General features: G+C 59.2%; 15 protein-coding genes and 1 tRNA gene (1 of these 16 running past the window's edge). 10 read left to right on the forward strand and 6 right to left on the reverse strand.

Going from position 1 to position 57,671, the window contains the following annotated elements; genetic code table 11:
- The 4 genes from KDL09_RS10190 to ptsP form a co-directional block, all read left to right on the forward strand.
- Positions 1 to 247 (forward strand): hypothetical protein (locus tag KDL09_RS10190; protein WP_294384459.1); only part of this gene is annotated, 247 nt, incomplete at its 5' end.
- A gap of 253 nt (positions 248 to 500) precedes the next feature.
- Positions 501 to 860, forward strand: a complete 360-nt coding sequence (locus tag KDL09_RS10195) for a hypothetical protein (RefSeq protein WP_294384461.1) — start codon at positions 501 to 503, stop codon at positions 858 to 860.
- A gap of 286 nt (positions 861 to 1,146) precedes the next feature.
- Complete coding sequence (locus tag KDL09_RS10200) at positions 1,147 to 1,995, forward strand: tetratricopeptide repeat protein (protein WP_294384462.1); 849 nt, start codon at positions 1,147 to 1,149, stop codon at positions 1,993 to 1,995.
- Positions 1,996 to 2,046: 51 nt separating this feature from the next.
- A complete protein-coding gene (ptsP, locus tag KDL09_RS10205; RefSeq protein WP_294384464.1) occupies positions 2,047 to 3,807 on the forward strand; it encodes a phosphoenolpyruvate--protein phosphotransferase in 1,761 nt (586 codons plus the stop codon).
- 15 nt (positions 3,808 to 3,822) lie between these two features.
- On the opposite strand, the gene KDL09_RS10210 is transcribed toward ptsP, so the two are convergent.
- Positions 3,823 to 4,566 (reverse strand): hypothetical protein, encoded by a 744-nt coding sequence (locus tag KDL09_RS10210; protein ID WP_294384466.1) that lies wholly within the window; start codon positions 4,564 to 4,566, stop codon positions 3,823 to 3,825.
- A gap of 311 nt (positions 4,567 to 4,877) precedes the next feature.
- On the opposite strand from KDL09_RS10210, the gene KDL09_RS10215 reads away from it, so the two are divergent.
- A tRNA-Gln gene (locus KDL09_RS10215) sits at positions 4,878 to 4,951 on the forward strand.
- 32 nt (positions 4,952 to 4,983) lie between these two features.
- On the opposite strand, the gene KDL09_RS10220 is transcribed toward KDL09_RS10215, so the two are convergent.
- From KDL09_RS10220 to KDL09_RS10230, 3 genes are all read right to left on the reverse strand, one after another.
- Positions 4,984 to 11,598: a PA14 domain-containing protein gene (locus tag KDL09_RS10220; RefSeq protein ID WP_294384469.1), complete on the reverse strand. Its 6,615-nt coding sequence runs from the start codon at positions 11,596 to 11,598 to the stop codon at positions 4,984 to 4,986.
- Positions 11,595 to 13,379: an MbnP family protein gene (locus KDL09_RS10225; RefSeq protein ID WP_345781087.1), complete on the reverse strand. Its 1,785-nt coding sequence runs from the start codon at positions 13,377 to 13,379 to the stop codon at positions 11,595 to 11,597. The genes KDL09_RS10220 and KDL09_RS10225 overlap by 4 nt, the downstream gene beginning before the upstream one ends.
- Positions 13,380 to 13,758: 379 nt before the next feature.
- On the reverse strand, positions 13,759 to 14,745 hold the full coding sequence (locus tag KDL09_RS10230) for a ThuA domain-containing protein (protein ID WP_294384474.1): 987 nt from the start codon (positions 14,743 to 14,745) through the stop codon (positions 13,759 to 13,761).
- A 332-nt stretch (positions 14,746 to 15,077) separates the two neighbouring features.
- Between KDL09_RS10230 and KDL09_RS10235 the strand changes: the two genes are divergently transcribed.
- Both KDL09_RS10235 and KDL09_RS10240 read left to right on the forward strand, forming a co-directional pair.
- A complete protein-coding gene (locus tag KDL09_RS10235; protein ID WP_294384477.1) occupies positions 15,078 to 16,259 on the forward strand; it encodes a right-handed parallel beta-helix repeat-containing protein in 1,182 nt (393 codons plus the stop codon).
- 5 nt (positions 16,260 to 16,264) lie between these two features.
- On the forward strand, positions 16,265 to 16,699 hold the full coding sequence (locus tag KDL09_RS10240) for a hypothetical protein (protein WP_294384479.1): 435 nt from the start codon (positions 16,265 to 16,267) through the stop codon (positions 16,697 to 16,699).
- A 68-nt stretch (positions 16,700 to 16,767) separates the two neighbouring features.
- On the opposite strand, the gene KDL09_RS10245 is transcribed toward KDL09_RS10240, so the two are convergent.
- Entirely contained in the window at positions 16,768 to 18,000 is a 1,233-nt protein-coding gene (locus KDL09_RS10245; protein ID WP_294384481.1) for an argininosuccinate synthase, read from the reverse strand.
- A 211-nt stretch (positions 18,001 to 18,211) separates the two neighbouring features.
- Here KDL09_RS10245 and KDL09_RS10250 point away from each other — a divergent pair, with 211 nt between their 5' ends.
- The 3 genes from KDL09_RS10250 (at position 18,212) to KDL09_RS10260 (ending at position 55,286) form a co-directional block, all read left to right on the forward strand.
- Positions 18,212 to 20,209, forward strand: coding sequence for a cytochrome c peroxidase (locus tag KDL09_RS10250; RefSeq protein ID WP_294384482.1), 1,998 nt, complete (start codon positions 18,212 to 18,214; stop codon positions 20,207 to 20,209).
- Positions 20,210 to 20,598: 389 nt separating this feature from the next.
- The gene (locus KDL09_RS10255; RefSeq protein ID WP_294384483.1) at positions 20,599 to 54,579 is read left to right on the forward strand and encodes an SdrD B-like domain-containing protein; all 33,981 of its coding nucleotides are present in this window, start codon (positions 20,599 to 20,601) and stop codon (positions 54,577 to 54,579) included.
- An 80-nt stretch (positions 54,580 to 54,659) separates the two neighbouring features.
- Positions 54,660 to 55,286 carry a L,D-transpeptidase family protein gene (locus KDL09_RS10260; protein WP_294384484.1) on the forward strand — a complete coding sequence of 209 codons (627 nt, stop codon included), beginning with the start codon at positions 54,660 to 54,662 and terminating at the stop codon, positions 55,284 to 55,286.
- A 33-nt stretch (positions 55,287 to 55,319) separates the two neighbouring features.
- Here KDL09_RS10260 and KDL09_RS10265 read toward each other — a convergent pair whose 3' ends face one another.
- Positions 55,320 to 57,671: the 3' portion of a hypothetical protein gene (locus KDL09_RS10265; RefSeq protein WP_294384485.1), read on the reverse strand. 2,331 nt of this gene lie beyond the right edge of the window; 2,352 of the gene's 4,683 nt are visible here — the last part of the coding sequence; its start codon lies beyond the right edge, outside the window; its stop codon occupies positions 55,320 to 55,322.

Here is a 57,671-nt window from a genome sequence, read left to right on the forward strand (position 1 = left end):
CCTCACTGCGCAGGGCGGTGGGAAGATCCACGCGGAGTGGCCTTACAGCACCCGCATGAGTGCCACGCGTCTGTTGAAGAAGATCATCGGCGTGGACGACGACTTCTCCAGCGCGGGCACCACCGAAGGCCTGGAGAAAACGCTGACCGGCTTCACGCCCGGTGTGACCGTGGAAATCCAGGCCATCGCCTACAACGACGGCGGCGATGCATTGCCCAGCTTGTCGCAAAGCGTGGTGGTGACGTGAGCGGGAGGGCAACGCTCCTGCGTTGCCGAATTCGGCAGACACGGAGGTCTGCCCTCCGGGTGGGGACATGCTGCGCCATGTCCGACGAAGAGAAATGGGACGGGAGCGCGGGTTGACTTCGTCTGTCTCGCTTAGCTCGGCACTCCTGCCCGCATCTTCCAAGCAGCGGACAAGAGTGTCCGCACTCCTTTCTTCATCTGCCTCTTCTTGAAATCTTTTTTGTCTCTTTCGGCCAACCCCACCCACGACCATCATGCCCTACGATCCTAATTATCCGCCCACGAACGCCCTGATCGAGTCCGCGCCGATGCGTGCGCAGTTTCAGGGGATCGTCGATTTGATCAGCAGCATTCCCAAAGGGGATCCCGGTGATCCCGGACCTCAAGGGCCGGCAGGTCCTCAGGGTCCGCAGGGCAATGACGGAGCGGAAGGGCCGCAGGGACCGGTGGGCGAGGTGAGCTTCGCGGATCTGAGCAACGCGATCGTCGGCACCAGCAACAACAGCAACAGCATCGATGTGCTGGGACTGGCGGTGAGCGATCCGCCGACGCAGGCGGAGGTGCAGCAGATCGCGGACAAGGTGGATGAGTTGATCAATGCGTTGAGGAGGTAGGTTTTTTTGTTCTTTGTTCTTGGTTCTTGGTTCTTGGTTCTTGGTTCTTGGTTCGCGGGGATGATGGGAGGGCACGGCTCCTGCCGTGCCGAAGTCGGCAACGCAGGAGCGTTGCCCTCCGGGGGTAGGGACAAGGAGGTGGGGGCTCCGACCCCACGAAGATGGGGAACGGAGTTCCCCGCTCCTTGGGGCGGCTTTTGTGCTTTGTGATGAAGGCGGTACTTGACGCGGGGCTGACCTGTCCGCGAAGGTACCGTCTCAACCACCCGACCCCTCTGTCGAGACCATGCCCGAGAATTCTTCCCAGACACCCGCCTCAGATTCTGTCATCCAAGACGCCCTCAAGGTGGTGGAGACGCAGCGTGCGGCGGTGAAGGAGTATCCGGGCAAGGCGCCGGGTCTGGTGCGCGCCCTGCAGACGCTGGGCGATGCGCAGCGCGATGCGGGTGACATTGCATCTGCGGAGGCGACGTATCGCGAAGCACTGGAGGCGGGCAAGGAGCTGGAAATGCCGGTGGAGGTGATGGCGAACGTGCGCACGAGCCTGGCGACGCTGCTGGACTTCAGCGGGCGTGAGTCGGAGTCGCTGGCCTATTATGAAGAGGCGATCAATGACCACGAGGCGCTGGGCGGAGAGAACACGGAGGTGGCGGCGCAGCTGCGCAACAACCTGGCGATGACGTACAAGTGCATGGACAAGTTTGCACTGGCGGAACAGCATTACCTGCGCGCGCTGGAAACGCTGGAGAACAAGCGCGGACGCAAGTCGGAATCCGTGGCGTGTGTGTTCAACAATCTGGGCAGCCTGTATTACGCGGCCGGATTTCCGGACCAGGCGAAGGAGATGTTTGAAGACGGATTGCAGATCCGCATCGAGGTGCTGGGAGACAAGCATCGTGACGTGGCGCAGTCGCTGTGCAATCTGGGCACGGCCTGCCATGAGCTGAAGGAAAATGACGCGGCGCAGAAGCATTTTGAGAAGAGCCTGTCGATCCTCGAGTCACAGCTTCCGGTGGAGGTGACGAGCTATGAGGCGATCGGGCTCGATTACATCGCGATGCTGGAGATCATCGGTGAAGACAACAAGGCGGCGGCCTTTAAAAAGCGCATGGAAAAGGTGCTGGCGACAGTTTGATGCACGGTCGCGTTTGCCAAACGCATCGTCCGCATGAAAGGTGAGCGCGGCATGACTTCCACCCCCACTTCGCACGAAAAAATCTGGACCGGCACGGCCGTGTCAGACGGCGTGGCGCATGCGGTGGTGCATGTGTTGAAGGACCACTTTGACGAGCCTGACGAGGAGCCGATCCAACCCGGCACGGAAGATCATGAGATGGCGCGCCTGAACGCCGCGCTGGAGGTGACGCGCCAGGAGATCGAGGAGCTGCAGCGCGTGATGGACGGCGAGCAGGGGAGCGCGGAGAGCGAGATTTTTGAGACGCATCTGCTGATCCTGCAGGACTCGACGATCCTGAAGCAGACGGAGAAGATCGTGCGCGAGAAGCTGGTGTGCGTGGACTGGGCCTACTACAAGCTGATGTGCAAGCACATGGATGCGCTGCGCGGGCTCTCGGACGCGTATTTGCGGGAACGATTTCTCGACGTGAAGGATGTGACGCACCGCGTGATGCGCCACCTGCGCGGCGAGCTGCTGAACCATCCGATGTTTGACGAGCCGGTGATCGTGGTGGCGCATGATCTGACGCCCTCGGACACGGTGCAGCTGGACCGCACGAAGGTGCTGGGCTTTGCCGTGGAGACGGGAAGCTCGGTGTCGCATGCGGCGATCATCGCACGCTCGCTGGCGCTGCCGGCGGTGGTGAAAATGCACGGCATCTGTGACGAACTGCACAGCGGTGACACGGTGCTGCTGGACGGTGAAGGCGGTCTGCTGATCAAGAATCCGAGCCAGGACACGCTGGCGCGCTACCGCCTGCGGGAAGAGCAGGCGGAACGGCGCGAGGATGTGTTTCAAGTGGAGCGCCACAAGCCCTCGCTGACGGTCTGCGGCAGCTCCATCTGCGTGGGCGCGAATGCGGAGTTCATCGAAGAGGTGGAGATCGTGGAGGACAGCGGCGCCGAAGAGGTGGGGTTGTTCCGCACGGAGTTTCTGCATCTGGAGAATCCGGACGCGACGGAAGATCAGCTGGCGGCCGCCTATGGCCGGGTGGTGAGCTCGCTCGCGCCGAAGCGCGTGGTGTTTCGCACGCTGGACCTCGGTGGTGACAAGATCGACGAACGACTCGCGCTGGAGCCGGAGCCGAATCCGTTTCTCGGCTGGCGCGGCATCCGGCTTTCGCTCGGACGGGTGGACTTGTTCAAGCGTCAGTTGCGTGCGCTGCTGCGTGCGGCCGCCAATGGCCGGGTAGGGATCATGTTCCCCATGGTTTCGGGTGTGCAGGAGGTGCTGGATGCCAAGGCGGTGCTCAACGACTGCGCGGATGAACTCACGGCGGAAGGCGTGGACGTGCCGGATGAGATTGAAGTCGGAGCGATGATCGAGATACCCAGCGCGGCGCTGTCGGCGGATCTGATCTCGGCCGAAGTCGATTTCCTCAGCCTGGGGACGAACGATTTGATCCAGTACACGATCGCGGTGGACCGGCTGAACGACCGGGTGGCGGGATTGTACCAGCCCACGCACCCGGCGGTGCTGCGATTGATCAGCATGTCGGTCCAGGCGGCGCGCGGTGCGGGCATCCGCATCGGCATGTGCGGAGAAATGGCATCGGACCTGACGCTTACTCCTTTGATGATCGGTCTCGGCTTGAACGAACTGAGCGTTGCGACGACGCAGATCGCACGCGTGAAGCATGCGGTGCGGCGTCTGCGCGTGTCGGAGTGCGAGGAGCTGGCGAAAAACGTCCTGACATGCACCAGCCCGGCCAAGATTCGAGATCTCAGCCGGGCTGTGGCGGACCGTTGCTATCCCGAGTTGTTCGAGTAGCCGGTGGTTTTGGGGTTAAGCGGCGAGCTTGGCCTTCGACTTGCGCGTTGGTTTGGCGGGCTTGGGAGCCACCGTGGGACGGAAGGCGTCGCCAAAGAGGTACTGGCGTGCGCTGTCCACCTGGCCCATGACGCGGCGGTTCCACTTGGTGTATTCCTTGCCCAGGCGTTCTTCGGCGTCTCCCTGCTGCAGGGCACCGTCGAGGCTCATGTGTTCGGTGCTCAGTTCGAATTGGAAGGTGATTTCCGGGATGTGGAGTTCCACGGCTTCGAACATGTCCATTACGCGGGCGGCATAGCTGGTGTCCCAGACTTTGTCGTCCTCGTCATAGCAGCTGGTGACCAGGTGGGCGATGAGGTACTCGGCGTTGTCGGAGAAGACTTCCGCGGCGTCAATCACCGAGTCGAAGCTCTCGCGGTCCGCCGTCACGGGCAGCACCACCGAGACGGCAACGCCGGCGGCGTGAAGGATCTGATCCATCTCGCAGCCTTGGTAGAACTTGTTGAAGAACTCACCCAGACCTGTGCCCACATCCATGATGGTCAGCGGGGAGGCGTCAACGTGAGCGAGGAACTCTCTCGGCGTCAGCGAGTTGACATCGAGGGCCGTGGAACCCATTTCACTTGGGGCGTCCTCTTCGGTGAGGGAGAGGAGTTGATGGGGGACACCATACTGCTGGAGGTAGCGGTGGAAGCAGAGAGCCAGAGTGCTCTTGCCGGTGCCGGGATAGTCGTTCTGGATGAGGATGAGCTTCTTCATAATATTTTTGCAGATTGCACGACCATTATCGAAATTATGGAAAAGATTGCAAGAATAAATATTTTACATTTCCATAATTTCAATCATTGGCGGTGTTCTCAGGCGAGCTAGCTTCCTTGAAAATCAAGGCTTCCACGGTCAGTTGCAGGTGGGTGACGCCTGAGTAAAAAAGTTTTAACCGGGAAGCCTTGTCCCGGATCCATGTCCACTCGGGACCTCTCATTGAGCGCCGTTTTTGCGTTTCATTCACGCCGAAGCAGTCCTTGCGCTGTGAAAAGGAGGCACTAATATCCGCCCCTCACAGCACCTCCTACCCCGTGGTGTAATGGTAACACAGGAGATTTTGATTCTCTCGTTCAAGGTTCGAATCCTTGCGGGGTAACCACTCAGGCACTGAGTTGCACAGTAAGTGTCGTGTCAGGGAGCGGGCATCACCCAGACACTGGTGAGTGTGCTACGGCGGTTGAGGAACGCACAGTGAGCAGCTTTGAGTGGCAGGATGTCATTCTGAGATCGCAGGCTGGCGTCTCTGGTAGATGTCCAAATGGCAGAGGCCTTGGGGTATTGAAACAGCCAGTAACCGTCGTAACCGCTGGATCCAGGCTGGGAGTCGCCCTTCCAAAGTTGCAGAGCGTCGGCGGTTCCAGGATTCATCGTGGCGGTGAAAATGGAGGTGTCAGTCATGTTCAGGCGACTGGGGGTCGCATCCAGCGGCCATGGATTGGCAAACAGGTTGAAACCTGGTGACAGAAGCCGCGCAAAGGGAGTGGTCCGCACCTCGCCGGTCATGACCAGCGCTCGAGGTGATGAATTGCCCGTCTTCAGCAGCACACCCGTGCCCGGTGGAATGATGGTGGTGTCCGCATTGGTCAGGGTGGCGTCTCCGGCGGCATTCCACTGATGATAGGAACCGCCTTTCAGCAGCCAGAAGGTTTGGAAACCCGACGGAGTGCTGAACAACACTTGATCTGCCGTGGAGGGGTTGGTGGTGCCGTTCAGAATGTTTTTGTCGAACACCTGGCCGAGGGTGATGTGCTTGTGAATGGCGATGCGCGCGCCGCCGATGTCCATGGGAGCCTCAGGCAGTGTGTTGTTGGGTGATTCCGTATCGATGAGGAGCACGCGGTCGCCAATATGAGCGAGATCAAAGTGATGGCCGGCATGAGGTCCGTCTTTGATCTCGAGATAGTATCGTGCGTCCGGATCAAACACACCGGGCAGGTACGAGGCGTCCGCAAGATATACCGCATTGTCGACGGCCGAGTGAGCGAGCCCCGAAAAGACAGGCGCATTCAGGAGATTCATGCCGGCCGTCTGCACACCTTGTTGCACGGTGAGCTTTTGCCATGCGACGGGTTTGCCTGCGGCGGTCTCGTTGGTGATTGTGTTTTGTACTTTCAAACGCACGATCCCCAGATCGATGTTTTGTCCTCCCGCCGCGTCGAGATTCTCCCAGCGCAGGGTTTCGGTGCCGTCGAGATTGGTGATAACCGCTGGGGTTGTAATGAGCAGTGTCCAAGCCTTCAAGTCGGTGCTGCTTTCCAGGAGCCATTGCAGACCGCCAATGCCCTGAGGGTGGACGATGCTCGCGTTGACGTGGCCATTTTGAAGATCAAGCCGGAGATCTTCACCTGCATGAATGCCACTGCCGGCGCTGCCGCCCAGTGCATACTCGAGAAGATCGGGAAAATCATCGCCGTCGGCATTGGTGGCAGCGGTGGTGAGTCCGCCTGCCGCATTGCTGCGGCCGCTGTCGATCCATGCTGCAAAGGTTGAAGGATAGGAGTTGGTGGAATCAGCGAGCAGACGTTCGTTCGGAACGATTTCACGCACCTGGCTGGGGCTTTCCCACATTAAACGCGCCACCGCGTCGCCGCCGCTTTCGAAGAACTCCATCTGGATCGTCACGGGCGTGTCTGCCTGCAGATCAATCTCGCCGGTGTTGGCTTGCTCGCTGTGATTCGTCCAGTTGTTGATGATGAGCCGGCCGTTGATCCAAACACGCACACCATCATCACTGGTTGTGGTGAATGTGTAATGCTCGCTGTGGCGAGGTACGATGTATCCATGCCAGCACACGCTGAAGTTGTCCGCCGCAACGCGCGTGTCAGGAGCGCTGCCGTTCCAGCGGAAATCGACGGCACGGTCGGTGCGGCTGAAGCGCAGCTGCTCAAAGTTGGTCCCGGCGTAGTAGTCGGCGGAGAGTCCGTTTTGAGCTGTTGGCAGCGTTCCGTGCGTGCTCGCGATTTCGATGAAATTGAGGGACGTGGTTTGTGTTGAGGCGCTGCCGTTGTCGATCGTGAGACGACCGTCGGCGACGATCACGCGGACAGTTTTGGTTTGAAATGTGCCGGCGGCACAGGCGAAAGCGCTCCAGACCGTGGTGCCTTCTGCGCGCAGTGTGTTCTTGCTCGCCATGGTGGCATCTCCAACGCTGAGGACGATGTCATACTCGCCGTTGGGCACCGTGATCTCCCATTTGGCGCCTGCTTGCATACGGATGAGGGTGTCCTGGCGCTGGTCGCTCACGCCATTGCGATCACGACCCAGCGCAGAGTGATCAAGGTTCCAGCCGTACTCGAGTCCGTTGCGCGCTGCGAAAATGGCGCCGTTGTCCGCCGCGTAGCCATTTGGCGTCGGAGCGCCGGCATTTTGGAAATTGATCCGTGCAGCGAATGCAGTGACGGGAACAAAGGATGCAGTGGAGGGATCAGACGCGCCGCCTCCTTGTGCGATGTGAGGCTGCACATTCGAGTTGGAGGCGGGAGGCGGAGGAATTGTCGATGGCAGGTCACCGGTGTTTGTGATGTTCAATACATTGGAGGCCAGATTGCCGAGGCCGGTGGTGTCGGTCATCACATTTGCGGCGATCTCGATGCGCACGCTGGCGGCTGAAGGCTCCACGTGAAAGCTGAAGCTCGTGCCCGTGATGGCGAAACCGGAGATCGTTCCACCTTCGATGCTGATGTCGCTGGAAGTGAAGCCGACGGCGGCTTCGCTCAGAACACCGGCAACGGGGAAGGATCCGCTCACTGTTGATCTGGCCGTGCCGAGCACAACATTCAATGGTGCGGGCGCGCTCATGACTGCGTCGTCAATTTGAGAGAGAAAAGACACGACTTTGGAGAGTTCGCTGTCTGTCAGCAAGACCCCTTGGTGGGCGCGAACTGCATCCGAGAGAGTCGTGGCTGAGCCGTCGTGCAGATAGGGCGCTGTATTCCAGAGACCGCGCAGCGTGGGGACGTCCAGACCGGTAAGCGGAGCATTCAGTCGCTGGCCGCTGCTGGGTTTGATTGTGCCGACGTTGGCGAACACGTTGAGTGCGCTGTTGGTGAAACGCGTGCCGCTGTGGCAGGCGGCGCAGTTCTGTGCGCGGAATATTTGCTGGCCCGCGAGTGCGTCAGCCGTGAGCGCGCCGCTGCTGCTGCGGAAAGGGCTGGTTCCCGTCGTGGTCAGTGACGTGACATAGGCGGCGAGTGCATCGAGATCTTCGCTGACACCTGCTTTGGTGTCACCCAAGGATTGATCGCGTGTGCCCGTGTGGAAGTCGGCATCGCTCATGAGACCGAGACCGCCGGCGAAGCTGCGGATCTGACCTTCGAAGTCCTGAATCTCGTCGAAGTTGCCCGTCCAGTGCACCGGACCATGCGTGCCGTGGCCTTTGAGCGAGATGTTGTTGCGCAGGCCTTCGCCGAATCCGGTGAAGTCCCACACGCGACCATCCTGATCGCCGTCGTTGTGGCATGCCGCGCAACTGACGTACTTCTGAAGTGCGATGCGTTGATCGAGCGAGTCATAGAAGAACTGCTTTCCCTTCAAGACGGCCGCCGGGAGTTTTTCGGAGGCGATGCAGTTGAGCGTGGCCGTGAGCGCAGGAGTCGTTTCAGCACCGTCGATGATGGCACCGACATCATGAACGGTGACGCTACGGTCCATGAAGTTATGAACGTACAGCGTGCGGCCATCGGGTGAGGTGACCACGCCCTGCGGAGCGCGACCGGCGTCGAATCGAAGCAGTTCGCGCCTGCCCCAGGAATCCACCACCGCGACTTCGCGGCTGCCTTCGAGGGCGGTGAAAAGATACATGCCGGCAGGGTCGAATGCGGCCGTCACGGCGATGCCTGCGTCATTGAAGTCGACGCGCGCAGTGAAGTCCTCGCTTTCGGTGTTTAGATCGATGCGCGAAGTGATGCTGCGCACGGCGCTGTCATGCGTGAGCGGCCTGCCGTCGCGAAGCATGCCCCGCTTGATGTTGTCCTTCTTTGAAGGAACCCACGCACTCAGCCCGTCGGGGCTGAGAACGGAGGGACCGAGATAGTTGGGAATGCCGCGCCCGGCGATCGAGCTGTCTGCGTCGTTGCTGTGCTCGAGGATGATCGTTTTCGCCACGGTCATGCTCGCGGCATTGATGAGGACCACCTCGCCGCCGAATTTTGTCGCGCCTTGTTCCGTGGTGACGGTGGCAGTTTCTTCACCAGGCAGTCGCGGCGTAATGAATCGCGAGGCGAAAACCCTGCTGCCGTCGGCGCCGACGGAAAGATGACGGACGTTCTGGCCGACGAAGATGGTGGCGAGAATCTGTTTGGGTGAGGTCGGGTTGATCTTCAGCACTTCGCCGAGGTCCTGCAGTGAAACATAGGCGCTGGTACCGGCAGGATCGAACACGATCGCATGAGGGCGTGATCCACGCGGCAGCGGAACTGTTTGAGCGACGACAAGATTGGGGCCGATGATGGAGATGCTGCCGCTTTCGCTGTTGATCACCCAGGCGCGGCCATCAGGTGCGATGGCGATGCTGCGTGGTCCTTTGCCGACGGCGATGATGCCGCTGCGCTTGCGTGTCACGGCGTCGAATACAGTCACACTGTCCTGATCGGGATTCACCACCCAGAGGCGGGCATTGGCACCGTTGCGCGATTGGTAGGCGATGCTGCTGGAAGAGGTTGGCCTGGTGGGAGTCAATGGCGCGTGTACTGCCTGACGAAAACTGAGGGTGACCCACGAGCCGGTATCGTCGCGGGCAGTGAGTGTGACGAGGTAGCGGCCGGGTGCGGAGTACGTTTTGCTTACAGTGGGGTTGCTGCTGAAGACTGTTTCGGAAGAGCCGTCACCGAAGTCCCATTTGAATTCAGGATTGAGACTGCCGGTGGCGGCGGCATGAAACTGGATGGCCTCACCAGAGGGCGCCGGAGCACTGGCCAAGGGAACCAGTTTCAGGTCCGAATGAACGGTCCATTGGAATGAGGCGGAGGCTTCGGGCAGGACTCCATCATTGACCGTAACGATGGTCGTATAGGCGCCTGTTGCTTCGGGGGCGCCGGAGATGACGCCGGTGCTGGCGTCGATGCTGACGCCGGGAGGAAGGCCGATGGCGGAGAAAACACGGGTGGATGCGCTGTAGCCGTTGGCGATTACCGTTAAGGAGGTGCTGTCGCCAACGGTGATGAACTGCCGGTCTGGATGGCTGATGGAGTCGGTGACGGTCGGGTCCACCAAGATTGTTTCAGAGACTGAGTAAGGGCCTTCGGCGGACACCGCAAACAGCATCCAGTAGCCGGGTGTCATCACGTTGAGACTGGAGTGGGATTGCACCGCATAGATCCCAGGCGACTCTTCCACGAAGTCCAGATTCAGAAACCGAAGATCGCTGGTCACGCTGTGCGTGAGTGATGTCAGCTTGATGAAGCTGAATTTTTTGATTCCGGCGGCGGCGCGTACTGTGAATGCCATGCCTGGTCCGATGACGGCGGGCGCTTCGGTTATCACGGGACGCGTCGCGAGCGTGCCGTCGGCGTTGTAGAGTTCGGCCGGCGTGTAGATCTGCGCGTCCTGATGGTCGGCGGAGTTGCCGCTGAGCCCGCCGCCGCCGGACCACACGCGTCCATCCGGAAGCAGCACGGCCAGCGAGTGATAATTGCGCGGCACCTGCATGCCGGCCGCGGTGCGCCACTGGCCGGTCGTGGGGTTCCAGATTTCCGGCGTCATCACGCTGCCCTCGTCACTGAATTTCACCTGGGAGGTGTTGCCACCGAGGGCCATGACTTCACCTGTCGGCAGAACGACGCCGTTTACGTAGGTGCGTTTGTGCTTGAGGCTGCCAGTTTGGGTGATGGTGGGCGTGCTGCCGTTGATGTCGACGACGTAAGCGAGGTTCGACGGGGCGTCCGTGCCGTTGGTGCGTCCGCCTGCCTGAAGGACCTTGCCTTCGTTGAACATCACCAACGCGCCGTCTTTGGGATAGTGCGCGCCGGGGATTGTGGTGCTGGTGCTGATGAACTGGCCGCTGCCCGTCGGATCGACCCAGTGCATGGTGTGCGTGGGGCCCGTGTGGGCGATGCGGCCGTCTGGCGCGACGTGGAGAAACGGATGCCAGGTGGATTCCACACCGCCTTCGCCGTGTGCCAAAGCCCAGTTGATGCCTGTCAGGCGCGTCCATCCGGTGCTCGACTGCCAGCGCTCGGCAGTATCACTGCCACCGGAACCGGAGGCGGTAAACACGGTGCCGTTGGGCAGGGCGACGCTGGTATTGTACCAGCGTGGGTCTTGCATGCTCTGGGCGGCGCTCCAGGTGTTCGTGCGCCAGTCGAAGATGCTGCTGTCACGGATCGTGTTGTTGCCACCGTTGACGAGAAGGCGGCCGTCGGCCAGCAGGGAAACACCGGCGCAGAACATGTCGTGCCGCGTATTGTTGATCTCGACAAATTGACCGGTGCGGTAGTCCCAAGTGGCCGCGTAGGTGAAAGTTCCGGCAGGAAAACTTGTGCGCTGGCTGGAGGCGAACGTCAGCAGCCGTCCGTCGGGAAGCTGTGCGCAAGTCACTGGAATGTGAGGCGTCCATGGGATCACTGCGCTCCAGACTCCGAGCGTCGAATACTGGGACGGCGGGGGCGGCAGTGTTTGGGTGACCGTGGGGCCTGGGGCTGGTGCGAGCAGCGCGGCTTCAGCGGCGAGAGCATCGCTCTCTTCGTGGGTCAGTACATCGGCGCGTGTGAGGGTTCCGGTTAGAACGATGGCGATCAGGAGGCGTTTCATCGAGCAGCGGTGGCGGACTCAGTCCCGGTGAAGGTTTCGTCAGTCAGTGTTTTGAGAAAGGCGACGAGGTCGGCCTTTTCCTGCGCGTTGAGTTGAATGCCGGCATTGGGATGCTTGGCGAGATTGGGATCCAGCGTGGGTGAACGGCGCACACCGCTGCTGTAGTGTTCCACCACTTCCTCGAGCGTGGCGAAGCGCCCGTCATGCATGTAGGGCGCGGTGCGTGCGATGTTGCGAAGGCTGGGTGTCTTGAACTTGCCGCGGTCGGCTTCGTCCTTGGTTACCGCCATGCGACCGATGTCTTCGGGGGTGAGATCGAGGCCATTGTTGGCGAACTGCTGGCTCGTGAACAATGTGCCGCCGTGGCAGTGGAAGCAATCGGCACCGCGCAGACCACGCTTAGGATCAAATTCGGTCACGAAGAGTTTCAGACCGCGCTTCTCACTCTCCGTGAGTTCCGCAACCTTGCGAGCGGCACGATCAAAGCGCGACTCCTGCGAGATGAAGGTGAGCAGAAACTGTTCGAGCGCTTTCGCGATGCGCTCCGGCGTGATTTCGGAAGAACCGAAGGCTTTGGCAAAGCCGGTGCGGCAGTCGTTGTCCGCGCTGAGTTTGGCCACGACATTCGGCAGTGTCTCGTTCATTTCGTTTTTGTCCTGAATCGGCATGAGCACCTGCTCGCGCAGAGTCGGCGCGCGTCCGTCCCAGAAGAAGGCCTGATGCCACGCCAGATTGAAGAGCGGCATGGCGTTGCGTTTGCCCGCCTGCTGCTGCGCACCGAGGCTGAAACGCCGCGCATCGGCAAAGGCATGTGTTTGATCGTGGCAGGAGGCGCAGGACTGAGTGCCGTTGATGGAGAGGCGTGTGTCGTGAAAAAGCTGACGGCCCAGCGCCACGCCTTCTTGAGTGAGTGGATTGTCGGAGGGCAGCTTCACCTTTGGGAAGCGCTGCGTCATTGCCGGCGTCAGTGCATGCGTTCCGGAGGGCAGGGGGGCGGGTGTGTCCGCGAACGCCGGTGTCTGATAGACGTCGTAGCTGATGCTGCGCACGCGGAAGGCGTGCTCGATGTTTGTCTTCAGTTTTGCTGCGAGTGCATCGCCTTCGCGTGAATGGGTTGAGTTGCCGTCCTTGGTGAAGTCGATGCCTTTGAGGACGCGAAGAAGGTCGAAATCCAGCGCGAGAGTCAGTGGGCTCCCACCACGGAATTCGACCGGCAGTTCCACCGTCATCAACTGCGGTGCGTTGGCGATGTGATAGGAGAAGCCGTTTTCTTTACCGCTATTGTTGGAGCGGCCCTCCAAGGCCAGAAAGATGTAGCCGCCCATCCAACCCCAGTGCAGACCGTTGACCTGTGGATTGAGCGCATGATCCGATGCATAGAGGTTGGGTTCCGCCTTGTTCACCTTCTCGTCCACGCCGATGCGGAATCGGATCCCGGTGTATTCGCCTTTGGGGGTTCCTGTTCCCTTGGCGGTCATGCGACCTGTTGCTGCACTCAGGTAGGCAAACCAGTCCTGAGACTCGACCCAGCTGCCGTCCTTCCTCTTCAGGGCGAGGCCAGATAGAAGGAAATCCAGCCGAGTAATTCGCGTGGGAACCTCAGGAGATAGTGGTTGGTTCAAGCGAACTTCATGGCGGCCGGAGATGGTCGATACATCGATGCGCAGTTCCTGCCCTAATGCCGGCAGTGACTGAATTAGTATTCCAGCAAGCAAGAACACCGATTTCCCAAGGCTCCAAGGGGAGTCGGGAAAGGGGCTTTTGTTGGGAGTGAGGCGCATAACGACAGTGCTTTCTCGTTTGTGCCAAAACTGTCTATATTAACCATAACAGAACAAGTCAGGTATTTGTAAAACTGATGCGCGAAAATGAGAGGGGTATCAGTCTTGAGGTGGGTGCTTTTAGGGCCGTTCTAGAGGAGAAAGTTGAAAATGTGGGCGGGAACCCCCTCCCACACCACGGAGCTATTGCTGCACGGGTTTGGGCTGTAGAGGGTCAGAGCACAATCGCGCGCGACGGTTTGCTGTGGTGCGGAGCGAGGTTGGAAAGGAGCCCTTGGAGGATTCATCCTTGGATTCCCGCTACAAAAGAAAGATGGCGGACTGGAAATCCAATCCGCCATCTTCTGTGTGAGGTGAATCTCCGCGATTTGGCGGTGTGTTACGGGATATTGCCCGGGGTAGAGATCCCTTCTTCGAGCTTTAGCGCCCACTTGATGCCGGCGAGGATCATCTCCTGATAGGTCTCGGCAATCTCGGGGCTGTTCTTGCGATCCTTCGTGCCTTCCTTCCAGGTGGGATCCCAGACATCCTCACGGTGGCCGAGGGAGTTGTAATACACACGGCCTGCGCCGAATTCCTTGCACCAGGAGACAGGGTAGTAGGTGCGCTTGAGATCCTCCTCCTTCTTTTTGTCCTCATCAGACAACTGGGCGAAGTTGGGATGGGAGTTGAGCCCGAGGAGACCATGGACCTTGGACTTGTCGAAGCTCTTGATGATGTAGATTTCGTCGAAGACCTTCCAGCCGACGGGGACGGACTTGGTGATGGGATGGGCGGGGTCGTGGACGACGGGCTGGATTTCGACCTGTGACTTGTGGGTTTCAAACTCGCCACCGAGCATGTCGATGTAACCGCGAAAAGGATGGTAGGTATCGGAGCCGGAGTGCATGGCGATGAAGGCCTTGCCGTCTTCGATGAGCTTGATGAAACCGTCGCGATCGGGAAGGAGAAGGTCGCCGGTGGTGTTGGCGAAGACGAAACCGTCGTATCCCTTGATCTTGTCGAGAGCCATGTGCTCGGCCATGTAGGCGGCGATTTTGTCGTTCCATACTTTGTTGGCTGCATTGAAGTCAGCCAGGGCGGCGCTGTAGGCTTCCTGCTTCTTGGCGAAGGACTCGTCGGTATCCTTTTCGCCCTTCACAGGGGGCTTGCCAGGGTTCTTGGGCTGGCCTTCGGGCTGGTGGACGTAATCGACGGTGAAAGCACCAGACTTGGCACCGAGTTCAGCGAGGACTTTTTCTGCAGTCTCAATGGAGGAGTGGCGGAAACCGGTGGTGACGGTGACAACGAGGAGCTTTTTGGGCTCTGCAAAAGCAGAGGACAGGGAGAGCGCGGCGACAAACAGGAGCGTTAGACGTGTGATCATGGTGGATGGAAGCCCAACGTGGAGGGACGAAGAGGTTTTGCAGGCACAAAGTGCCATGGACAGAGAATTTTCCGCGTGGCTTAAAAGAAGATGCTCAAAGGGATGGAGCCGAGAATCTGTCCTTCGGGCAGGCCTATGAACTTGCGGGTGCGGAAGATGAATGTGCAGCCGAGCTTTGAGTTGCGCCGGTCCATGGCGAAACCCGGGGCGGCGACGAAGGTGGATTTGCACACCGAGTGACTGCTGCGGAAACATGACCGAAGAACAGTTTTGGGAGCGTTTTTTCCAGGATGAAAATGCTCTTACTCCTGCTGTGTGGCTGTGTGCTTTCCTTGAATGCCCAGACTGTGTTTCCGGTGGCCATCGATGCGTCGAAGCATCCAAATCTGCAGGCGGCTTTCGATGCGGTGCCTGAAAGTGGTGGGTTGGTGACGATACCGCCGGGCAACTATGAAATCACGGAGCCCCTTCGGCTGAAGACGGCGGAAACGCGTGTCGTCGGAGGCGGGGCGGCGACTCACATCCTCAACAAAAACGAGAGCGGGGCTCCCGCTTTTGTCCTCCGACCTCCGAATCTCGACACAGACAAAAAGGCGCGGCTGTGGCGGGTTCAGATGGCGGACCTGCGCATCAGCGGCAACGAAAAGAGCGGCGACGGCATCTTTGCGGAGGGCATTCAGGAAATCTACCTTGAGGGAGTTTCGATCGACCACAACGGCGGCCATGGCATTCAGTTGAAGGACTGCTACGAGGATCCTCGCATCGCTGACTGCATCATCACATACAACAAGAAGAGCGGGATCGAGATCATCGGTTGTCATGACATCGTGGTGAATGCCAACCACTTTGAGGAGAACCAGGACGCGCTGCGGTGCGTAGATTCGTTCAATTTGTGCATGAACGGAAACAACATCGACGACCACCTTGGAAACGGTGTTGTGATCGAGAACACCTACGGCTCGGTGGTGAGCGGAAACATGATCGAAGAGTGCAATGGCACGGCGATCATTCTGGATCGTGACTGCTACGGCATCACCCTGAGCGCCAACGTCATCGCGCATCACCTGAAGGGTGGAATTGATCTGCGGGACGCGTGTGGCTGCACCCTGAGCGCAAACACCTTCACCATTGCTCATGAGTTCTCCGTGCGTGTAAGTGGAGACTCGGAGCGCAACACGATCAGTGGGAACACCTTCTGCAACACCTACGTCGGGGTGGGAAAAGACAAGCGACCAGCCGAGAGTCCGACCCCGATGGGGATTGATGAGGGGACCGGCGTGCTGCTGGAAGGAGGGGTTAATGGTTTGATCATCAATGGAAACACGTTTGCGGGGCTTTCCACAGCGGCCGTGTGGAGCAGGGGAGTCGTACAGAATATCTTGGTCACATCCAATCTCTGCATGGACTGTGGCCGTAAACTTGCTAAGAACAGTGATTGGATGGCCTTTGAGCAAAACTCGCGAGTGGTCCTCAAAGACAACCTACCTGACAAAGCCCCGTCCAGTCCTCCCTAATAATCATGCTTGATGTGCAACGCTTTCGTGGTGCGAAGTACCGTGAAGAGATCGACTTCACGCGCAAACTGATGTGGGGACATCTGATTTTGGGAGCGGTGGTGATTTCGATGTTTCTGTTTCACGAGATCTTTTCTTGGTTTGCTGGGGCGATCGGGTGGTATGCTTTCAGCCTCGGGGTCATGTATGGGTTCATGAATGAACGGAAAATCTGTCGTTGGCTGCTGGCGCTGGTCTTTCTCGGAGCTGCCGGTGCCGGACTGTTTTTCATCAATCAGGTGTTTCCTGAACTTCGTCCAGTTCGCGGACCGCTCATCCCTCAAGGGTTCATTCCTGTCTGGGTGGGCGCGGCAAACTTGATCTATTCGATTGCTGCATTGTTCTTGCTTTTCGATGCACGTGTTCGCCGTGCTGGCCACGTTGGATTCACCCTGTGGTAAAAAAAACAGCGCCGGAGAGCGGACTCTCCGACGCCTGACTCTTTCTGGGTGATCGATTCGTAGCCCGCCTACTTCTTCCGATCGCGGATCGCACCGGTTTTGAGGCGCAGGCCGTTGAGGCGGATGAAGCCGGTGGCATCGTCCTGATTGTAGGCCTTCGTCGGATCCGCTTCCATGGTGGCGATCTGCGGATTGTAGAGGCTGTAGAGGCTCTTGCGTCCGGCGGCGATGATGTTCCCCTTGTAAAGTTTGAGGCGCACGGTGCCGCTGACCTTCTGCTGGCTCTCAGTGACGAGGGCCTGAAGAGCGAGACGCTCCGGTGCGTACCAGAATCCGTTGTACACCAGTGTGGCGTATTTGGGGATCAGGCTGTCGCGGAGGTGCATGACTTCGCGGTCCATCGTGAGGCTTTCGATCTGACGATGGGCGAAATGCAGGATGCTGCCGCCCGGTGTTTCGTACACGCCGCGGCTCTTCATGCCGACGAAGCGGTTTTCGACCATGTCCACGCGTCCGACACCGTGCTTGCCGCCGAGTTTGTTGAGCAGTTTCATCACGCCGAGCGGCGAGAGCAGCTTTCCGTTCACGGCGATGCAGTTGCCCTTTTCAAACTCGAGGATCACCGTTTCCGCTTTGTCGGGGGCGTCTTCAGGAAACACGGACAGGGTGTTGAAGTAGCCTTTGTATTTGGGATCACTGGCATCAAACCACGGATCTTCGAGAATGCCGGCCTCATAGCTGATATGCAGGAGGTTCCGGTCCATTGAGAAAGGTTTCTTAGCGCTTGCCTGCACTGGAATTTTCTTTTCCTCGCAATAGGAGATCATTTCTGCTCGGCCAGGAAACTGGGAACGGAAGCGCTCGTCACGCCAAGGGGCGATGATTTCGATTTCAGGGGCGAGTGCCGCGGCGGTGAGTTCGAAACGCACTTGGTCATTGCCTTTGCCGGTGGCGCCGTGGGCGATGAAACCGGCCTTTTCGGCCTTGGCAATCTCCACCATGCGCTTGGCGATCAGGGGACGGGCGATGCTAGTGCCGAGGAAGTATTCGCCTTCATAGATCGCGCCTGCCTGGATCATTGGGAAGATGAAATCGGAGGCGAATTCCTCCTGCAGGTCGTCGACGTAGATCTTCGAAGCGCCGGTCTTCTTCGCCTTGGCATTGAGTCCCTTCAGTTCGTCGTCCTGACCGACGTTGGCGCAGAAGGCGATTACTTCGGCGTTGTACGTTTCCTTGATCCAGGAAAGGAGGACGGAGGTGTCGAGGCCGCCGGAGTATGCGAGGACGATTTTCTTGCTCATGAGAGTGATAGTAGAGAGGGCGGCGAGGATAATTCCTTAATGCGGGGTGTCGAGCGCGGAGGTGGTGCGTTTTGCGATCCTAGAGGGTTCCCAAAAGGCCAAAAACACAAAAAATATGAAATGTAAGAAAAAAGTATCCAACATAATTATATTTGCAAATATGATAGTTGTTATGGATAATTTTATCGATATTGAAACACATTAAAAAACAATGATCACAAACAAGAAACTCCATAAGCTCTCAGTTGGTTGCCTGATATGGGCAGTAACGCTCATCAACGTCCTGCCGATTTCAGGGCAAGAAAAGGCCGGCCCTGCTCCTAAACCCGAGTCACTTCGTAAACGCAAGATTCCGGAGCCTTCGAATCTCAAGGAGTTTATCCGCGACAAAAACGCTGCTATCGCGTTAGGCAAGGCCCTGTTTTGGGACATGCAGGTTGGAAGCGACAATCGCATGGCCTGCGCTTCCTGCCACTTTCATGCAGGGGCGGACAACCGCTACAAGAACCAGATCAGTCCCGGTCTTCTCCGGGTGGATGCAGATGGAAACGCCGATCCAGACACCACATTTCAGGTAGGCGGCCCCAATTACACACTCAAGAAGGGAGACTTTCCGTTTCACAAACTTGCGGATGTGAATGACAGGAAATCGACTGTCATTTCAGACGTCAATGATGTGACAAGTTCCCAAGGCGTTATTCTTGAAGAGTTCCTTGGCTTAACCCCGTCCGACCTCACCGAGATTCGTTCGGTGACGCCCGATGGAGTCTTTCAAGTTAACGGTGTCAATACCCGACGAGTGGAGCCGCGCAACACACCGACGGTGATCAATGCAGTTTTCAACCTGCGAAACTTCTGGGACGGGCGCGCCCAGGACAGGTTCAACGGGGTAAATCCATTTGGTCAACGTGACCAAGGCGCGTATGTCTGGAAAGCCACCAAGCCCAAGGATATCAAGGCCGTGATGATCAGCCTTGATAACGCGAGTCTGGCCTCTCAGGCAGTGGGGCCACCGTTGAGCAATTTTGAAATGTCTGCATCAGGACGGCTTTTTCCCGAGTTGGGGAGGAAATTGCTCAATCGTCGCCCGTTAGCTATTCAGCAGGTGCATCCTTCTGACAGTGTGTTGGGCAACTACAGCCGGTATCCAAGCCCGGGAACAACTGTCAGCACCTATGCGGAGGCCATTCGAGCTGCATTCAGGCCCGAGTGGTGGCAGGGGGAGGTGCAACTGGCTGCTGACGGCTCGGCACCGGTCGGAGGGGCTGCGGACACCATGGGCTTGCCTGAACTGGCGAAAGCACTCAAGGGCAAAAAGAAAAACGGCCTCGTGCTTTCAGAGTACACACACATGGAAGCCAATTTCAGTCTCTACTTCGGTCTGGCCGTCCAGCTTTATGAGGCGACCTTGGTTTCTGATCAAACGCCGTTTGATGATTTCGCCGAGGGGAACTCCGATGCTCTCACTGAACAGCAGAAGCGTGGTTTCGAGTTGTTCTTTGGGAAGGCCAAATGTGTGAATTGCCACGGTGGTGCCGAGTTTACCAAAGCCACCGTGCATCACATTAAGAAAGAGCGTCTGGAACGCATGATCATGGGAGATGGAAACAAGGGTGTCTACGACAGCGGTTTTTATAACATCGGAGTGCGTCCGACCTTTGAGGATTTGGGAGTCGGGGGCAAGGATCCGTTTGGATTTCCTCTGGCCGAGTCACGCCTTGCGAGGGACTTTGGAGAGAAAGTTTTCAAAGAGCTGATCGGAGTCAGCCCAAATATCAAAGTTAAGAAGGATGAACGTGTGGCAGTGGATGGAGCATTCAAGACGCCTGGGCTGCGCAATGTGGAGCTAACTGCGCCTTACTTTCATAATGGTGGCCAGCGCACGTTGCGTGAGGTGGTGGAATTCTATAACCGCGGCGGTGACTTCCACGACGCAAACATCGAGAATCTTGATCCTGACGTCGAGCGTCTGGGCCTAAACGGCGAAGAGAAAGATGCCTTGGTGGCGTTTATGAAATCGTTAACGGATGAGCGCGTGAGGAACCGTTGTGCTCCTTTTGATCACCCGCAGTTGTTCATTCCCAATGGTCACCTCGGAAATGATTCAATCGTGACCAATGATGGAACAGGGAAAGCAAAAGACCTGTTTATGTGTGTTCCAGCCACAGGCAGGAATGGAGGAGTTCCGTTCCTCAACTTTCTCGAGTAGGCTGTTATTTGGCTAGGTGTTGAGGGGGGGCATGATTGCCCCCCCTCTTTTTTTTGTCGAGATGGAACTTGTGGAGCGGAAGGGCTGGCTGCTAAAAGCCATAATTAACAAAAGTTAATTGTTAAGGTGAAAGTTATTGAAATTATATAATATATGGTTAGAATGAAGCTGATACATAGAAAATCATGGCATCAATCCGTGCTCACAGAACCCATCTCCGCTCGCTTCAAGGGCTGGGGAGGGGCTCTTTTGTTACCACCTTCCTGCGGCATGTCCTAGGAACGTGGGGGATTGTCGTTCTTTTGAGCGCGCTTTTTGGTGGTTGGAGCGTTGTTTATGGTCATAACCTCAATCAACGGACCAATTACTTGGTGTTCGACTCGGTCACGATGCAAATGATTAAGCAGCGTGCCAAGGCGGGGCAGCAGTTGCTGAAGGCTGGAGACATTGTTGGGTTGGTCATCAAAGCGACTCCGGATGTGGGAACCCCTACAGGAGCGGGAGGCTACTCGACTTTTTTTGTCCCGATCGGGACCCAGGTGGTGGGTGCTCAGTATGGCTATATCGACAACAAGGGCGATTTCGTGAACCTTGCGATGAAGGGGCAATCAATTCTATCGCTGGGGGATGGCTCGATATCGGCCAAAGCCCAAAGTGCACTCAAGGGGCTCGAACTCGGTCCCAACATCGTTGGGCAGAAGAGTTTTGCAGTGGATAGCTCCACGGGGATCATGCGCGGCACGATGGCCGGTGTTTATGCTGATACCGGAATTTTTTATTCTACAGACCCTAAGACGGTGTGGCAGAGCTGGGTGACCACTGGCGGACTTGATAACAACATCGGCACCACCGCCGACAACTATGTCACGAACAACTCGGGTGATGTGGTGATCCCCACCACTCGCTGGGATGCGGAGCAGTTGCTGGCTTGGGGATCGAAATCACCTGGGGCCTTGGTGGATTCGGACGATCAACGTGGCAACACTCCTTGGGGCATGGGGAGCGGCGTGGCCGGACCCGAAAGCGGTTATGCGTGGCATTTCGACAAGACGGTCTGGGACACGCAGGTGACCAACCCCAATCGCATGAAACTCTCAGTCAGCAGCGTCGGGCCATGGCAGCGCATTCGCTACTCTGGAAGCATGGCCGGCAAGGACGAACCGGGCCGGCAGGGGTCCGATCTTGGTTACGTCGGTGTGGACGCCACCAACATTGGCTATGACCTCAGCCCCGCCAATCCACTGCCACCGACGACGAGTTGGAATGACACGACGAGTCCCAAAGCGATCCGTATGGCCTGGGGAAATCTGGAACTCTTTCGTCCTGAATACAGCCGGGTGCAGTTGAAGATTCTCAAGGACCCAGGCGAGGCCGGATCTCCCTTCGACTCGGACGGGTTCCTTCAATCTTACGCCGATACCTTTGGTGGTGACGCCGGTGGTGAGTTCAACAACAAGGACCATCTCTGGCGCTACTATGAGCCGACCAGAACAGATCTGGCAGGCAAGCCCTTCATCGCCAAGCACGCCTCCAAGCCCATCGTGGCTCCGGGGGAAAATTTTTATTATGACATCTCGGTGGTGAACTTTGGTTTCATCACGTTGACCAATGTGGTGGTTGAGGACGTCCTTCCTTCTGGCGTGCAGTTTGTGAGCGCAGTGCCTGCAGTGACCAGCGGAACCTCCACCTTGACGTGGAATCTCGGCAGCATGGCGCCGCAGACTGTGAAGACGTTCCGTCTGAACGTGAAAGCCAGCGGCAATGGCATCCAGGTGAACACCGCCTCCACCCGTAGCGATCAGACGCCCAAGGCCAGCACGATGGAAATCATCGACATCACAAGCCAGGCTCTTCTCTACCCTGATAAAACGGTCGCGCCGTCGAACGCACAGCCGGGCAACACGGTTGCCTACAAGCTGGTAATTGAAAACGCGGGAACTACCGGCAGTGCCACACCGATGGTCATTTCGGAGTATCTCCCGTCTGGGTTCACGTATCAGAGTCTGGTGTCCGCAAAGGTGAATGGTGCTGTTGCTGGGACTGGCGGTGTTGTGGTGGACAACACGAATCCGGCAAGGCCGAAGTTTACAGTGGGCCAATCCATTAATGCCGGAAAAAAGCTTGAGATCACCTTCAATGCCAAAATCAGTGACTCACAGCAGACTGGCACATACACGAACAGCTTCAGCTATGAGTATGGTGGCAAGGTTATGTCTACTGGCGCTCTTGCTCCGGTGAATGTGGGGGGCGCGCGCATTGGTGATACGGTGTTTCGTGACTGGAACGGCAATGGGGTTCAGGACGCGGGTGAGGAGGGTTTGTCAGGTGTTACGGTGCAGCTCTGGGATGGCGCCGGCACGACGTTGATCTCGACCCGCCAGACCGACGCTTCGGGGAAATATGTCTTTGGCGGCATTCCATCGCCTGCCAGTTACGTGGTGCGCGTTTCCGGTTGGCCCTCAGGTTATGTGCCGACGTATGATCTGGACGGTCTTGGCATTGGCAGCGCGAATCAGGCAGTGGTGTCGGTGACGGCGGGGCAGGAACGCATGGATGTGGACTTTGGTTATCGTCCCGGCGGATCCGGTAGCATTGGAGACATGGTGTTCAACGACACGGGCAAAGATGGCAGCTATCAGGATGGCACCGACCTTGGCATCCCAAACGTCACGGTGCGTCTGTATGTGGACAGCAATGCCAACGGCAAGCTTGATGCAGGCTCCGACCTTCTTCTCTCGACGACGACCACCGACAGCGCAGGCGTTTATCAGTTCTCGAACCTCGCCACGGGCCTGCCCTACATCGTCGATGTGGATGAAAACGACGCCGACATTCCTGCCGCGCTCGGTGGCACGCCGGTGCGCATCACCACGCCAGATCCGGTGATCATACAGAATCTGGGAGGAGTCTACAATGGAGCCGACTTTGGTTTCTGGCGTGAACAGCCTGCTTCGCTGGGTGATGAAGTGTTCATCGACAACAACGGCAACGGCGTCAACGACACCGGTGATCTGCCTGTGGTGGGCGTGCCGGTCATGGTGTACGCAGACGTGAATGGGAACGGTTTTCCGGATACGTCCGAACTGCTTCGCACTGTTGTCACCGATATTACAGGGCACTATCTCGTCGGTGATCTCGGTGCGGGAAGTTACGTTGTGGTGCTGGACTCCACTTCTGCAGCAGTGCCTCCTGGCTACCAGCTTACGACAGAACAGATCGCCCTGACCCTTGATGTGGGTGAGTCCAACATGGATGTTGACTTTGCTTTTGTGCAGCTCCTCAGCAAGACGGCCAACCGCAGTTCTGCCGTTCAGGGAGATCAGATCGTCTATACGCTCACTCCGAACTATTCCGGTGCCGATGCTCTGACCGGTCTTTCGATCAATGACGTTCTTCCTGCCGGCACCACTTTTGTCAGCGCAGGGCAGGGTGGGACGGTGAGCACCTTCGTCTCCCAGCCGGCGGTGAATGGCAGCGCCGGCAATCCTACTGTGCAGATGCTCACCGGCTCCTACACAGGCAATGGAGTGGACAATCGAAACATCGCGGGACTTGGCTTCCGGCCGGACGTTGTCATCATCAAGGGGGCGAGCAGCGTCACGCCCGCCATCCGCACCTCGACGATGAGCGGTGATGCTTCGAAACTGGTCACCGCAAATTCGCTCACCTCCAATTTAATCCAGTCCCTGATGAGCGACGGATTTCAGGTGGGCAACAATTCCACGGTGAACTCCAACGGAATGCGCTACGACTGGATCGCCTTCCGAGCGGCCAGCGGTGTGCTGAGCGTTGGCAGTTATACGGGAAATGGCTCCTCCAGCCGCACCATCACGAGTGTTGGATTCAAACCGGCAACGGTATTTGTTCTTCCCGCCGCTTCCGCAGCTGCCTCGATGAAAATGGATGTGATGGAGGACAGTGAGTCCTTCCTGTTCACAGGAGGTTCGGCGGTTACGAACCTGATCACCGGGCTGACGTCGTCAGGTTTTCAGGTCGGTGCAGGGAACAACGCCGGATCCACCGTCTATCATTACGTGGCATGGAAGCCGGTTGACGGCGTCACCACCACTGGCCTTTACGACGGCAATGGCGGGGATGACCGCAACATCAGTGACGCGGGCTTTGCTCCCTCGTTCGTGCTGTTGCGCAGCACTTCCAATGTGTCGGCTGTGATGCGGCCGTCGAGCCTCACGGGAGATCTATCCTTGTTTGCCGCCGCCACTTCCAATGTTGGCAACAATATCCAGTCGCTTCTCTCAGACGGCTTCCAGGTTGGTACCGATTCTAGAGTAAACGGCATCGGAAGTTCCAACTACTGGGCTGCGTTCCGCGCGGCAAGCGCCACTCCCTTGACGACCACGGCTCTGAGTGTGTCAAAAACCCTGTGCCGCAACGGTGATCTGGTGACTTTGACGATGACGCTGGGCAGCAACAGTGCCATGACCGGCGTGGTGCCCGAGATGCCGATGGTCAATGCTTCCGGCAGCGCCATGGCGACACTGGTCAACGGACCTTCTCCTGCCAACGGCGACATCGCCGCCGCTGGCACCAAGAGTTTCACGTGGACGTATCAGGTGGATGCGGGCGTCGGCAGCGGTGACATCAACTTTACGTGTGGTGCCTCGGCCGGTACTTATGTTTTTGGCCAGGGGGCTTCACCGAGTCTCAATGTCTCCAGCACAGGCACCGGACAGAGCGTGACGTGGAACCTCGGAAGCACCACGGAGGGCACACCAGGTTCTTTGGTGCAAAACTTGAACCTCTATGCCTTCCAGGGTGACAGCAAAACCGGCTTCTATCGCTATGATGCAGGCACCAGTTCGTGGGTGGCACGCGCCAACGCTCCGGCCAGCGTGAACTGGGGCGGTTCGATCTCCTCGGACGGTACGTACCTCTACGCCCTGCGTGGCAACGACTCCACCTCCTTCTGGCGCTATGATCCCAGCAGCAATGCATGGACGACGCGGGCCAATGCTCCGGCCAGCATCAAGGAAGGCGGAGCTCTGATTTATAAGGCGCCGTTTTTCTATGCCATGCGCGGGAAGGGGACTTCGTCCTTCTATCGCTACGATCCTTCCAGCAACTCCTGGAGCGTACGGGCATCTCTGCCTGGCAACGTGAAGAACGGTGGTGCGCTGACGAGCGATGGCACCTACCTCTACGCGTTGCGTGGTGATGGGAAGAGCAGTTTCTACCGTTATGACCCGTCGACCAATAAGTGGTCTACGCTTGCTTCGACTCCCAGCGGTATCAGCTCCGGCGGGGCGCTCGCATTCGACGGCACCCACATCTATGCGTTCCGAGGTGGGGACCGTACGGAGTTCTACCGTTACGACCGCAGCACCAATCGTTGGAGCACCCGCGCTTCCGCGCCTGGTACTGCCAAGGACGGCGCGGCCCTGGCATTTGCCGGGTCCACCATCTACGCACTGCGCGGCGACGGGACCAAATACGCCTGGCGTTACAGCCCGTCGTCAAACACCTGGGCTTCGCTCCCCAGTCTGCCTGTGAACATCAAAGCGGGTGGTGCCATGGTGGACTACGGAGCTCCGATTCCGACCGAATTGACCGTGAATCTTGAAGTGCAACCTGCGCTGGTCTTGCATGGCGGTACCGCCACCGTCAGCATGACGATTGAGTCAAGTTCCGGGCAGATCAACGGAGTCTCTCCCCCTTCGTTGTCGGTCTCCGGCACCAATGGCACGACCGCGACCAAAGTCAGCGGACCCTCGCCTGCCAGTGCCACGGTGCCTTCGGGTGGATCGGTCACCTTCACCTGGACCTACAGTGTCTCTGCCGGAACGACACCCGGACTGCTGAGCTTTTCCAACGCCGCCTTCGCCTCCGGGGGGCGTAGTTTCCCGGCCGCTGTTTCTAATGGGGTCATCACCACGCGCCCTCTGACGCTGACCGCAAACATCACCGACGCGAGTGCGCTGGATTCCGTGGACAACGTGGCCACGATTCAGACAAACGAATTCCGTGGCTGCTTCATGGTCGCTAATCTGACCAGCGGTGCTGAAGATGACCGCCTTCTAAAGGTTGATCGGGGTGTGGTGACGGATTTGGGTGCCACCGGCACGACTCAGGTGCGTGCGATTGTCCTTACGCCAAACGGCCAGCTTTACGCCGCCGATCGTGATCCAACGGTGGGTTCCGGGGCAGACCGGATTGGGTTGATCACTCCAGGGGGGGCTTCATCTGCCATCTCACAATGGGCTTCCCGTGTGGTGGGTTTCAGCAGTGAATGGACGAACGACGGAAACAGTTGGAGAGCCATTCAGGCCTTGGGAGCACCTGACACTCCGCAAGCTGGCGATTACGGAACCGCGTGGTCGCCTTCCACCAACACCAGCAATCCGGAATATATCCAGCTGGGTTATACCACGCCGGTTTACGCGAACTCTGTTCGGATCAGAGAGACCTACCTCGGCAGTTTTGTGACGGGGGTCGAATTGGTCGAACCAGACGGCACGAGCCACGCGCTCTCAATTCCTTCAGACACCACGACTGTCCCTGGATATTTTGAAGTTACTTTTCCTCTCACGAGCTACCTGGTGGACTCTGTCATCATTCGAACCGCAAAGTCTGGTTATGAAGAAATCGATGCCGTCGAATTGTCTGGCTATCCTCAGGGGGGCGTAGGAATGACAACCATTGGAAGGGCTGCGGACGCCACCAATCCACTCGAAGGTCCGCTCGGCAACTTCACGGTCCTTAAAATTACCGCGATGGACATCGATCCTGCATCAGGGCTGATTTTCGCGATTCATCGTCGTGAGGACGCGAGCAAGTCAAACACCCTGCTAGATGTTCTCTTCCAGATCGACCCGGACACAGGCATGCATGTGGAAGATGCATTCGGCGCAGGTGTGGATTACGTCGTTGTGGGAACCAATGCGCTTTCCACGGCGCTCTACGACATCGATGACATCAGCTTCCTGCCTCGAACGGGCGAGTTGTTTGCCGTGGCCAATGATTCTGTCACCGGTTTTGGAGATATGGATCATCTGGTCAAAATTGATCCTCTGACTGGGGCGGTGACTGATATTGGTCGCATCGTGATCGCCGGCACCACGACCGGCATCGATGATGTGGGTGGTCTAAATTTTGATGCGGCCGAAGTTCTGCGTGCGACGACCGGCAGCGGCGGGACCGCAGTCACCAACAACATCCTCTGGCAGATTGATCCGACCACGGGAGCAGCAACGCGCCAGGTCTCCTTGACCGCAACCTTTGCCGCCTACACCGACTATCAGGCGCTCGCCTGCGCTGCGACTCCCGGTGTGATTCCTCAGACTCCGAGCCAGGTGGTCCAAACCGCTCTGAGCGGCAGTATTGGTGACACGGTTTTCGCAGACAAGAATGCCAACGGCGTCAGGGACGCCGGAGAACCCGGTCTTTCTGGAGTGAAGGTTACGGTCTCCAACGGCACACTCACTAAAACTGCGGTAAGCGACGGTCTCGGTCGTTATCGTGTGTTCGGCTTGACGGCCAACGGAGGCGCTCCGTGGACCGTGAGCGTTAATCTGGCTACACTTCCTGCCGACTGGGTGGCCACAACTCCGCCTGAATTGCAGCGCACCCTCCCTGCGAACGGCGCGCAGATCGATGACGCAGACTTCGGCTTCATCCCGCCCGATCCCAATGGCGGTTCGATTCGCGGTGTGACATGGCTGGATTTTAATCAAGACGCCGTCGTTGACGTTACGGAACCGTTCCTCGGCAGTATCACCGTTCGCTTGTATCGTGACCTTAACAACAACGGCACCATCGAGTCCTCTGACCTGCTGATGCGGCAGGCATTGAGTGATGTGAACGGGGCCTACGCCTTCAGCGGGCTTGGCGCCGCCAAGTATCTGGTGGACGTTGTTGAAAGCACCCTGCCGACAGGCGTGCTGCTGGTGTCCGGTCCGTCGACTTTGTCTCTGACCACCGGATTGAACCGGATCACGCTCGCTGCGGCACAGAACATCACCAATGCGAATTTCGGTCACAATCACTCTGGCTCCATCGGCGACAGAGTGTTCTACGATACCAATTTTGATGGCGTGCAGGACCTGGACGGTGCGGACAATATTCTGGGCAATGCCGATGACGAGCCCGGTATCGCATCCATCGGTGTCTCACTCTACTCGGACGACAATGCCAATGGCAAGGTGGATGCGACGGAACGCATCCTCCGATCAACCACCACGGACTCCAGTGGCTACTACCTGCTGGATCATCTGCCCGCGGGCCGGTATGTGGTCCGTGTCGAAGAACAGCATGTTCCGGCGCCCTCCACCAGTCCTAACGCGGGCCGTTTCGACACCATGCTTCCCACCACCGGGGAAGAGATCGCAGTCGATCTTCCGGCAGCGGGCAGCGTACTCACAGTGGATTTTGGCTTTGGTGAACTCGCGTTGATCGAGGGCAGTGTGTTCCATGACGTGAACTCAGATGGTCTGCGCAGCATCGGGGAGCCGGGGCTTCCGAATGTAGCGGTCACAGTGGCGGGGACGGCATTGTCTGGCGGCGCGGTCTCCAGAACAGTGAACAGCACTGGAGACGGCAGTTATGAAATCTTGGTGGTGCCCGGCAGTTACACTGTATCCTACCTGACAACTGATCCGGACATCCCTTCGACACTGACCCGTCTGACCACTCCAACGTCTTATCATATGAACCTCGTTGGTGGTAATGAGATCGAGGACGTGAACTTTGGCCGTGACCACGCGGGTGTTGCCGCTGGAACTGTTTACGCAGATGCGAACGCCAGCGGCTCACGTCAAAGTGGTGAGAGCGGACTCACCGATGTGCTGGTTGAACTTTACGACTCCACGGGAACCTCGCTGCTGGCAGAGTATGTCACGGGCGTTGATGGAGTTTATCGCTTCGAGGGTCTGGCCAATGCCGTGCACCTCATCAAGGTCCGCTCCGACAGCCTGCCCATGGGCTACTCGACCACCCCTACGGCCGACCCCGTGGCTCCGCTGGACGGGAATGCGACAGTCACCATCACCAATGGAGGAACGGTCAGCGGTCTCGATTTTGGTTACAGCATTCCTGCCACGGTTTTTGCCCTGAGCGGGCGTGTGTGGAATGACGGCGGACAGGGTGGTGGTGTTGCGGGTGACGGTGTCATCAATGGCACGGAACCCGGAATTTCGGGCGTCATGGTTCAGGCTTTGGTGGATTCCAACAACGATGGCACCACGGATGACACGCTCACCTTGACGACTGATGCCAGCGGCAATTTCAGTTTCACGGGAATCGCAACGGGATCCAAGGTGACTCTGGTGGCACACGGTGGTTCTCTCATCACCCAAGGCTACACACAGACGGGCGATCCTGATGCCACCAAAGATCAGCAGACGGTCATCACTTCTCTTACTGCCGACGTGAACGGCAGGAATTTCGGTTACAGGCAGCAGTTCAGCAGCGTGGCAGGACGTGTTGTCGTCGGCAACGGTGACGGTGTTGCTCAGGCTGGTGAAACCGGTCTTTCGGGAGTCACGGTGACGCTGACCTATGCCGGCAACGATACCATCCCGGGCACCGCGGACGACCAGACTTACACCACCACGACGAACGCCACGGGTGCCTACAGCTTTGCCAACCTCCTTCCCGGAGACTACTTCGTCACACATACTTCGGCCGCGACCTACTATCCTTGGAACGACGTTGACGGAGTAGTTCCGGACAACATCAGCGTCGCTCTGGAAACGAATCAGAACCTCACTGGACAGGACTTCGAAGTGGCCCGTCTGCAATTGGGAAATCTTGTTTGGAATGATGCGAACAACAGCGGCACCCATGATGCGGGTGAAGCCGGAGTGTCGGGAGTGCTGGTGGAGTTGTTATCAGCGGGGGCTGACAACGCCGTGGGTGGATCGGGTGCGGATGCAGACACCTTGGTTGGCACGGCCAACACCGATTCTTCCGGTCTCTACAACTTCACCGGCATGGCTCCGGGACAATACTTCGTGCGCGTCACGCCTCCTGTGTCGCTGCCCTTCACATCAGGCACTCCGGTGACCGAGGATGATCAAGTCGACAACGACAACAACGGCAGCCAGCCCGACGGAGCAGGCAGGTATTTGATCAGCCCCGTGTTCTCCCTGGTGGTTGGCACGGAGTCGGTGACCAACGGAGACGTGGATCCGAATTCGGAGATGACGATCGACTTTGGACTCTCGAAGTGCTCGACCTTCATGCTTTCACCGTCGCCGTTGCCGAGCGGTACCGCCGGCACCGCGTATAACGTCGCTCTGTCTGTGTCAGGTGGCGCCGGTCCATATGTTTACTCGGTGGTGGGCAGCATGCCGGACGGTATGTCCTTGAGTTCTGACGGTGTGATCAGCGGTATCCCCACTGCGGCCGGTGGCGCCAGTGTGATTTTCTCTGTGACGGATGCGAATGGATGCGAAAGCACCTTTAACCGCACGCTGCTTGTGGCTCCTGCCTCCGGAAGCTGCCCTGACAATCTCGGACGCACCACGGGTCTCAACTATCTGGTGACTCGCATCGGTCGCGACGTTTTTGGCGGTGAGACACAGAGCGAAGGCAATTGTGTTTACAACATGTCTCCGGACGGACGCTGGATCACGGGAATTCGATTTGGTCTCAAGACACGCGGCTTTGTCATGAACACGCTCTCACTCAAGACCGTGGACGTCCCGCTGGTGAATTCCTCTCATCCATATGCGATGGGCGGCGACGTGAATGACAGCGGCAACGTCGTGGGTTACGAGAAGTGGACTCAGGGATCGAAGTTTAATGTCATTCCCTGGTTCTACAATCAGGCGACAGGTGTGGTCACTCGCCTGATCACACCGTATGACAACAACCCTAGTGTTTATGCGCTGCCTTGCGCTTTGACTGCCGACAGCGCCTATGCTTTTGGAACAGTGGACCCGGACGGTCCCTCTGGTCCTTTGGTGACACAAGGTGGCTGGTGGAACGTCAACTCACGCGTTTGGACAGCGATCTCCGGCGTTCGCGAGGTGCTCGACGCTTCTGCAGACGGTACGAAACTGCTGGTCGTGGACAGCAGCGGCGTGGGCAAGGTGATCAGCGGCAGCCCTGCCGGTGGCTGGGGCACAACGGTGGTCTCTTTCGCGGGTGGTTCGCTGCGTGGCGGCCGCATCAGCCCCAACGGACGCTACGTCGGTTCGAGCCAGCGCATTGCAGGTGTGCCGGTGCCCTTCGTGTATGACACGCAGAGCAGTGCTCGCACTAATCTGCCACGCGTGCTGCCACAGGATGGGCTGGGTGGTGTTGTTGGCGCGATCAGCGACACGGGTCGTGTGCTGGGATCGATTTACAGCAAGAGTTCATCCGGCAGCTTTGCGGTTCTCTGGGACTCTCCAACCACGGCTTACACACGCATTTCGGATCTGCTCATTTCCGACGGCCACACCGCCCAGGACAGCGCTTTTGCTTCGTGGAATGTATACAATGGCGGCGACGGCATCTCTGCGGACGGCAATACACTAGGAGTGTACGGGAACAATCCATCGGCCATCGAAGATTCGATCGTGTTCCAGCGAGTTCCAGCCGCAGAGTCCCGCCTCTGTCTCGGCAATGCGGTTTGGGAGGACACTGATCGTGATGGTGTCAAAGATTTGGGAGAGCCCGGTGTGGCTGGGGCTGTGGTTCGCTTGTTCCATCCAGGTGCGGACGGCGTGCGTGGCGGCACCGGAGTGAATGCGGACTATGAGGTGGCCCCGGCCATTACCACCACGAGCAGTGGTGCCTATGTCTTCAGCGATGTCGCACCAGGTGTCTATTACGTGCAGGTCACGCCCACGGCATCTCTGCCGTCGACCTCCGGCGTGGTGGTTCCTTTCGACAATGGCATCAACAACGACAACAACGGTCTTCAACCCGGGGGGCCTGGCACGCCGCTCTACAGCCCGTTGATCACCCTGGCTCCCGGAACGGAGCCGATGAACGATGGCGACACCAATCCGAACACCGAACTATCGGTCGATTTCGGTCTCAACGACGGTGTGGATGTCGGCGACCTTGTGTTTGCCGATCTCAATAACAACGGCGTTTTCGATGCAGCAACTGAGAGCGGCATCCCGAACATCACCGTGCAACTGCTTGATGGTGGAACCAATGCGGTGATTCTCACGGCTGTTACTGGTGCTGACGGACGTTACCAGTTTGGTGCATGCGCACCAGGAACCTATCGAGTGCGCGTGCCAACGCCTTCAGCAACTTATTCACTGGCTTCTGCCGCGGTAAATCTGGACAACGGCGTGGATAATGACAGCAACGGTGTCCAGACCGGTGGTTCCGGGGGCGCGGCACTTAGTCCCCTGATCACTCTGGCGCCTGGCACCGAGCCGGGGTCAAGCGGGGGCACCAGCTTCGAGAACACCATCGACTTCGGTTTCCGAGCCTGCCCGGCCATTGTGGTGTCATCCACGACGCTCGCTCCGGGTATTGTTGGCACGGCTTACAGCCAGGTGATGTCGGCCAGCAACGGTGCGGCTCCATACACATGGAGCATTGTGTCGGGTTCTCTTCCGGATGGTTTGACCCTGGGAAGCGATGGCACCATCAGTGGCACACCGACCGGGGAGACAAACGGGGTTGGTGGTTCGACCGTCACCATGCGTGTCATGGACGCCAACACTTGCTACAAGGATCAGGAGGTGAACATCAAGGTTTGTCCCGTCATCACGCTGAATCCCGCCACGCTTCCTGCTCCGCTTATCGGGGTTCCGTATTCACAAAACCTCACGATCAGCGGAACTTCGGCTTCACCGGCAGTTTTCAGCGTCACAGGGCTGCCTTCCTGGCTCTTCCTCGATCCGAACACCGGGGTCTTGTCAGGAACTCCGATCAACTCGACGTCGGTTACCTTCACCGTCACGGCCACCGATGCGAACCTTTGCTCGGGCTCACGTTCTTACACCCTGCCGCCCGTCTGCCCGACAATCACCATTGATCCTGCAGTGCCGCCTGCAGCCAAGGTGGGAGTTGCCTACAGCCAGACGTTGACCGCCTCTCCGTCTTCCGGTCTGACGGGACAGTATTACTCGGGTTCGAACTTCAACACTCTCGTGCTGACCCGCCAGGATGCGCAGATCGGTTTTAACTGGGGCACAGGTTCACCGGATGCCTCGATTCCAGCCAACCAGTTCTCCGTGCGCTGGAGCGGCTTCATTCGTCCGACCACCACAGGGACGTACACATTCCAAACGACTTCAGATGACGGTGTCCGCCTCTGGGTGAACAACACGCTGATCATCGACCACTGGCAGGATCAGTCGGCCACATCCTTCACAGCGACGATCACTCTGCCAGCCGGAGCGGTGGTGCCTGTTCGCATGGAGTATTATGAAAATGCAGGGGATGCAGTCGCCGGTCTGGAGTGGTCGGGTCCCACTCACAGCATGCAGCCTGTGACAGGATGGCTGGGTTATGTTTGGAGTGTCGCCAGCGGTTCGCTGCCTGCAGGTCTTGCGCTTGATGCCGATACGGGTGTCATTCAAGGCACGCCCACAGTCGCGAATGGTGTGGGCGTCAACGTGACGATCCGTGCCACGGATCCTAATGGCTGCTCCGGAACACGTGTGATGCCGATTCAAGTCTGCCCGGTCATCAACCTCACGCCGTCCGCACTTCCTCCGGCCACGGTGGGTCTGCAATACAGCCAGACCTTGGGCGCCACGGGCGGCGCGGCTCCCTACCAGTTCAGCGTCGCCAGCGGCACGCTGCCGGCCTGGTGCACCCTGAACAGCACGACGGGCGAACTTTCCGGAACGCCTCCCGACAACTCGCTGGTCACCTTCACTGCTCGAGTCACTGATTCGAATGGTTGCACCGGAACGCAGGCTTACACGCTGGATCCTCGCTGCCCGACTCTCGATCTGACGCCTGCCACTCTTGCCAAAGCAACGGTGGGCACGTCTTATTCGCAGACACTGGCGGCAACGGGTGGCACCGCGCCCTACACGTATGCTTTGAGCAGCGGCACATTGCCAGACGGGCTGGCACTTTCGAACGATGGTGTCATTTCGGGAACACCCACGACTCAGAACGCCCAAGGAACCAGCATCACCGTGCGTATCGCGGATGCCGAGGGCTGTCTTGGTTTTGCCACCCGCCAGATGCAGGTCTGTCCGGTCATCACTTTGGCGCCCGCCACATTGCCCGCTCCGGTGATTGGCCGTGCTTACTCGACGACGATCTCCGCCAGCGGCAGCAATGCCACGCCGATGACATGGAGCGGTGCCAGCCTGCCTGCATGGCTCAGCATCGACAGCGCCACCGGCGCACTCAGTGGAACGGCCACCTCGACCGCACCGGTCACTTTTACTCTCACAGGTGCGGATGCGAATGGATGCGAAGGCTCGCGCGAATACACCCTCACCCCTGTTTGTCCGACGATCACGCTCGGCGGCCCCCCCCCGCCGAACGGCTACCTGATCACCAGTTATTCTCACAGCATCACCGCGGACGGCGGCACCGGCCCGTACTCGTTCACGCTTGTCAGTGGCTCGATGCCGCCCGGACTCACGATGACATCAGACGGTGCGGTGAGCGGAACACCAACCACGCTGGGCAGCTACACCGTCACAGTGCGCGCCACGGATGCCTACAACTGTCAGAGCGCCGTGACCTCTGTCACCTTCCTGATCAAAGGCATGGCCATCGGCAATCAGGTGTGGATCGACATGAACGACGATGGACTGCGTGGCTCGAAGGAAAGCGGCGTGCCGAACCTTCGCATGCAGTTGTGGTCGCCCGGCATCAACGGCGTGATGGACAATGGCGGCGGCGATGACGTGATGATCGGTTCCGCCATCACCACCGACGCCAACGGCCTGTATCTCTTCAACAATCTTCCGCCCGGTGTCTATTACGTTCGTATTCCGACACCGCCGACCTTCTACCCGAAAGTAAGCACGAACCAGGTGGCGCTCGACAACGGCGTGAACAACGACAACAACGGGCTTCAGGTCGCGTCCGGTGATCCGGTGGTTACACCGTTGATCACCTTGTCTCCTGGCACCGAGCCCGGAAGCGGAGTCGATGGAGATGACACGGATGCTGACAGCAGCATCGACATCGGCTTCTCGAATTTCAATCCGTGCCAGATTACCAACCTCATCGACAACCCGAGCTTTGAGTTCCAAGGTTTGCCGAACACCACAGGCACTCCTACAACCGTGTTCGGTTACGATGGTTCGGGAACCTCCTTCGGTTCAAACATCAACGCCTTCCAGTGGCTTGGAGGAACGAACGGCAACAGCGGTCTCGGTGAGCCGGTGCAGCGCGTGCAGGTCATCTCCGGCAACAATGGTTCTCGTGTCTCCTGGATGGAAAGCATGAAGAGCCGTCACGGCAAACGCATGATGCTGATGCAGGGCACGAACTCATGCGTCAGTCTGCGTCCTGCGGGGGGCGGCGGTTGGAGCACGGTGCTGCAGCCAGGCAAGGAGTATGAACTGAGTGTCTGGGCTTCGAGCGCATCGGCGGGCGCGGCTTCCATCTTGTGGGATCTGGGTGCAAACGCCCAAATCTTCCAAATCATCGCCGGGGCCACTCCGGGCATCTATCAATACTATACGGTGCCTCAGGGTGAAATGAGTGCCACCGGTCCGGGAGAGCAGCAGTGCTGCGGCTACAGCGGGGGAACGGTGTCCTATCCGGCGTTTGGAGCGTCTGACTACAACGGCTGGACGGAATCTTCTGCCAATTCCCTGCAACCTGTCTGGCGTCAGTTTACTTATCGTTTCCGCATTGCGAATGCCGCTACGCAGTCGCAGATCGATACGGCCTCCATCGTGCTTTCCGGCGGCAGCAGCACCAATCCGGTGGCCGCCGACCTCGTGTATCTCTGCCAGGTCAGCCCCTCCGCCACGCTGACCATCGGCAACCTCGTCTGGAACGATGCCAACAAGAACGGCGTGCGTGACACCGGCGCGTTCAGTGAGATCGGTATTGGTAGTGTTGCTGTTGATCTTTTCAGCAGCACAAATGACGTTGCGGGGGATGCCGACGATCTCCTGATCCGTTCCACCACCACGAGTCCCACAGGAGCGTACAGCTTCACCGGACTTGCCGACGGCAAATACGTTGTTCGTATCACGCCGCCTGCGAGTATTCCCGCCACTGGTGGCAATGTGGTCACGCTCGACAATGGCATCAACAACGACAACAACGGTTCGCAGCCCGGTGGTCCGGGCACCTACATCTACAGCCCGGTCATCACGCTCGCGATTGGTTCCGAGGCGATCAACGACGGCGATACGAATCCTGATACCGAGTTGACCATTGACTTCGGTCTCTTCACCGGCATTCAGCTGGGCAATCAACTCTTCATCGACGCCAACAACGATGGCGTCTTCAGCAGCGGCACGGAGAGCGGCGCTGGTTCGGGCATCGCGGTGGAGTTGCTCGACGGTTCGGCGGACACGGTCATCGCCAGCACAACGACGAACAGCTCCGGTGTGTATGGATTCACCGTTTACCAACCCGGTGCGTATCGTGTGCGCATTCCGACAGCTCCCGCGGCCTATCCGCTGGCTTCTGGTGTGGCCGACGGTTCGGACAATGGTGAGGACAATGACAGCAACGCACTTCAGCCAGGGGGCATCGGCACTGCGACAATCAGTCCTGTGATCACACTGACAGCGGCGGGTGAGCCCGGCAGCACGGGCAACTCCAACATCGAGAACACCATCGACTTCGGCTTCCGCGGCTGTCCCGCCATTACCATCAGCCCTGGCACCGTGGCCGTGGCCACACAGTATGCGGCCTACAATCCGCTCACGCTTACCTCCAGCGGTGGAGCAGGTGGCTATGCCTACACGATCAGCAACGGCAGTCTGCCGAGCGGCATGACATTGACCAACGGCGGCATCATCAGCGGCACACCAGGTGCAGCCGCGGCTCCTGGGAACTACACCTTTACCGTTCGCAGCACCGACAGCCAGGGATGTGCTGGCACACAGGTTTACACGATGACGCTCATGAACGCGATCGTGACCGTCACACCGGCCACGCTTCCTGCGGCCACGCAGTATGCGGCCTACACGCAGAATCTGCAGGCTTCAGGCGGCACCTCGCCTTACACCTGGAGCTTCGGCCCTTCGGCCTTGAGTGGCGCCGCCGCGTGGTGGCCCGGTGAGAACGGCGCCGCCGAACTGGTGGCCGGAAACAATGGAGCGCTGATGAATGGTGTGGCATTCACCACCGGACTGGTCGGTCGTGCGTTTAGCTTTGATGGCAGCGACGATTACATGCAGGTGGCGGATCAGTCGGTCATGCGTCCTTCTCAGATTACGCTCGAAGCCTGGGTGCGTCAGGGCGCCGCATCACCTTCCGGTGATCGCGTCTTGATCGCCAAGACTTCAAACATCGGTTCGCCTGCCAACGGTTACGGTCTGACGCAGATCAGTGGAGGAAACACCGTGCGCTTCTGGATCAATGGCACCACCTCCGTTGCCTCCACTTCGGAGTTCGTGGATGCGGCGCTCACGACGAACGCATGGAATCATGTGGTGGCCACCTACGATCTCACGATGTTGCGCATCTACGTGAACGGCGTCCAGATTTCCTCGAAGCCGTTCACCACTGCCATCAATCATGCTTCTCAGCCGCTGGTAATCGGAGGAAGCGCAACCGCAGGCACGGCGTGGACGGGAGCACTGGATGAGCCGGTCATATACAACCGAGCACTCACGGTTGGAGAGGCGCTGGCCCGTTACAACATCACCAACAGCGGCAACAACGGCATGCCTGCGGGGCTGACGCTGGATGCCACGACCGGCGTGCTAAGCGGAACTCCGACGGCGGTTCCTTCGAACTATCCTTTCACCGTTCGTGCGAGCGATCTTTACAGTGGCGTCGGCGTGCGCAGCTACACACTCACCGTTTCGTGTCCTGCGATCGACATCACACCGAAGACGCTTTCGGATGCCACCCAGTATGCCGCTTACACCAATGTCACCCTGAGTGCGGCAGGCGGTACCGCTCCCTATCAGTGGGACATCAGCAGCGGAGCGCTTCCCACCGGCATGAGTTTGAGCAGTGCAGGGGTGATCAGCGGCACTCCGGGTTCTGCCCCAGGATCGTATGCGTTCACGGCGCGTGCGCGTGACGCGAACAACTGTGTGAGCACTCAGGCTCTGAGTGTTCGTGTCGTCTGCCCGCCGATCACTCTCACACCGGCCACGCTGGCGGATGCGCAGCAGTTTGCATCGTACTCTGCCGTGCTGCTGGACGGCACGGGTGGCAGCGCGCCTTACACCTTCAGCATTCAGAGCGGTGCGCTGCCTGCCGGCATGAGCCTGACCAACGCCGGCCTCATCAGCGGCACGCCAACCGCCACACCGGGTGATTATACAGTGGTGATCCGCGGCACGGACAGCGTCGCCTGTTCGGGGACCCGCAGCTACACCGTGCGTGTGACCTGCCCGGTGATCGCGATCAGTCCTTCAACGTTGTCGAATGGTCGTCAATATCAGGCCTACAGCCAGACACTGAGCGCGAGCGGTGGCAATCCTGCCTATACGTGGGCGCTCGAGAGCGGGGCTTTGCCTGCGGGCCTGACGCTTAGCACCACTGGCATCATTAGCGGCACGCCGACAGCGGCTCCCGGAGCCTATTCGTTCCGCGTGAAGGCCACGGACTCGTTTGGTTGCACCGGATCCCGGGACTGCACGATCATCTTCGACTGTCCGCTTATCACTGTCACGCCGACGGTCCTGCCACAGGCCACGACGACGGAAGCCTACAGTCAGCAACTGACTGCCAGCGGTGGAACCACACCCTACACGTGGTCACTTGCATCAGGATCGCTGCCTTCTGGCATCACGCTTTCTTCGGCGGGTGTGATCAGCGGCACCACCACAGCGGTTGGTTCCTTCAACTTCACGGCACAGGTCAGCGACCTGAACGGATGTGTGAAGCAGCAGACGCTGGCTCTTGGTGTGAACTGCGCGGCAATCACGATCACGCCTGCCTCCTTGCCTGCCGCAACGGTTGGCAGCGCCTACTCGCAGCAGCTTGCCACCACAGGCGGCGTGGGCACGAAGACCTGGTCGCGCACGGCCGGATCTTTCCCCACGGGCATGAGCATTTCGCCCTCCGGTCTGATCAGCGGCACACCCACCAGCACTGCGGGTAATTACAGCGTCACCATCCAAGCGATGGATCAGAATAACTGTCCTGGAACGATCAACTACATCCTCGCGCTGGAGTGTCCCACGGTTACGATCACACCGACGACGCCGCCAAATGGCACGGTGGGCGTGGCTTACTCGACCACGCTGTCGGCTTCCGGCGCCACCGGTCCTTACACTTGGAGCCTTCCCGGCGGCAGCATTCCTCCAGGGCTTTCAATGAATCCATCCGGTGTCATCAGCGGCACGCCGACAACACCGGGAAGCTACAACTTCACCGTGGAAGCCCGCGGCGTGTATGCCTGCGTTGGCAGCGCCACCATCCATCTGACGATCGACTGTCCGACTCTCGCACTCAGTCCTGCCAGCATCGCTTCTGGTTATCGTGGAGTGGCCTACAGTCAAACCGTCAGCAGCAGCGGCGGTATCGGACCCTACACTTACTCGTTGGTGGCCGGCAGCCTTCCTTCGGGCGTGACATTGAACACGACGAGTGGTGTCATCAGCGGCACACCGACGGCCACCGGCAGCTACAGCTTTACATTGCGCAGTCAGGACAGCGCCGGTTGCTCCGGCACACGCGATTACATCCTGGTGATCAACGGTCTCTCGCTCGGCAATCTCGTCTGGGACGATCTCGATCAAAGCGGGACGCGTGATGCAGGTGAGCCGGGCATCAGCGGTGTCTCGTTGCAGCTCTTCTCCACAACGGACACGGTGATCGGCAATGGTGATGACGTGTCCCAAGGAACAACGAGCACCGATGGAACAGGTGCGTATGCTTTCACCGGCCTCGCACCGGGGCGCTATTATGTGCGCATCTCCACGCCGCCAGCCGCGGAGCCGCTGTCCTCCGGGCCGCAGGTCACGGCAGACAATGGTGTGGACAATGATAACAACGGCAGCCAGCCGGGCGGGAAGGGGACCACGGTCACCAGCCCGGTCGTGACGCTTGCTGTTGGTCGCGAACCCGGGGATGTCGCCGGTGGCGCGGATGCGGACAACAGCATCGACTTCGCCTTCCGTGCTGTGCCTGCCTCAGTGGCCAATCTGCTCGAGTATGATCTGAACGCCGCCAGCGGTGGTCTGCCTGCGCCTCCGAGCTTCAAGAATCCCTGCATCGTGAACGCGGCCAAGATTCAGATCGAGGACGACATGAACGGCCTGACTGACATCAGTGAGCCGACAAACAACGGACCGATCCGCACCGGTGCGCTCTCCCGCCGCATGCGCGACTGGGACGCGGCCTACGACACCAGTTACGATGTGGCTCCCACAACGCTGTTGAAGCGTCCGGACAGTCTGTGGATCCGCTTCGACATGGATCCGACCTCCAATGGCAACATGGGCAACCTGCTCTTCGATGTGTTCCGCGTCGGCACCACCGCACCGGTGCAGGGCAAGGCCATCCTGTCTTGGAAAGATGGTGGTGTCATTCGCTCGGCGGTGACGAGCACTTTCAATCTTCCTGCCACGGCATCGTGGTATTCTCTCAATCTGACTTGGGACAGCTTCCTCGGTGGTGCGACGGCGCTACCGACTGGAACCGAACTCGCAGGCAAATCCTTCATGATCGAAGTCTATCTTTGGGGCGGAGACGGTGGGGGTTACATCGACATCGACAATATCTTGCTTCAGGGAGCCGCCACCTGCTCCCCTCCGACTTTGTCCATTGGGGATTTTGTTTGGGCCGACAGCAATGGCAACGGCATCAAAAATCCGCGTGAACCCGGATTGCCCAATCTCACAGTGGAACTGCTTAGCCCGGGAGCGGACAATCTGACCAATACCGGCGACGACCAGCCTGTTGCCACGACAACGACGGATGCGAACGGCTACTACCTCTTCGCCGGTCTGCCGGCAGGCAAATACTTCGTGCGTATTCCGACGCCTGACCCGCTTTGGCCGGTTGCCTCTCCCGGGGTGAATTTGGACAATGGTGTGGACAATGACAGCAACGGCGTCCAGCCCGGCGGTTCGGGAACGGCGGTATCCAGTCCGGTGATCGATCTAGCGCTGAACAAAGAACCTGGGAATCTCGCTAGCGGCGGCAATCAGGAGATGACGGTGGACTTCGGTTTCAGCGCCGCGCTGAGCCTTGGCAATTTTGTCTTCTCCGATGCCAACAACAATGGGGTGGTCGATTCCGGTGAAACGGGTGTGTCAGGTGCGAAGATGGAACTGTTCTCTTCCACCGACTCCACGGTGAACAATGGTGATGACGTCAAGGTGGGCGCGACGTTCACCACAGGTGCGGATGGTCTGTACAGCTTTACCGGACTCAGCGCGGGCAAGTATTATGTGAAGCTCACGCCGCCGATCACGCATCCACGCCGCAGCAGCATCAGCAGCAATGCCGACAACGGCATCGACAACGACAGCAACGGCGTGACCCAGTCCTCGTCCGGAGCTCCAATCTATTCGCCGATGATCACGCTCTCAGCGCTCACCGAACCGGGCAATCTGCTTGCTCCGTTCGGCGGCAACAGCGACAACACGATCGACTTTGGTCTGCGCCCCACCTTCTGCAGCATCGGCAACCTCGTGTATAAGGACGGCAACAACAATGGTGTCTATGATTCCGGTGAGGGCGTCGGTGGCGTGCGCGTGGAACTGCTCGACAGTTCGGGTGTCTTCGTGGCCAGCACGACCACCAGCACCGGCAGCAGCACGCGTGGCCGCTACCTGTTCACCAAAGTGATCCCCGGATCTTACTATGTGCGCATTCCTGCTTCGGAATTCGCGTCCGGCAAGGCCTTGGTGAACACCGTATCCATTTATCCTGCGTCACCGACTGACAGCGGCATCGATGACAACATCGTGGGCAACGATGATGGCATCGACAACGCCCAGCCGTCCGTCAATGGCATCAGCAGCGCGCTAATCACTCTCTCGGACAACGGGGAACCCACCAACAGCGCGGGTGAGAGCGGCGCATTCAACACTCTTGACGACGCCGATGATGCGAACGGTGACATGACGATCGACTTCGGCTTCAAATCCTCCGGACCGTCCGCGACAGGGTGCTATCACTACCAGTTGGCTGATGCGAACCGTGACGGAGTTCTCGACATGATTGCGGACTGGACACCGGACCAGGCCTACGACTTCAACTACACACCCGGCATCGCGCATCTAGACAACCTGGACATGATCTATGATGCCGCCCTGACGCGGCTCTCGCTGGATCTCACTCTGAACCAGATTGGCGCCGCAAAAGTGGACGCTCTTTGGTTCCTTGTCAGCACCGGCTCGAATCCGGCCACGGCGGATCATGCGGTGGTCTATGTGGACGGGCTGACGCGTTCCAGTCCCAACGTCACCATCTATCGCTACGACCCGGCGCTTGGCTATCAAAGCTGGCAGACCGCGGCGAACCTGCTCGTCAGCAGCATCGACGGCAGCACCACCGCTTCGGACATTCTGCTCAAGAAGGTGACCGAAACGGGCAGCAGTGTGCGCTTCCAGTTGGTGATCGATGCCAGCCGGGTGAACAATGCGACGAACTGGTCCGCCATCGGTGTGGACGGCGCCACCTGGGAAGGTCTTGAGACTGGGGGAAGCACAGGTGTCGTCCTGCGTCTGGTGGATCTTACCAGCGGTCCCACCTACGATGCCAACGGCGCTCTGACCTCCTTCAGCTACACACCGGACAACACGACCGAGCAGGCGTTTGAAACCGACGCGGCCGGAGTCTTCACGATCGCCACTGAACCTTGCTCGATTTCGCCGTGGGTCAGCCTTGGCAACCTCGTGTGGAATGATGCCAACAACAACGGTCAGAGAGATACGGGCGAACTTGGCATCAGCGGTGCCACCGTGCAGCTGTTCAGTCCAGGGGCGGACAATCTGATCGGCGGTTCCGGAGCAGATGCGGATTCGCAGGTTGGCGCCAGCATTGTGACAAGCAGCACAGGCGGCTATGCCTTCGCCAACCTGGTGCCCGGCAAATACTATGTGCGTGTCACTCCGCCCGTGAGCATCCCCGGGGCTGGCGGCGTCGTGGTAACCTTGGACAATGACGTGGACAATGATAACAACGGCAGCCAGCCAGCAGGCCCCGGTTCGTTCGTTTACAGCCCCGTGATCGATCTGGCCGTGGGTGCCGAGCCGGCCACCGCTGTGGATGGAGACGGCACCAATGGCAACAACACCATCGATATCGGTCTCTTTACAGGCATCACGGTGGGTGACCTTGTCTGGAATGACTCGAACAACAACGGTCTGAAGGAAAGCACCGAGGCGGGCGTCAGCGGTGTGCAGGTCGATCTGATGAGCCCGGGTGCGGACAACGCCGTTGGTGGAACGGGTTCGAATGCCGACACGGTGATTCAGACGACATCCACCCTCAGCAGCGGTGCCTACAGCTTCAAAGTTTACACTTCAGGGAACTACTATGTCCGCCTGACTCCTCCTGCCTCTTACTCACTCGCTAGCAGCGCTGTGGTCACCGCCGACAATGGAGTGAATAATGACAACAACGGCTCCCAACCAGGCGGAGCCGGTTCGTTCGTTAACAGCATGGTGTTCCAGCTCACCGCTGGTGGCGAGCCCGGCAGCAGTGGTGTGACCAACAACGAAAACACCATCGACTTTGGTCTGCACTCCTGTCCCTCCATCTCCATCACACCGACCGCGCTGGCGGATGCGATGAAGGGCACCAGCTACAGCAACACATTTGGCGCTGCAGGTGGCAATTCGCCTTACACATGGAGCATCTCGAGCGGAACGCTTCCAACCGGGCTGTCTCTATCCACCAGCGGGGCCATGACAGGAACGATCACCGCTGCACCCGCGACCTATAACTTCACCGTTCGTGTGGTGGACTCGGCGGGCTGTGCCGCCACACAACCCACGAGCCTGCGTGTCGTGTGTCCTGTTCTGACGATGTCACCGACCAGTCTGGCGCCTCTGGCGCAGAATTCGGTCTTCAGTCAGCAGTTCTCCGCCAGCGGCGGTGCTTCGCCTTACACCTACTCGCGTGCCTCTGGCACCATCCCGCTGGGATTGTCCCTCTCCTCGGGTGGACTCTTGTCAGGCACCGTCACCGGGGCGCCGGGAAGCTACACCTTCGTCATTCGCGCCACCGACGCGAACGGCTGCGTGGTGGACTCGTCAATCACATGGACAATTACCTGTCCAACGATTTCGATCTCACCTTCGGCTCTTCCTGCCGCGACGCAGTATGCGTCTTACCCGGCGCAAACACTGACCGCCAGCAATGGCACGGCTCCTTATGCCTGGAGCTTCACCGGCACGCTGCCAGCGGGAATGTCTTTGAGCTCGGGTGGCATTCTGAGTGGTACTCCTTCCAGCGCGCCGGGCACTTACAACATCACCGTAACGGCCACGGACGCGAACGGCTGCGCACGTTCCTCCGTTTACGCCGTTGTGGTGAACTGTCCTTCGATCGCGATCAGCGCGCCGACCTTCCCGAACGGCACCAAGAGCGTCGAGTATCCGAACCAGCAGATCACGGCATCCGGCGGCACTGCACCTTATTCGTGGAGCATCGCTTCCGGCGCGCTGCCGGCCGGTTTGTCGTTGAGCAGTTCGGGTCTGATCTCCGGTACACCTTCGGCGACACCGGGCACCTACTCCTTCACTGTGCGCGCAACGGACGGTGTGAACTGCGCCTCCACGCGTGCGCTGCAAATCGTCATCGCCTGTCCGACGATGTCCATAGGCCCCGTGCCGCTTCCATCGGGAGTGCAGTATGCTTCCTACAGTCAGACACTGGTCGCTGGTGGTGGCACCGCGCCATACACCTGGACGCTCGCCTCGGGCGTGCTGCCAACAGGCTTGACGCTTTCCAGCGGAGGCGTCCTTAGCGGCACTCCCACCAGCCTCGGCAGCAGCACCTTCACCGTGCGTGCGACAGATGCGGAGAATTGCGCAGTCACCCAGGCATACACCTTCACGGTGGACTATCCGCCGATCACGATCCTGCCGCCGACGTTGCAGGACGCCACCCGGTTGGTTCCTTACTTCCAGCAGATTACCGCTTCAGGCGGCACTTCGCCCTACACCTTCAGCAAGCTGACAGGCAACCTGCCCTCCGGCTTCAGCATTTCCTCGTCCGGCGTCATTTCCGGCACCACATCGGCCGCTCCGGGAACCTACTCCTTCACGGTTCAGGCGCTGGATGCGAACAATGCTCCGGGAACGCAACCCTACACGATCACCGTTCTCTGCCCCGACTTCATTATCTCTCCGTCGACTCTGACCAACGGCATTGTTGGGACATCGTACTCGGCTTCGTTGAATGCCACGGGTGGCAGCGCTCCTTATGTTTGGAGCGTGGTCAGTGGCACACTTCCTCCGGGACTTTCGCTGAGCTCCACCGGCCTGATTTCCGGAACTCCGACTCAGGCGACGACGGCGTCCTTCACTGTGGAGGCGCGGGATGCGTTCAATTGCGTCAAGACCAAGCTTTATACCTTGGCTGTGAACTGTCCGTCCATCAACATCACGCCGTCCAGTCTTCCCAGCGCCTACTATGCCACGGCTTACAGCCGGCAGCTTAGCGCGACCGGCGGCACCGGACCTTACACTTGGAGCGTGATTGCAGGTTCGCCTCCGGCCGGCATCACCATGTCGTCCAGTGGTCTCATCTCCGGCACACCACAGGTGTACGGCACCGCCAGCTTTACGGTGCGCACCACAGATGCCAACAACTGCTCGTCCACGCAGTCCTACTCGCTTCTGGTGAAAGGCCTAAGCCTCGGCGATGTCGTCTATGAAGACACCAACTTCAACGGTCTGCGTGACAACGGCGAGCCGGGCATCAAAGACGTCACGGTGGAACTCTGGGATCCGGGTGCCGACCACGCCATTGGCGGCAGCGGTCCTGACAGCGATCTCATGCTCACCAGCACCATCACGGGGGCTCTGGGCCAGTATCATTTCGACAATCTGCAGCCGGGAACCTTCTTCCTGCGTGTGCTGATGCCCACTGTGTTGAACATCCCCGGCGGCAATCCGGTGAATCTCGACAACGGCGTCGACAACGACAACAACTCGGCCTCACAACCCGGCGGTGCTGGCAACCCCGTCTTCTCGCCTGTCATCACGCTCACCACCGGCGGAGAGCCCACGGCTGATGACGGAGACCCGGACACCGACTACACCATCGACTTCGGCATCTTCCGCGGCATGAACGTCGGCAACCTGGTCTGGCAGGACACGAATGACAATGGCATCCGTGACAACGGTGAATCTGGCATCGGTGGCGTTGCGATGGAGATCTGGTTCGTTGGCGCGGACGGCTTCATTGGTGGCACAGATGACGTTTTGTTGAAGACCACCACCACAGATGCGGACGGCGCGTATCTTTTCACCGCCTTGCCGCCGTTGAAGGTCTATGTGCGCATTCCAACACCGCCGGCGTCACAGCCGTTGTCCAGCAGTGTCACCGCGTTTTCCGACAACGGCGTGGACAACGATGACAACGGACACCAGGTGAACGGCGGTGCGGTTTACAGTCCGGTGATCACACTCACTGCGGCCGACGAGCCCGGAACCGGTGGCGGCACCTATGATGAAACTACGATCGACTTCGGCTTCCTCAATGTGACGCCGACGGTGTACGTGTCCGCCACACAGGCTGACGACATTCAAGCGTTTGACGCCAGCAGCGGCTTGTACAAAGGCTCGCTCGTCTCCGGCTTTGGCAACAGCCGCAGCCAAGGCAACGCGGACTACGGTGACGTGCCATACGCCATGGAACTCGGTCAGGACGGCAACTGGTATGTCGCCCACTACGGTGCGAGCAACCTCCGCAAGATCAGCCCCGCTGGAACTGATCTCGGCCCAGTGCTCGACAACTCCACGGCAAGCGTGAGTCTGATCGCCCAGTTTGCGATCGGTCCGGATGGCAACTTCTATGTCGCCGATGTCAACGGTGGCCGCATTGTCCGCTTCCAGGGACCGTCGGGAACAACGCCGGGGGCGCCGATCGGCACCGCACCATATACTTTCATCACGCAGTCTGGTGTGGAGGACATCAACTTTGGACCGGATGGCAATTTGTACCTTGTGATTCAGACCAACAACGAGCGCGAGGTTCGCCGTTACAGCACCACCACGGGTGACCTGCTCAATTCCATCGTCACCGACACACAGTTGGTGGACATGGTGCCTGGCGGACAGTCCATCGCTCTCATCTCCGGCATCGACATCGAAGGCAACACGCTCTACGGCTTGAACCGAAGTGACGGTGAGGTGTTCAGTCTCGATCTGAGCACTCCGACCTCTCCGGGACTGCCGCAGCTCATCGCCACGCTTTCCAGCGCGGGGAAAGGTGCGGTGGATACACGTGACGTCGAGTTCAATCCGGCAAACAACCATCTCTACATCGCCGGTTATCACTGGGGCAAGCCGGTCAACGCAGGCACTTATACCAGCGGATCTCTGCTTAGCATTGATGTTGCTGGTGCGCCGAACGGGACGGTCAGCGTGTTCGAAGTTCCTATTCCTCGCCCGCCGGGACCGAACAACGAAATCTGGGCGGGACCGCGCGACCTTGCCATCGGACGCCCGTTTGCTCCGCAGCCAGACTCGGTCTCCATCGGTTCCCTTGTCTGGAACGATCTTGATGCGGATGGAGTTCAGGACGCCAATGAAAACGGCATTGCCAGCGTGCGCGTTGAACTTTGGCGGGATATGAATGGTGATTCGGCGGATGGTGCCGAAGTTCTCGTCGGCTGGACCTACACCGACAGCAACGGCCATTACTACTTCTCCGGTGAGGCGCCGGGCGTGTATCAGGTGGTGATCCCTGAATCCAACTTTGTGGACGGCCTGCCGCTCGCCGGCAGCGGCTATAGCAGCCCCATTTCCTCCATCGTGGACGATCAGGTCGACGGTGACGACAGCGGGCGTCAGCCCGGTGGTCCCAAAACGTTGGTGAAGAGTCCGCTCATCACGCTCACTCCTGGAGACGAACCCGTCGGCAACGGCACCACGGGCGCCGAGCATTCCCGTGGAGGCGAACTCGACAACTACACCATCGACGCCAATGGGGACATGACTGTGGACTTCGGCTTCGTCGAGCCCGGCATCATGGGCATCGGCAACCTGGTGTTCGTGGATGCCAACGGCAACAACCGCTTCGATGTGGGTGAAGGCAGGGATGATGCGGTGGTCGAACTCTATCGCTGGGGCGACACACCCGGAGTAACCCAACCGGTCGCCACCACGGTCACTGCTAACGGTGGTCTGTTCCTTTTCAGCAACCTGTGGCAGGGCCAGTACTTCATCCATCTGCCCGCGCTGCAGTTTGAGTCCTCCGGCAGCCTGCGCGGTCTCTTCAGCCTCCCTGGTTTCTCCGTGGGTGATGATGACACCGGTGAGGACTCCCTCGATACGGACACACCGTGGGTCACCGGCGTCAGCAGCGGTTTGATCAATCTGGTGCGCGATGAGGCCCCGACCGACGACACGATCGAAACCGGTTTCGACTCCGCAACCGACCTCGATGATTTCAACATCAACCTCACGGTGGACATCGGGCTGTTCCGTCCGGTGGCGCTTGGAAATCTGATCTTCGCCGATGACAACTCCAGCGGACACTATGAAACCGGGGAAGGCCTGCCAGGCGTCCGGTTGGAGCTCTACACGGACACCCAGTTCCCTGGTGTGGACGATCCGCTCGCGTTCACCACCAGCGATGCCGATGGACGTTACGGCTTCGATTTCCTGCGTCCCGGCAACTACATCGTTCACATTCCTGCTTCACAGTTCATGTCCGAAGGTCCGCTGTATCAGCGCATCAGCATTCTCGAAGGTCTGGTGGGTGATGACGACGTGGGTGAAGACGGTGTGAACAATGGCGATCCTGCCGTCAATGGTGTCTCCTCTCTCGTAATCAGCCTCTATCCCGGCAATGCGCCGACGGATGACAGCGGTGAAACCGGTTTTGAGCACACTTCGGACAACCAAATCGATGCCGCTGTCGATCTGACCATCGACTTTGGATTCCAGACTCCGGTTGGCGTCGGCAATCTTGTGTATGTCGACAACAACGAGAATGGCTTCGCTGATGTGGGTGAAGGTGTGGATGGTGTCACGGTTGAGCTTTATCGCGGCAATCAGACCCCGGGCTACGGAGTGCCGCTGTTCTCCCAGATCACCAGCAACGGAGGAAAATACTTCTTCGATTCTCTCCCCGCAGGCGACTACATCGTGCATATTCCGTATTTCGAGTTCGAGCCGGGGCATCCGCTCAACGGCCTGTCGTCCTCCGCAGGTGTCAGCAATGTCACCAGTCCCGTGGATGACGACACTCCCGACAATGAAAACGGAATCGATGATCCCACTCCGTTCCTTAACGGCATCAGCAGTTCGGTCATCACTCTGGGAGTGAATACGGAGCCCACCGATGCGGGTGGTGAAAGCGGTGCCTTCAATGACATCGATTCGTTCGACGACGACAATTTCAATCTCACCATCGACTTTGGGTTTGCTCCTTCGAATCCGAACGGAGTTGGAGTGGGCAATCTGGTCTTCGTCGACCTCAACGGCAATGGCGTCTTCGATGCAGGCGAGGGTATCGACGGAGTCAAAGTGCAGCTTTTCAGTGCAGCAGCGGATCCTCTCACCGCCACGCCGCTTTCCACCGTCATCACCAGCAACGGCGGAAGCTATCTGTTCAGCAATCTGGTCGAGGGCGACTACAAGGTTTTCATTCCGCCGTCCGAATTCGCCGCGGGCAAGCCGCTCTCTGGCTGGCGTTCGCTGCCGGGTGACGGCGGTGACAACGGCATTGACGATAATCAGGATGAGAACGGCGTTGATGTCGCTGATCCGTCCGTCTCGGGCATCGGTTCGGTGGCCTTCCATCTGGCACCCGACGAAGAGCCCATCAACTCCTTGGGTGAGTTCGGTTATAACGCGTTCGTTGACGATGTGAACGACGACAACACCGACCTGACCATCGACTTCGGCTTTTTCCGGTCCGTCGCCGTAGGCAACCTGGTGTTCATTGACGCAAACTACAACGGTCGTGCCGATGCGGGCGAAGGAGCCAGCGATGTGACGCTCGAGCTTTATGTTGAAGGAGCGGTGGTGCCGTTTGATGCGCCTGTGGCCACCACCACCACCGGATCGGATGGTTCTTATCTATTCTCAGATCTCACGCCGGGACGGTATTTCGTGCGTGTTCCCGCATGGCAGTTCGACTTTGGTGGTACACTGTACAATCAGGCGAGTGTCTATGGCACGCAGGCCGAAGACGACAACGTGGGCGAGGACGGCATCGACGATGGCAACCCGTCGTTGAACGGCATCCAAACCGCAGTGTTTGAACTGGACGCCGCCAACGCACCGACAGGCAGCCAGGAGCCGGGCTTCCAGGGCTCCAGTGATGATCTCGAGGATGCCGCGACCAACCTGACCATCGACCTCGGCTTTGTGCCGCGTGTCGCCGTCGGTAACCTGATCTTCTCCGATGACAACAACGATGGCATCTTTGATCCGAACATCGAATACGGCATCGACGGCGTCACCGTGGAGTTGTGGTCGAACCAGACGGGAGCCACTTCAGCAATTGCCAGCACCACGACCTATGGCGGCGGCATCTACAACTTCAACGTGGCTCCCGGCAGCTACTACGTCCGTGTGCCCGCCTCCAATTTTGCTGAAGGCGGTTCCCTGGCGGCCTTGGTGCCGTCGAAACCTGCCGGTTCTGGAGAGATCACATCCACCGCTGGTGATGATGATGTCGGCCAGGATGGTTATACGACGGGGGCCGCACCGATTGACGGTGTCCGCACGCCGCTCTTCACCGTTCTGCCCGGCATGGCGCCGAGCTTCGATGATACCGAGACCGGTTTCCTCTCGGAATCTGACGACTTTGACGAACTGAATGTCGATCTCACTGTCGATCTCGGCTTCTCGCCGAAGCCGCTGAGCGTGGGCAACCTCGTCTTCCGCGACTTGAACGGGAACGGCGTCTACGATGGTTCGGACTTCGGCATGGCCGGGGTTAAAGTGCGCCTTTACAGAATCGGCGATGATCCGGCTGACGGCGGTACAACACCTGTGATGGAAACCACCACGGACATCGATGGCACTTACCTGCTGAGGGCGTATCAGGCGGGGCAGTACTTCGTGCACATTCCAGCATCAGAATTTGGTTCGGGGGCCGCTCTGGCAGGCACGAGTTCCTCCCCTGGTTTCGGCAATGATGATGGCACGGACGATGATGCCAACGAAGACGGCCTGGATGCCGCCTCGCCCGCCTCCACTGGGGTAAGTTCGATCCTCTTTGAACTCGACTATGGTGTTGAACCGCTGGATGGCTCCGGCGAGAGCGGATTCCTTGCCGCTAGGGATGCCTACAACGACGATGACACGGATCTCACCATCGACTTCGGCTTTACCGGTGGCGTGCTGCCGGACCTGATGAGCATCGGCAATCTCGTTTTCGTTGACGCAAACAATAATGGTGTTGCCGATATCGGCGAGGGCGTATCTGGAGTCTGGATGCTGCTTTATGCCGGCTCCGGAACGGCGGGGTCTTCGAGTTCCATTCGCAGCACGTACACGGATGCCGACGGTCGCTATATGTTTGCCAACCTCAGCCCGGGCACCTACACGGTTCACGTCGCGGCGGACAACTTCAAAGGATCTGTCAGCATCAATGGTGGACCTGTGGGGCCCGGTCCTCTGTTCCGCAAGATTTCGCTGCGCGGCCATCAGACCACCGTAGGGGATGACAACCTTGGTGAAGACGGCATTGATACCCAGAATCCCGAGCAGGTTGGCATCACCGCACCGCCGGTCACGCTGACCACCAACGCAGCGCCTGCAGGAGCTCTGGAAGGCGGCTTCCAGGGTGCGTCCGACGATGCCACCGACAACCGCGCCGATCTCACCATTGACTTCGGCTTCGCCACGCGTCTTGGCGTGGGCAATCTCGTGTTCCGCGATGCGAATGCAGATGGTAAGTTCCAGTCCGGCGTCGACAGTGGCATCGCGGGAATTCAGCTGGAACTCGTTTACATCAATGGCAGCACAAGCCAGGAAAGCGTGGTCGGTGTGGCGACCACCAATGCCAACGGCGCCTACATTCTGTATGGCCCGCCCGCCATCGCGCCGGACGCCTACAAGGTGCGCATCCCAGCCTCTCAATTCACCGCCGCCAGCCCATTGAGTTTCCTCGTCCCGAGTGTGCTCAGCACCAGCGGCAATGATGACAACTTGAATCAGAACGCGCAGCCCGCCACCAATCCTGAAACGACGGGAGTGTTCACCGCCAGCTTCCCGCTGACCGAAGGATCCGCGCCCATCGATGCCGATGGTCGCGAAGCCGGTTATGACAAGACGGCTGACAACGCCGACGATGCCAACAACGACCTCACCATCGACTTTGGCCTCAAACCGAAAGCCATCATGGTTGGAAACCTGGTCTTCCGCGACGTGAACGCGAATGGCACCTTCGAAGCTGGCATCGATCTTCCGATGCCGAATGTGACGGTGCGTCTGTTCCAGCAGGCTCAGGCGGTCACCGACACTCCGGTGTCAGAGGCAGTCACGGCCGCGAACGGAACCTACATGCTCTATGCCCAGTCGGCCGCTGCCTACTACGTACACATCCCTGCCGCCATGTTCGGCGTCGGTGCGCCTCTTGATGGCATGCAGTCGGTGGCAGGAAGCGGCAACGTCTTGACCACGAGCAACGCAGACACGGACAAGGATGACCGCTTCGACGAAAATGGCACCGACAGTGCCACGCCTGGCACGACCGGGATTTCATCAGGCATCATCAACCTGGCCTACGGCAGCATGCCGCTGAACAGCACCCCGACGGCGAACTCGGGTGAAAATGGCTTCGAATCCTTCATGGATGATGCGGCCGACTCCTCCGGCATGATGACGATCGACTTCGGCTTCGAAGTACCCTCCGGCCAGGCCGCCTCCGTGCATTTGCAACGCAGTCTTGCCGGCAACGACAGCACAACGTCTTCGGCGCCTGCCACATTCACTTCCTGGCAGTCGCTGAACGGCCTGAATGGACTGGACAACCCGGATGATGATCCGGATGTGGATGGTCTGACCAACCTCATGGAGTACGCTCTCGGTACATCGCCGACCGACGGTCTCGGTGTCGCTCGCTTCGGGCTGGAAAACAACGTGACCACCGGCTCCGTTGACGCACTGGTCACACGTCCGGCGGGTGAGCACCGCGATCTGCGCTACATCCTCGAAGGCAGCAGCGATCTCGTCACCTGGGTTGCTGTGGGCATCACGCCGGTTGTCAAGGTCAACGCTGACCAGAGTGAAACGCTGCACTTCAGCCAGGTCGAATCCGCCTTCGATGGAGCTGCTCGCGGCTTCCTTCGTCTCAAGGTCGCGCTGGATGCCGATCTTGATGGCACCCCCGAAGCTAATGCCTTCTCCGCTGTTCAGGGCTGGTCGCGCAGGCAATTCCCTGTGGGGCGCCAGACATTGTCCATGCCCTTGCTGCCGCCTGCTGTTTACGCGGGCCAGGTCGTGTCGGTCCATGGACGCAACATCACCATCAACACCAATGGCGTAGATATACGCACGCAGTTGGTGAACGGCGTGAGCTACTACGTCGAGGTGATCGATGGTGTTCTAGCCGGCCGCACCTTTGACATCGACACCGCCGCATCGTCAGGCAGCACGCTGGTTCTTAGCGCAGGAGCAGACTCACGTTTGGCTGCCGCACGGATTCGCATTCATCCGCATCGGACGCTTGGAGCGCTTCTTCCTGTCACAAGCTTGCAGGCCGCTACCAAGGCGGACGAGGCTGATCGCGTCCTGTTCTTTGACAGCGCGACCGGCCAGTTCCAGATCAACTGGGTGAATGCCACGAACGGCGCCGCTCAATGGGTGCGTGACGGATCGCTTGCGGATGACTCCGCGCGCATCATCCCGCCACAGACAGGCATGCTTGTACAGATCCGCAGCACGCCGGCCACGTTCACGTCCCTCGGAGAAGTCCGCAGTGCTCCGTTCGCCCTGCCGCAGACTGCTGGCACGCATCTCCTCGGCACGGGCGTTGCCCTGCCGCAGGCCCCAGGCGCACAGCCTTTCACCGCCGGTTCACGTCTCCGTCTCTGGAATGGTGACACAGATCCTGCATCCGCCTCCTATCAGAACTTCCTGCTCAATGATCAATCTCAGTGGATCGACGAAGCCACAGGCCTCGAGGTCACCACTCAGCCGCTGCTCGAGTCCTTCCGCGCCTTCTTTCTGGTGAAACCTTGAGGTCGGATGCAGTGAATTTTGCCGAAGCGTGATTTTTTGCGTTTTGTGTTTTGGCAATCCCGGCGCATTTCTTTGTCCGCATGACACCGCGCCTTCCGCTTCTTCTCCTCGCGTTGACGCTCAGCAGTTGCACCACGGTGAAGACTGTGGGCAACAGTGGTTTCCGTTACGGGCGTCAGTTCTTTACCCAGCAGGTTCCGCAGGCCGCCCGGCACGTGCATGGCCGCGTCATGGGCTGGTTCGGACCACGGGACAATTCATTCTGGTATGCGGACGAGATGACCGGCAAGCCGAGCGTCGTCATCAATCTCGGCGAGCAGATGGTGTATCTCTTCAAAGGCGGTGAACTCGCCGGAGGGTCTCCCATTTCCTCCGGCGCAGAGGGTTATGACACCAAACCTGGCAGCTATCGCGTCATCGAGAAGGACATCGACCACAAGTCCTCAATCTACGGCGACTACGAGGACTACGAGGGCAACGTGATCATGCAGAACATCAACAACCGGGTTGATCCGAAGCCACCTGGCACGCGCTTCGAAGGCGCGAAGATGTACTACTTCATGCGCATCTACGGGGGCGTGGGCATGCACAAGGGGTATCTGCCCGGCTACGCCGCCTCCCACGGCTGCATCCGGCTCCCCGGCCACATGGCGGAGAAGTTTTACTCAGCCGTGCCGATGGGCACGCCGGTCGAGGTCGTGCCGTGAGGCGGGATAACGAACGTTGATTTCTGGCGAGTGCTACCGCTTCGCCTTCGTCGCGATCGCCTTGTAGTAGCTTTCGATTGCGGCGCGATATTCTGGCGCGGCTTCGCTTCGTGTAGCTTCGGTGAGATCGTCAGCCATTTTTTGCGGAAGATGGCCCCAGTCGCCTTTGGCGAGAATGCTCAACTGGCCGAGTTCGCCATCCTTGAGTTCAGTGGACTGGTTGCCGCCTTCCGCCGATTGCGCCTGCGTGTTCTGTCCCTGCTGTTTCTCGTTCTGCGCCATCTGCTGCTGGCCCGGTTTCTGGCCGGGCGTCTGACCCTGATTGCGGGAGTCGGCCATGCTCTGCTGCTGGGCCTGCTGTGCCTGATTGAGTGAGTTCTGAGCCTGCTGGCCCTGTTGCTGACCATTCTGCTGCTGCTGGCCGTTCTGTGCCTGCTGTTGCTGATCGCCCTGCATCGGATGCAACTGCGCATCGAGCTGATCGAGCGCCTGAGCCAGCATCTGACCCTGCAATTGCTCAAGAGGCGAGGCGAGCATCGGCGGCGCGGTCTGACTCGCGGTGGCTTCGGCGGCTTTCGCGGCCTGCGCGGCGCTGGCCTGGCTTTGCTGTGCGGCCTGCGGATTGGGAACGGGGTTAGCCTGGGTGGCTTCGGCCTGCTGTCCGGCTTGTTGCAATTGACTGCTGGCCTGCGCGACCTGCTGCGCGGCTTCCTCGTCACCGAGACGCTGCTGATGACGTGAGACACGCGCGAGATCGTTCGCGGCCTGTTTCTGTGCCATGCCGTTCTGCACGGCCTGCTGCGTTTCTTTGGCCACGGCCTGCTCGGCCTGTTGTGCGGTGCTCTTGGCGGTTTCGGCGAGCGCCTTTTGCATCGAAGGATTCTTCGGCAGCTCCTTCTCCAGCGCTTCCAGCACGGCCTGCGGATTTTGCTGCGCGTCCTGCGCCATCTCGGCGAGTTCCTTGGCGCGTTCGTAGGCTTCGTCCAGCGGCTCCTGCACGCCGAGATCCTGCTCCATCTGCTGCATCGCGGCCTGATCGGCTTCGGTGAGCTCCTGACCCTGCTCCATCTTCTGCATGTTTTGGGCGAGCTGCTGCAGGGCCTGCGCCGTCTGCTGCTGCGCATCGGCGGCGGCCTGGAGATTTTGCGCCTGAGGTTTGCTCTGCGTGGCCTGCGCGGCCTGTTTCAAATTCTGCGCGATCTGCGGTGTCTTCTGCTGCATCTGAGCAAGGGCGACATCGGCGGTGCGCGCGAGCTGTGCTTCGCCTTTCTTCGTCAAATCGGAGGCGTTGGCCTCTTGGCGAAGCGCCGCCTGCAGCGCGGACATTTTCTCAGCGTTCTTCGCGGCTTCAGGACGAAGTTCCTGCGCTTTCTCACCGACTTCATCGACGGGCTTTTCGGCCTTCGCATCATTGGCCGCTGTCTGCGTTTCCTGCTGCGTCTTGGTGAGATCTTCCACCACACGCTTCATCATCTCGCTGACTTCAGGCGTGAGCGCGGCGAGCTGGGCGCGTGCGGCATCGACCTGTGGCTGCAACTGCGCGGCGAGGTCGTTGGCCTTCATCTGTGCATCGGCGGTGGCCTGTTGGGCGGGTTGCGAATTCAATTCCTGACCGGCCTGCTGCTGCGCCGCTTCACGGGCGAGGTTCTTGTTCTGCTCGGCGGCGTTGCGTGAGGCGTCGCTGGCCTGTTGTGCGGTCTGGCGCAGATTATTCGCCGCCTGCGGATCGGTCTTCTGCATTGCTTCGGCAATACGGGCGCGATTGATTTTTTCAGGGAGCTGCTGCAGCGCCTCGGCTGCGGCCTTGGCCTGTGCGGCGGTCTGCGCGCGGTCCTGCTGATTGGCGGGCAGCATGGATTCAGCCTGTGCGGATTCGAGCGCCTCGGCGGCATCCTGCGCGAGCGCATCCGCTTCGAGCGCACGCGTGGCCAGCGCGAGCTGCGTGGCTCGTTCTTTCAATTCAGCGAGCGCCTTGGCGGCTTCGGAAGGCGGCGCGTTGGTCTTGCGGGCCTTCTCTGCTTCCTCGGGAGAGGGCAGGGGAATCTTCTTTGCTTCGGCGGTCTTGCGGGCGAGTTCATCCGCGGCGCGGCTGGCGCGGTTCGTGTCGAGCGCGGCCTGAGTGTTGGTGGCCTTGTTTTGCTCGCGCAGTTCGCCCTGGTCCTGCAGTTGTTTGGCCGCTTCGGCGAGCTGCTTTTCGGCCTTCTCAGCAGGTGTGAGTCCGTCGCGGTCGCTGCGTTTGTTTTTGCGCGGATCACGCGCGGCGCTTTCGGCCTCGGCGAGTGCATTCTTCGCTTCTTCAAGTTTGGCGAGCGCCGGGTTGTCGAGACGGGCAAGTTGCTCACGTCGTTGCGTCGCTTCGTTCATCGTCTGTTCGGCGATGCCGCG

It is taken from the genome of Prosthecobacter sp., assembly GCF_020439865.1.
GTDB lineage: Bacteria > Verrucomicrobiota > Verrucomicrobiia > Verrucomicrobiales > Verrucomicrobiaceae > Prosthecobacter.

What these genes read in the sequence shown, in the direction of transcription:
- KDL09_RS10240 (WP_294384479.1), top strand. Translation starts at nt 16,265, where the DNA reads ATGCTTGATGTGCAACGCTTTCGTGGTGCGAAGTACCGTGAAGAGATC.
- KDL09_RS10245 (WP_294384481.1), bottom strand. Translation starts at nt 18,000, where the DNA reads ATGAGCAAGAAAATCGTCCTCGCATACTCCGGCGGCCTCGACACCTCC.
- ptsP (WP_294384464.1), top strand. Translation starts at nt 2,047, where the DNA reads ATGACTTCCACCCCCACTTCGCACGAAAAAATCTGGACCGGCACGGCC.
- KDL09_RS10230 (WP_294384474.1), bottom strand. Translation starts at nt 14,745, where the DNA reads ATGATCACACGTCTAACGCTCCTGTTTGTCGCCGCGCTCTCCCTGTCC.
- KDL09_RS10225 (WP_345781087.1), bottom strand. Translation starts at nt 13,379, where the DNA reads ATGCGCCTCACTCCCAACAAAAGCCCCTTTCCCGACTCCCCTTGGAGC.
- KDL09_RS10260 (WP_294384484.1), top strand. Translation starts at nt 54,660, where the DNA reads ATGACACCGCGCCTTCCGCTTCTTCTCCTCGCGTTGACGCTCAGCAGT.
- KDL09_RS10250 (WP_294384482.1), top strand. Translation starts at nt 18,212, where the DNA reads ATGATCACAAACAAGAAACTCCATAAGCTCTCAGTTGGTTGCCTGATA.
- KDL09_RS10200 (WP_294384462.1), top strand. Translation starts at nt 1,147, where the DNA reads ATGCCCGAGAATTCTTCCCAGACACCCGCCTCAGATTCTGTCATCCAA.
- KDL09_RS10210 (WP_294384466.1), bottom strand. Translation starts at nt 4,566, where the DNA reads ATGAAGAAGCTCATCCTCATCCAGAACGACTATCCCGGCACCGGCAAG.
- KDL09_RS10220 (WP_294384469.1), bottom strand. Translation starts at nt 11,598, where the DNA reads ATGAAACGCCTCCTGATCGCCATCGTTCTAACCGGAACCCTCACACGC.
- KDL09_RS10255 (WP_294384483.1), top strand. Translation starts at nt 20,599, where the DNA reads ATGCAAATGATTAAGCAGCGTGCCAAGGCGGGGCAGCAGTTGCTGAAG.
- KDL09_RS10195 (WP_294384461.1), top strand. Translation starts at nt 501, where the DNA reads ATGCCCTACGATCCTAATTATCCGCCCACGAACGCCCTGATCGAGTCC.